Below are 56,704 nucleotides of genomic sequence, written 5' to 3'. Positions count from 1 at the left end.
CTGGCGACCCGGCGAAGGCGGTCTCCGCGGCCAAGGACCTGATCGGCAAGGGCAACAAGATCATCGCCGGTTCGACGGCCTCGGGCGTGGCGTTGCAGGTGGCCCCGATCGCCGCCCAGAACAAGGTCCTGTTCATCTCCGGGCCGGCCGCCACCGACGCGGTGACCGGGGCGAACAAGTACACGTTCCGTTCGGGCCGGCAGTCGTACCAGGACGTGGTGACCGCCCGGTCGTTCATCGGAGACCCGGCCGGCAAGAAGGTCGTGGTCTTCGCCCAGGACGGCGCCTTCGGCGACGCCAACGAGGCGGCCGTCAAGGAGGTCATCGGCGGGGCCGGCGCGACCGTGAGTGCCGTCCGGGCCCCGGCCAGCGCCACGGAGTTCACCCCGTTCGCCAGCCAGATCAAGTCCGCCAAGCCGGACCTGCTCTTCGTCGCCTGGGCCGGCACCACCGCACCGGCGATGTGGCAGACCCTCGACCAGCAGGGCGTGCTCACTTCCACCACCGTCGTCACCGGCCTGGACATCCGGGCCTCCTGGCCCACCTTCGGCGCGGCCGGCACCAAGATCTCCTTCCTGTCGCACTACTTCGACGGGGCCAGCGACACCGAGGCGGCCAAGGCCGCGAAGGCGAAGATCCCCGGCGGCACGCTCGACCTGTTCCACCCGGACGGTTTCGCCGCCGCGCAGATGGTGGTCCGCGCCGTGGCCGAGGGTGGCGACGACGTCGAGAAGATGGTCACCGCGCTGGAGGGCTGGAGCTTCGAGGGTGTGAAGGGCACCACGACCATCCGCGCCGAGGACCACGCCCTGCTCCAGCCGATGTACCAGGCGAGCCTGACCGGCAGCGGCGACAGCTTCACCGCGACCGCCGCGAAGGCGCTCACCGGTGAGGAGACCGCGCCGCCGGTCCAGGCGATGAAGGGCTGAGGCAAGAATGCTCGCCACCCGCGGTCTGACCTGGCGGATCGGTGAGGTCGCCATCGTCGACTCCGTCTACCTCGACCTGGCACCCGGGGAGTTCCTCGGCGTGATCGGGCCCAACGGCGCCGGCAAGACCTCGCTGTTCAACCTGATCACCGGCCTGCGCCGGGCCACCGAGGGCCGGGTCACCCTGGACGGGCAGGACATCTCGTCCCTGCCGCCGCACCGGCGGGCCCGCCTCGGGCTGGGCCGTACCTTCCAGGCGTCCTCGGTCTTCGGCTCGCTGAGCGTGCGGGAGAACGTCCGGCTCGCCGTGCAGGCGTACCGCGGGGGTTCGATGAAGCTGTGGCGGCGGGCGGCGGCCGACCGGGAGGTCGCCGCCGCCGCCGACGCGGCGCTCGACCGGGTGGGCCTGGCCCACCGGGGTACGGCGCTGGCCGGCACCCTCGCCCACGGCGAGAAACGCAAGCTGGAGATCGCCCTGCTGCTCGCCGGTGAGCCCCGGGTGATGCTGCTCGACGAGCCGATGGCCGGGGTCAGCGCCGAGGACGTGCCCGAACTGGTCCAGGTGATCCGGTCGCTGACCGGCGACAGCGGCCGGGCGGTGCTGATGGTCGAGCACCACATGGACGTGATCCTGGAACTGGCCGACCGGATCGCCGTGATGCACCACGGCGCGCTGCTGGCCTGCGACACCCCGGAGACGGTGATGGCCAACCCGACCGTGCAAGAGGCCTACCTGGGGGAGGCGCTATGACCGAACCGGTACTCGTGGTCGAGGATCTGTCGGTGCGGATCGCCGGGCTGCACATCCTCCAGGGCGTGTCGTTCACGGTGGCCCCGACCGGCGTCACCGTGCTGCTCGGCCGCAACGGCGTCGGCAAGACCACCACGCTGCGCGCCATCGTCGGGCTGACCCCCCGCAACGGCGAGGCGCGCGGCACGGTCCGGATGGGCGCCCAGACGCTGCTGTCCCAGCAGACCCACCGCCTGGTCCGCGGCGGGCTCGGCTACGTGCCGGAGGACCGGTGCGTCTTCGCCGGCCTCACCGTCGCGGAGAACCTGCGGCTCGCCGAGCGGCGCGGCACCATCCCGGCGTACGACCGGGTGTTCGCGCTCTTTCCGGAGTTGGACCGGCGCTCCCGGCAGCGGGCCGGCTCACTGTCCGGCGGGCAGCAGCAGATGCTCTCCATCGGCCGGGTGCTGCTCAACGACAACCGGCTGCTGCTGGTCGACGAGCCGACCAAGGGGTTGGCGCCGAAGGTGGTGACCGAGGTGGCCGAGGTGCTGGACCGGGTGGCGGAGTCCGTGCCGGTGCTGCTGGTGGAGCAGAACCTGGCCGTGGTGCGGCGGCTGGCCCGGGACGCGGTGGTGCTCGCCGCCGGCAAGGTGGCCTGGACCGGTGACGCCCAGGAGTTGCTGCTGGAGACCGCGCTGACCAAGTCGCTGCTCGGTGTCGGCTCGGCGGAGGTGCACCACTGATGGACGCGGTCATCCTGCTGACGTTGACCGGGCTCGGTCTGGCGGCGCTCTACTTCCTGGTCGCCTCCGGCCTCTCGCTGGTCTTCGGTCTGGCCGACGTGCTCAACTTCGCGCACGGCCTCTTCCTCGGCGTCGGGGCGTACGCCACCTGGTGGGCGGCGGGGAATCTGCCCGGCGCCGGGCCCGACGGCCTCGGGTTCGTCGTCGCCGTCGCCTTCGGGGTGGCGGCCGGCACGCTGATGGCGGTGCTGGTCGAGCTGGTGCTGATCCGCCCGCTCTACTCCCGCACCATCGAGCAGGTGCTGGTCACCGTGGGTCTCTCGCTCGCGGGCGTGGCGCTGTTGCAGGCCACCTGGGGTGCGGACGCGCGGCCGTTCCCGCGCCCGGAGTGGACCCGCCAGGTGACCTCGATCCTCGGCGCGCAGGTGCCCAACGGCGGACTGCTGCTGATCGTCGCGGCGGTGCTGGTGCTCGCCGCGATCCTGGCCTTCCTCCGCTGGACCCGGTACGGCCTGATCATCCGGGCCGGGGTGGAGAACCGGGAGATGGTCACCGCGCTCGGCATCGACGTACGCAAGGCGTTCACCCTGGTCTTCGCCATCGGTGGGGCGGCGGCGGCGCTGGCCGGCGCGCTGGGCAGCGTCTACTTCGGCACCGTCTCGCCCCAGCAGGGCGGCTCGCTGCTGATCTTCGCGTTCATCGTGGTGGTGATCGGTGGAATGGGTTCGGTGGTCGGCTCCGCGTACGCGGCCGTCGCGGTCGGGCTGCTGCAACAGTTCGTGAACTACTACGGCACCTCCGGGCTGGGTGACATCTGCGTGGTGGCGCTGCTGGCCGTGGTGCTGCTGCTGCGCCCGCAGGGCATCGCCGGAAAGGTGGCTACGGCATGACCGAGGTCAAGAGTCCCGAGGTGCCGGCGCCGCCGGCGGCGGTACCCGACGAGCTGACGCCGGGCGACGGGCGGCTGCACCGGATCCGCCCCTTCGTGCCGCTGGCCGTGCTGGCGGTGGCGCTGATCCTGCCGTACTCGACGCTGCACCTGCCGGGCATCTTCGAGGGTGCGCTGAACGAGCCGGGCACCCTGCAACTGCTCGCCGTCTGCCTGGTCTTCGGCGGCCTGGCGGCCGGCTACGACCTGCTGTTCGGGCGTACCGGGATGCTCTCCTTCGGGCACGCCCTCTACTTCGCCGCCGGGGTGTACGGCACGGACATCCTGGTCACCCGGGCCGGGCTGCCGCTGTGGCAGGCGGCGCCGCTGGCCATCATCGGCGGGGCCACCCTCGCCGGGCTGATCGGCGCGGTGGCGCTGCGTACGGTCGGCATCGCCTTCGCCATGGTGACGCTGGCCTTCGCCCAGGTCGGTGCGATCCTGGTGGCCCGCGACTTCGGTGGGCTAACCGGGGGCGAGGAGGGGCTGCCGCTCGACGTCTCCGGGGTGCCCGACGCGCTGGTCGGGGTGAGCAACACGGTCAACCTGTACTGGCTGGCGCTGGCGTACCTCGTGGTGGTGGTGTTCGTGGTGCACCGGGTCAGCGGCTCGCCGACCGGGCGGGTGCTGGCCGGCCTGCGCGACGACGAGCGGCGCATCGGGGTGCTCGGGTTGGACCCGTACCGCTTCAAGCTGGTCGCCTTCACCCTGGCCGGCGGCCTCGCGGCGGGCGGCGGGGTGGTCTACTGCCTGATCGTCGGCGGTGCCTCGCCGCACATCACCAGCAGTGAGCTGACCCTGTCGCTGCTGGTGATGGTGGTGCTCGGCGGCCCGGGTACGCGCTGGGGCCCGGTCCTCGGCGGCATCCTCTACGTCTACCTGGACCACCGCCTGGTCTCCTTCGGCACCTCCGACGCGGTGGACGCGCTGCCGGCGTTCCTCAGCCGGCCGCTGTCCCAGCCGCTCTTCGTCCTCGGCACCGTCTTCATCCTGGCCGTCTACTTCTTCCCCGGTGGCCTGGCCAGCCTCGCCCCCCGCCTCACCCTGCTCCGCAACTCCCTGCGCCTCGGCCCCCGCCGACAGGGTTGATCATGAGGTTGGCGGGGCGCCCAACGGCGTGTCGCCCCGCTAACCTCATGATCGCTGGAAGACGACGGCGGGAGGGGTGCGGGTCGTGGGTGAGCGGTGGGGCGTGGTCAGTGGTGGGGGTACGGGGATCGGGGCGGCCGTGGCGCGGGCGCTGGTCGCGGAGGGATGTTCGGTGCTCGTCGTCGGACGGCGGGCGGACGTGCTCGCGGCGACGGTCGAGCGGATCGGGGCCGACACCGGCCGGCCGGACGCGATCCGGGCCGTGACGGCGGATCTCGCCGATCCGGAGCAGGTCGGGCGGGTCGTCGAGGCGGTCGGCGGTCGGCCGGTCGACGTGCTGGTCAACAACGCCGGCGGCTACCTCGGCGGCGACGACGGCACGCTGGCCGGGGTCGCCGCGCAGTGGCGGGCCAACCTGGACGCCAACGTGCTCACCGCGGTGTTGCTGACCGAGGCGCTACTGCCGGTGCTGCGGCGCCCAGGCGGGCGGGTGATCCTGGTCAGCTCCATCGCCGCCCAGCGCGGCGGCGGTGGGCCCTACTCGGCCGCGAAGGCGGCGTTGCACGGCTGGGCGTACGATCTGGCGGCCCAACTCGGGTCCGAGCAGATCACGGTCAACGTGGTGAGCCCCGGCTACGTCGCCGAGACGGAATTCTTCGGCGACCGGATGACCCCGGAAGGTCACGCCCGGCGGGTGGCCCAGACGTTGGTCGGGCGGGCCGGGGTGCCGGACGACGTCGCCGAGGCGGTGCGCTACCTGGCCAGTCCCGCCGCCGGCTATGTCACCGGGCAGGTCCTCGGCGTGAACGGCGGTTCGGTGCTCGGCCGCTGACCGCCCCGTCGACCTCAGCGCTGCGTCGGTGTCGGTGTCGGTGTCGCGTCAGCGTCAGCCGTTGAGCAGGTCGTACGCCGCCTTCGGTGCCTGTTGCGCCGCGTCCTCGGTGAACGCGACGACCTCCGGGGCGGCACCGAAGTCGAAGTACTCCACGACGTACTGCGACGCCTTCTGCTTGCCGGCCGCCGGAATGTCCAGGATGAGCGAGGAGAGGTTGCCCTCCGGGTCGACCACGGCGGTGAACGGGATCTGCGCGGCCTCCCCGTCGAGGGCGGCCAGGCCCTCCAGGATGTCCACCAGCTCCGGTTCCGTGGCCAGGTCGACCAGGCCGGTGTACGTGCCGGCCTCGCCGGCCTGGACGTCCGTGGCCGCGCGGACGATCGCCTCGACGTTGCCCGGGTCGGTGCCCTCGTACGTGGGCAGGGAGTCGGCACCCTCGATCTTCGTCGGGTCCAGTTCCATCCATCTGGTGGGCAGCTTCATCAGCTTCTGGATGTTCTGGGCGCCCTTGAAGTTCACCTTCATCCAGGTGCGCGACTCGACCATCCGGAAGGACATCTCCAGGGTGAAGTCCTTGTCCTTGGTGACGGTGTCGATGTCCATGCCCCGGTTCGCCGGGTCGACCACGCCCGAGACGTCGCCGGAGGTGTCGCGGGTGGTGAAGCGGAACGCCGGGTCCTGCTCGCCCGGCACCGACGCCAGCAACTGCTGCTTGGGGTCGGGCGGGGAGGCCGCCGGGTCCTTGTCGTCGCAGGCGGCGACCAGGGTCGCGGCCAGCAGGGCGACCGCGCTGGCCGCCACCCGCCGGGTCATGGCGGTGGTGCCGGTTCGCTGAGTCATCTCGTCTCTCTTCCGCGGATCGACCCGAATCGTATGTCAGGTGCCCGGCCACCGGTGGCGCGGCGCGGTCGCGTACGACCCATCGATCGCTGGCGTCGCGCGGTCGCGGGCCTGAGCCCGGTCACGGTCGCCGCGCGGCCGGGGACGGTGCCGGGAGTCGCCGGGCGGGCGACGCTGGTAGAAACGTCGGATGAGCCAGGAACGGACGGCGGTCCGGCAGCGGGCCGAGGCGGTGCTGCGGCGGCTGGCCGGCGAGGGTGCCCGGCTCCGCGAGGACCAGTGGCGGGCGATCGAGGCGCTGGTGGTGGACCGGCGGCGGGTGCTCTGCGTGCAACGCACCGGGTGGGGCAAGTCGGCGGTCTACTTCGTGGCCACCGCGCTGCTGCGCGACCGTCCCACAGCACCCGGCTCACCCGCCGCCGGCCCGCCGGTCACCGCCGGGGATGGCGGAGCCGGTCCGGCCGGGCCGACGGTGATCGTCTCTCCGCTGCTGGCGCTGATGCGCAACCAGGTCGAGGCGGCGGCGCGGGCCGGCATCCGGGCCCGGACCATCAACTCGGCCAACCTGGAGGAGTGGGACGAGATCACCGCCGAGATCCACGCCGGCACGGTGGACGTGCTGCTGATCAGCCCGGAACGGTTGAACAATCCGGACTTCCGGGACGGCGTGCTGCCGAGGCTCGCCGCGACCACCGGCTTGCTGGTGGTCGACGAGGCGCACTGCGTGTCGGACTGGGGGCACGACTTCCGGCCGGACTACCGGCGGCTGCGTACCTTCCTTGGCAACCTGCCCGAGCGGACGCCGGTGCTCGCGACGACCGCCACCGCCAACGCCCGGGTCACCCGGGACGTGGCCGAGCAACTGGGCACCGAGCTGACCGCGGCGGCCGGGCAGCGACCGGAGGTGCTGGTGCTGCGGGGCAGTCTGGACCGGGAGTCGCTGCGGCTGGGCGTACTCGACCTGCCGAGCCCGGCCCACCGGCTCGGCTGGCTCGCCGACCACCTGGACCGGCTCCCCGGCTCGGGCATCATCTACACGCTGACCGTCGCCGCCGCGACCGAGACCGCCGATTTCCTCCGCTCGCGCGGCTGGTCGGTGGCCGCGTACACCGGGCAGGCCGAGGACGCCGACCGCCGCGCGGCGGAGCAGGACCTGCTCGACAACAAGATCAAGGCACTGGTCGCCACCAGCGCGCTCGGGATGGGCTTCGACAAACCGGACCTCGGCTTCGTGGTGCACCTCGGCGCGCCACCGTCGCCGATCGCGTACTACCAGCAGGTCGGCCGGGCCGGTCGGGCCGTCGAACACGCTGAGGTCCTGCTGCTGCCCGGCGCCGAGGACGCCGCCATCTGGCGGTACTTCGCCTCGCTGGCCTTCCCGCCCGAGCACCAGGTCCGCGCGGTGCTCGCCGCCCTGCACACCGACCGGCCGCTGTCGACGCAGGCCCTGGAGCCCCTGGTCGACCTCCGCCGGGCCCGGTTGGAGCTGATGCTCAAGGTGCTCGACGTCGACGGCGCGGTCCGCCGGGTGCGCGGCGGCTGGCTCGCCACCGGCGAGCCGTGGGTCTACGACGAGGCCCGGTTGCGCCGCGTCGCCGCCGCCCGCGCCGCCGAGCAGCAGGCGATGATCGAGTACGCGTCGACGACCGGCTGCCGGATGCGCTACCTGCGCGAGTGCCTGGACGACGCGGAGGCGGTCGACTGCGGCCGGTGTGACCGGTGCGCCGACGCGCTGTTCACGCCGGAGGTGTCGGCGGCCGCGCTGACCGCCGCGCAGACCTTCCTCGGCCGCCCCGGCGTGCGGATCGCGCCCAAGAAGCTCTGGCCGACCGGGCTGGATTCGGTCGGCGTACCCCTGAAGGGGCGCATCGCCCCGGCGGAGCAGGCGCTGCCGGGGCGTGCCGTCGGTCGGCTGTCGGACCTCGGCTGGGGTGGCCGGCTGCGCGGCCTGGTCGGGCCGGGCACGCCGGACGGCGAGGTCCCCGACGACGTGGTGGCCGCCGTCGTCGAGGTGCTCAAGGCATGGGCGCACGGGGACGACCCCTGGCCGAGCCGCCCGGCCGGAGTGGTCGCGGTCGACTCCCGCACCCACCCGGTGCTGGTCGGCTCGCTGGCCGAGCGGATCGCCGCCGTCGGGCGGCTCCCACTGCTGGGCCGGGTGACCTCGACCCGCGCACCGGGCAACGGCGGGCCGGGCGCGGGCGGGTCGCGGGGCAACAGCGCCCAGCGGGTACGCGCCCTGCACGGCACCCTCACCATTCCCGGGGAACTCGCCGACGCCCTCACCGCCCTGACCGGCCCGGTGCTCCTCGTCGACGACCTGGTCGACACCGGCTGGACCATGACCATGGCCGCCCGCCAACTCCGCCGCACCGGCGCCCCCGCCGTCCTCCCCCTAGCCCTAGCCCTAGCCCTCGCCGCCTAACCCCACCCCCCGGCCCTAACCCCACCCCCACCCCGCCCCCACCCCCACCCCCACCCCCACCCCCCACCCCCCACCCGCCCCGGCGATCTTGCACTTTCTGTCGGTACGTAACGGGCGAATGCCTCATCACGGCGACACAAAGTGCAAGATCGTGGGCTGGGTCGGGGCGGGGGTGGGGTTGGGTGGTGTGGGCGAGGGGGCGGGGCGGGCGGCGGTACGGTGGGCAGCATGGCTGACCAGGAACCCGACGCACCCGCGCTCGGGTCGGTGCGGGTTGTCGATCGGCCGTCGGCGGAGGTCGCTGTGGATCCCGCTGTGGTGTCGGCGACGCCGGACCGGGCCACGCTGCGGCTGGCCCTGGTGGTCGGCGGGCTGGTGCTGGCCGTGCTGCTCGGGTTCGGGCTGGGCCGGATCGGCGACGGTCGCGCCGCGACCGCCCCGGGTGGGGCGGACAGCGCGTTGACCGACCACACCCACGCCGCCGGTGTCGGCGCGCACTCGCACGGCGCCGACCAGGCCGCGGCCGCCGAGGCCGGTGGTCTGGCGGTCAGCCGCGACGGCTACACGCTGGCCCCGCTCGCCGCCGAGTTCACCGCCGGGCAGCCCGGTGAGCTGCGCTTCCAGATCCGCGACGGGCAGCGTCGGGCGGTCACCCGGTTCGCGGTGGTGCACGACAAGCCGATGCACGTGATCGTGGTGCGCCGGGATATGACCGGCTACCAGCACCTGCACCCGACCATGGCGGCGGACGGCACCTGGTCGGTGCCGCTCACGCTGCCGCAGCCCGGCATCTGGCGGGCGTACGCCGACTTCACGGCCCTCGCCGACGATGGCCGGCAGACGGCGACGACGCTCGGCGTGGACCTGGTCGCCCCCGGCGACTACACCCCTCGCGCCCTCCCCGCGCCGGCGACCACCACCACGGTCGACGGGTTCACCGTCGCATACCAGGGCAGCCCTCAGCCTGGGTTGACCGTGCCGGTGAGCTTCCGGGTCACCGGCCCGGAAGGCACCAGCCCGGTGCTGGCGCGTTACCTCGGCGCGTACGGGCACCTGGTCGCGCTGCGCGAGGGTGACCTCGGCTACCTGCACGTGCACCCGGAGGCGGAGCTGGTCGGCGGCGCGATCCAGTTCTGGCTGACCACGCCGGGGCCGGGGCGGTACCGCCTCTACCTGGACTTCGCCACCGGCGGTGAGGTGCGCACGGCCGAGTTCACGGTCTCCGTGCCGTAGGGCGGGGAGGGCGTAGGGGGCGCTGTCGGCTCAGCCGGTCCGGCGGATCGGCGCGGCGGTGGAGTCGGTGGGGCGGCGGATCGGCCGGCGGGCAAGGTACCGCAGCAGGTCCCGGATGTGGTGCTTCTCCTCGACCGGCACGGCCGGATCCGCCAGGCGTTGCAGGATCACCCGCACGTCGGCCTCCACCGGACCGTCGTCGCCCCGCCGCCACGATCCCTGGCCGGCGTCCGGCAGGCCGAGCGCGCGGAAGGCCGCCGCCACCGGCAGGTCGAGCGCGGCACAGAAGCCGCGGACCTTGGCCAGTTCGGGGTAGTCCTGCCAGTCGCCGGCGAGCCAGCGGAAGACGGTCGAGCGGCCCACGCCGGTGTGGGCGGCCAGGTCGGTGACCGTCCACCCGCGTTCCTCCCGGGCGTCGTCGATGGCACGGCGCACGAAGCGTGCGAACGCCATCTGCGGCGAAACCTCTGCCGAACCCATCCGGTGGGTCTTCCCTCCCGACCGGCACCCGACGGTGCGTTCTTCGAGAGTAGTACGGGAAGGGTGCCAAACAGTTGACTGATCGACGAGGCGATCACGGTGGCGGAAACCGAATCCGCTACGCGGCTGGTGGCAGCTGTGCGAGCAGGGTTTCCAGCCGGGGTGTGATCCGCCACTGCGCCACCAGGTCCCGATACTCCGTGCGCTGGGCGGCGGTCGGGTCGGCCTCCGTGCGCCGGGCGCGGATGAGCAGGTTGCGGGGGGTGTGCGCGGAGTCGACGAACTCGACCACCTCGGCCCGGTAGCCGTGCAGCCGCAGCAGCCCGGCCCGCAGCGCGTCGGTGAGGACGTCCGCGAAGCGCTCCCGCAGGATGCCCTGCCGGGTCAGCATCTCGTACGGCGCCGGGGTCGGCCGGCTACGCAGCTGCCCGGCGATGTCGTGGTGGCAGCACGGCGCGGCGAGCACCCAACGCGCCTTCCAGTGCACCGCCCGGGCGAGTGCCTCGTCGGTGGCGGTGTCGCAGGCGTGCAGCGCGAGCACCAGGTCGGGGGCCGGCTCGACGGCCGTGTCGGCGATGGTGCCGGCGACGAAACGCACCCGGTCGGCCCAGCCGAGCCGCGCGGCCAGCTCGCTGTTGCGGCGGCGCTGGTCGTCCCGTACGTCCACGCCGACCAGCTCGACGTCGAGGCCGAGCCGGGAAAGATAGCGGTACGCGGCGAAGGTCAGGTACGCGTTGCCACAGCCCAGGTCGACCACGCGCAGCGGGCGGCCCCACTCCTCGGCCAGCCCGGCGGGGAGCGTGGCGCTCAGCGCCCGCAGGAAGGCGTCGACCTGTCGCCGCTTCGCCGCCGAGCCACCGATCTCGGCGAAGATCGGGTCGCCGGGGTCGAGCAGATACTCCTTGGCCCGGTCGTGTCCGGCTGCCGTCGCCGCAGCGGCCGGCCGGGCCGCCGTCGTGCGGTGCACCTGAGCCTCGCCCGACTTGGTGACCCGCAGTTGCAGGGTCGTGTCGGCGGTCTCCACGTGCCAGTTCCCGAACGGTTCGGCCAGCAGCGCCGCCACCGCCGCGTCCGCCTCCGGCCCGGGGCTGACGTTGCGGGTGTACGGCCGGGCGCCGTCGGAGGTGGAGATCTGCAGCCGGTGGCCCGCCTTGAGGGCGACCGGCCGCAGCTCGGCCCGGAGCACGGAGGGGCGCTGGCCGCGCCGCCGACCGGCCGCCACGGCCCGGGTCAGCGCGGGGCCGAGCAGCAGCGAGCGGACCTCGGCCAAGGCGGAGTCCAACGGTTCGGGCATCGCTCAATCTTCCACGGGTGATCGGACGGCACGGGAACCGGCATCGGCACGGAAGCGCCGCCGGGCTCCCCGCCGGGCCGCCGTGGCGCCGAGCTGGTGGCACGGGAACCGGTATCGGCACGGAAGCGTCGCCGGGCCCTCGCCGGGCCGCCGAGCTGGCGCGGGTCGGGCAGGTGGGGTGCCGCCCGGGCGGCGCGAACCGGCCCTGAGGGGAGGCTCGCTCGGCCGCCGGCCGGGCGGCGCACGGTCAGTCGGTGGTCGCCTCGGCCGGCGTACCGCTGGCGGAGCCGGCACCACGGCGACGCCGACGGCGACGCGGACGCGGTGCGGCCTCGCCGGTGGGGCTCTCGCCGCCGGTGGCCTCGGCGGGGGCGGTCTCGGCGGGGGCGCTGGAGCCGGCCGTCGCGGCGGCGTCGGTGGCCGTCAGCATCTCGCCGGCCCGGCGGCGTCGACGGCGACGGGGGGTGCGAGCGCCCTCGTCGTCGGCGGTGGGGCCGGTGCCGGTGGACTCGGTGGCATCCGGCGCGGCGGCGGCGCCGCTGCCCTGCCCGCGACCGCTGCTTCCGCGCCCTCGCTCGCCACGACCGCCGGCACCGCGACCGTCGCCCTCGCCGCGACCACGGCGTCGGGTGCCGCGCGGCTCGCCCCGGCGGGACCGACCGCCACCCAGGTCCTCCTCGACCTCCGCGGCCAACCCGGCGCGGGTGCGCTCGGCGGTCGGCAGGGTGCCGGTGATCTCGGTGGAGATGTGCAGGTCCGTGTAGAGATGCGGGGAGGTGTGGTACGTCTCCGGCGGCTCGGGCATGTCCAGCCCGAGGGTCTTGTCGATGATCCGCCAGCGGGGCATGTCGTCCCAGTCGACGAAGGTCACCGCGACGCCGCTCGCTCCGGCCCGGCCGGTACGGCCGATCCGGTGGGTGTAGGTGTCCTGGTCTTCCGGGCAGTCGTAGTTGATCACGTGGGTGACGCCGCTGACGTCGATGCCACGGGCGGCCACATCGGTGGCGACCAGGGTGTCGATCTTCCCGGCCCGGAACGCCCGCAGCGCCCGCTCCCGGGCGCCCTGGCCGAGGTCGCCGTGCACCGCCGCGACCGCGAAACCACGGAAGTCCAGGTCCTCGGCGACCCGGTCGGCGGCTCGCTTCGTACGCGTGAAGATCATGGTCAGGCCACGGCTCTCGGCCTGGAGGATCCGGGCCACGATCTCGATCTTGTTCATCGAGTGGGTGCGGTAGACCAGCTGCTCCGTCTGCGGGGACGGGCCGGTCTCGGCGGTGTGCCCGGCGTGGATCGTGATCGGGTGGCGCAGGAAGCGCCGGGACAGCGTCACGATCGGATCCGGCATGGTCGCCGAGAAGAGCATGGTCTGCCGGTCCTCCGGCAGCATCGCCAGGATCCGCTCGACGTCGTCGAGGAAGCCCAGGTCGAGCATGCGGTCGGCCTCGTCCAGCACCAGGGCTCGCACCCCGTGCAGGCGCAGGTGCTTCTGCTTGGCGAGATCCAGCAGGCGGCCCGGCGTGCCGACGAGGATCTCCACGCCCTTGCGCAGCGCGTCGATCTGCGGCTCGTACGCGACGCCACCGTAGATCGGCAGGACGCGTACGCCACGGGTGCGGCCGGCGGCGGCGATGTCCTTGGCGACCTGGATGCCCAGCTCACGGGTTGGTACGACGACCAGGGCCTGCGGCAGCCCGTCGCCGCCCTCGTCCGGCGCGAAGACCCGCTCCAGCAGCGGTACGCCGAAGCCGAGGGTCTTGCCGGTGCCGGTCGGCGCCTGCCCGATCAGGTCGGCACCGCGCAGCGCGATCGGCAGAGCGTATTCCTGGATGGCGAAGGCGCGGGTGATGCCGGCGGTGGCCAGCGCGTCGACGGTCTCGGCACGCGCGCCGAGCTCGGCGAAGGTCGGTGCCTCCGGTCGGACCGGGGCGGTCGGGGCCAGTTCCTGGCCGTCGATGAGGTCTTGAATCGGCTCGCTCATGTGGATTTGGGGGTGCCCTCTCGTGGGTGCGCCCCGTCATGTCCTCAGGGCGCTCTCGGTATGGCGCGGGCCACACGGTCGGCGGCGAATCGCCGGGCGGACCGGGCCGCACGCGCGCCGTAGGTCGGACTTCGACCGGGATCGGAGCTGACTCCGGCCGGGATCGGCGCCTACGGCAACTCCTCCATGCTACCTGAACGGGCCAAACGCCGTCCCGATTCCGAGGGGGCAAGCGCCACTGGAAAGGTTTGCATGTGACTCGTATCACTCGTGTCGCCCCGAATGGGGCGGGCAGCACCGCGCTGAGTGGGTGCGCTGTCGAGGGGGTGCGCCCGGCGGAAGCCTGCGCACACGAGATCACCAATTACCGTCGGACGGGCCGACGGGCTCCGCGCTCGGCGTGCTGCCCGGTATGCCGGGGTGTCGGCGCCGTCGGGGTTGCGGGCGAGGTGCCACGGACGACACGACGGCGGCCTGCGTTCCGGCGGCCGACCGCCGCGCACACCGCGCGATGGCCGCCGCCGGACTCGGCGAGCGTCAGCGGACGGTGAAGCCGACCGCCCGGGGAGACGCCTCGGCGATCTCGACGTAGGCGACCTTGCCCACCGGCACGATGATCCGTCGACCCTTCTCGTCGGTCAGGGAGAGGGTGCCCTCGCCCCTGGCGACGGCGTCGGTCACGATCCGCTCGATCTCGGCCGGCGACTGCGCGCTCTCCAGGACCAGTTCGCGCGGCGCGTACTGCACGCCGATCTTGACCTCCACTGTGCCTCCTCCGTCGGGCGGAATGGCCGCCCTGCGAAGGCTATCCGATCACAAGGTCGGAGTTCAGGCTGACTCACCTTGCAGCGGGAAGCTCGCGATGCCCCGCCAGGACAGCGCGGCGACCAGCGCCTCCGCCTCGGCCTTGGGCACCTGGCGACCGCCGGCCAGCCAGAACTGCGCGGCCGTCTCGGCCGCGCCGACCAGGCCGGAGGCGAGCAACTCGGCGTGTGCCCGGCTGACCCCGGTGTCGGAGATGATCGTGTCGGTGATCGCCGCGATGCAGCCCTGCTCGACCCGCTCCACGCGCTGCCGCACGGCCGGCTCGTTGCGCAGATCAGACTCGAAGACCAGGCGGAAGGCCTCGCTCTCGTGGTCGACGAAGTCGAAGTACGCCCGCACCGACGCGCTGACCCGCTCCTTGTTGTCGGTGGTGCTCGCCATCGCGTCGTGCACCTTGGCGACGATCGCGTCACAGTGTGTGTCGAGCAGCGCGAGGTAGAGCTCCATCTTCCCGGGGAAGTGCTGGTACAGCACCGGCTTGGAGACCCCGGCCCGCTCGGCGATGTCGTCCATGGCCGCAGCGTGGTAGCCCTGCGCGACGAACACCTCCTGAGCAGCGGCGAGCAGCTGCTTGCGGCGCGCCGAACGGGGTAGGCGCGTGGGTCGGCCGGCGGTTTGGGCGCCGTTCCCCACAGCGGTCATGGGAACCTCCGAGGTTGTCGTACGGGCCGGCATTTCACCCGAACCGGTCGGGGGCCCCTCGGCCCCTCGCGGAATTGGCCCGCCGCTGTAACTTATCGCCACTGTCGCCACACGGTAGCCTCAGCGGGGGCGACCAAGGAGCGCGCGGTGAGTGAAACAGGGCAACCCGGTGCCGCCACCCCGGGAGAGCACGGTGACGGGACGGGTCAGCGCGATGACCTGGCCCGTTCCGGCAACGGGTGGGCCCCGCCGCCGGCCGACTGGTCGTGGGACGCGGAGGGCACGCGGGGCTCCGGCGCGGCCTGGCCGCAGCCCGAGCCGACCTCCGGGTGGGCCACCGCGTCGTCACGCCACGCTGATCTGCCCGCCCCGACCGGTGAGCGGACGGAGCCCGATCTGCCCGTCCGGGTCAACGGCAACCATGTCAACGGCCACCACGTCAACGGGGCGCACCCCGTTGACGAGTCGCCGGCCGGCCGGCACTTTCCGGTGAGCGCCCCGCCCGGTCTGCGCGGATCGGGCCGCGATCCGAGCAATGATCGGCTCGTCGTGCCGGCGCCACGTCCCGTCCCGGCCGGTGAGCAGCCGGTCACCTCGCCCACCGGGCTACCGACCTCGGCGCCGCCCGCCGCGCAGGTGCCCCCTGTCGGCACCGCCGCCTCCGGCTTCGAGATGCCGCCCGGTCTGCACGCGCCCACTGCGGAGCGGGCCGGGGAGGAGCCGCCGGCGAGCGGCCGGCCGCGCGGGTGGGATGACGCGTACCCGCCGGCTGCCGAGCCCCGCCCGGTGCCGCCGGCCACGGATCAGGCCGCCGGGCAGGGTGATCGGCCGGCGGCGTCCGGTGCCGACCAGCCCGCCGGCTGGGCGGTGGGGTCGCGAGCCGACCGATCCGGCGGTTGGCCGACTGCCGAGCGATCGCCTGCCGAGCAGCCGGCTGCCGAGCGCTCGCCCGCCGAGGCGGACCGGCCGAGCTGGGCGCTGCCCGACCCGGTCAGCGACTGGGCGCCGTCGTGGGCGCGCGACGAGAGCGAGCACGCCGGCCACCGGTCGCCGGAGGTGCCGCCCCCGAACTGGGCCAGTGAGCCCAACCGGCCCTATGAGCCGGTACGCGCCGAGCCGACCCGCCCGTACGAGGCGGTGCCCGTCGCGCGGCCCCGTCCGTACGAGCCGCCCGGGCCGAATGTCGACCCCGACGCCGACCCCGGCCAGCAGCAGTCCGTCGCTCCCGACCCGGCCGACCGGCCGGCCTGGGCGACGGCCGAACCGACCAGTGCGCCGCCGGCCGACGAGCGGCCCTCCTGGGCGCGTACGACCAGCGGGCCGCCGGCCGAGGAGCGTCCGTCGTGGGCGCGTACGACCAGCGCGCCCTCTGCCGAGGAGCGGCCCTCCTGGGCGCGTGCGGCCGGCGGGCCGCCGGCCGAGGAGCGTCCGTCGTGGGCCGTACCCCCGGTGAGCGGTGCGCCGGCAGGCGAGAGCCTGCCCTGGGGCGCGCGGACCGAGGAGGGCCTGCCCTGGGGCGCCCGGTCCGACGGTCAGCCGGCCGACGAGCGCCTGCCCTGGGCGCTCCGCCCGGCCAGCGCTCCACCCGCCAGCGGCCGGCCCGCCGGTGCCGGACCCGCCAGCCTCCGCCCGGCCAGCGCTCCACCCGCCAGCGGCCGGCCCGCCGGTGCCGCACCCGCCGGCCTCCGCCCGGCCAGCGCTCAATCGACCAGCGCACCGGCCGGCGCGGCGTCGACCAGCGCTCCGGCGACAAGCGGATCCGACGCGCCACCGACGAGCGGCCAGGCCGGCGCGCCACCACTGGGCGTGCCGAGCCGTGGCGAGAGGCCGACCGAGCCCGCCTCTCCGCCGGTCACCCCGGCCCAGTCGGCCTCCGAGGTCCCCGGATATCGACCGTTCCGGCTCCGGCCGGTCCCGGACGAACCGGCCGCTGCCCCGCCCGCGCCGGCTGCCACCCCGACCGGCCCGACCTCGGTGCCGGCCGTGACCGACCCGGCGGCCGGTCCGGACGTCGGGCCGGTCCCAGGTGGGTCCGGTGGCCGTGAGCGCACCCCCACCGCGCCCGTCCCGACGAGCGCAGCCCCCTACGCGGCACGCCGATCCGCGCCCGATCCGGTCGCGCCGACGGAGCCGGCCGACGACCGGGCGCCGGACAGCACCTCGGCGGTGTTGCCGCAGCGCGTCCCCGCCGAACCGGACGTGCCCGTTGTGCCGGAGCCGCCAGCCGTGGAGCCACCCGCCGAAACCCCGGAACTCGCCCGGATCGCCACCCATCTCCGTCGTGACGACGAGCCGGCCCCGCTGCGGGACCGCCCCGAGGGCTTCGATGTCAACGCGATCCTCGCCGCCGTCCGCGGCGTCGAGGGAGTCCGCGACGCGGCCCTGCGCCGCACCCCTGCCGGCGCACACAGCCTGCGCCTCGACCTCTCCGACGGTGCCGACCCGGCCGAGGTGAGCCGTCAGGTCGCCCGCCTGCTCCAGGAGCGGATGGGGCTGGCCGCGGCGCCGCGCACCATGCCCGGGGCCGCCGCCGTGCCGGTGCGCCGCCGGTCCGCCGAGACCCGGAGCGAGGGGGGTGAGGCGCGTCCGTCCGCCGAGCCCCGCCGCCCGTCCGCCCGACCCGCCGGTGCCCGGACGGAGACGCCGCCGAGCCGGCCGGACGCCGTACCGGAGACCTCACGACGGCGACGGCAGTCGTCCGCCCCGCACCGGGGCCGGGCGATCGTGGAGGACCCGGGTCCGCCGGGCAGCCCGGCGACGCTCGCCGCCTCGTACTCCGGCGGGCAGCTCACCACGACCGAGTCGGCGCCCTCCCGGCCGCTGGACACCGGCGGAGTCCCGGGCCCCCGGGTGGTGCTCGACCACGTGCAGGTCAGCACGTTCGGGCTGGACGCCACGGTCGAGGTGCGGCTGATCGCCGGCGAGCAGAGCTCCGCGGGGTACGCGACCGGGCCGGCCGTCGACGGGTACGTGCTGCGGCTCTGCGCGGTGGCCGCCGCCGCGGCGATCGACGAACTGCTGCGCGCGGGCGGCACCACGGCGGAGCGCGGTCGGTGCTTCGTGGAACATGCCGCCGTGGTGCCCTTCGGCAACTGCGAGGTGGCCACCGTCGTGGTGCTGCTGGTCTGCGACGGCTGGGTCGAGCAGTTGGCCGGTTCCGCCCTGGTGGCCGGGGATCCCCGGCAGGCGGTGGTGCGGGCCACCCTGGCGGCGGTGAACCGGCGGCTGGAGGCGTTGCTGGCCTGAGCGGCCGGGCAAACTGGAACGGTGAAGCCTGCCACCCTCTGGCCCGACCGGCTGCTGCCCGCCCACTCGATCCCGCCGCCCTGGCCGGGTCGTGAGGTACGCATCGACGGGGCGATCACCTACGTACGGGAGACGCCCGCGACCGGCCCGGACGCCGAGCCGGCGCTGTACGTGCACGGTCTGGGCGGCTCGTCGCAGAACTGGACGGACCTGGCCGGCCTGCTCGCCGACCGGCTCGACGGTCAGGCGATCGACCTGCCGGGCTTCGGCCGCAGCGAGCCGGGCCGGCGCTACACGGTGCCGGTCTTCGCCGAGCGGGTGATCCGTTGGATCGAACACTCGGATCGCGGGCCGGTGCACCTGTTCGGCAACTCGCTGGGCGGGGCGATCTCGGTGCGGGTGGCCGCCCTCCGGCCGGATCTGGTCCGGACGCTGACCCTCGTGTCGCCGGCCCTGCCGTTCCTCGACTTCCGCCGCTCGTTGCAGGGTCGGATGCTGCCGCTGCTGGCGATCCCCCGGGGCGAACGACTGGCCGCCTGGCGGCTGGCCCAGGTGGCCCCGGAGGTGATGGCCCAGCAGGTGATGGAGGCGTGTGTGGCCGATCTCAACCGGATCTGCGACCAACGCCGGCAGGAGGCGCTGGAGGAGATCCGCATCCGGTACGAGGCGGAGCACTACGCGGCGGCCTACGTCCGGACGTTCCGTGGCCTGGTCTACAGCTTTGTGCGGTCGTACCTGCCGGGGTCGGGATCCCTGTGGCGGATGGCCCGCACGGTGAGCGCACCGGCGTTGGTCATCGGGGGCCGGCAGGACCGGCTGGTCGACGTGCGGGTGGCACCGCAGACCGCCCGGGTGATTCCGGACAGTCGACTGTTGATGATCAACGGTGTCGGTCACGTGGCGCAACTGGAGGTGCCGCGCCTGGTGGCCCGGGCCGTGCTGGGGCTGCTCACCGAGACGGGGGAGTCCGCTCGCCGGGCTGACCTGGCAGGATGACCGGGTGCGCAGCCCTGGTAGTCGTCATCGGCCGGCTCATTCCGCTGGTCGTCATGCCGCCCAGCGCAGGCCGTACCGGCACGACCGATCCGTGGATCGAGCGGGCGGTGGGCGGTCCTGGCTGCGCCGGCCGGGCGCGCTGATCCGGGTTGCCGTGCTGCTGACGGCGGTCGGCGCCGCGGTGGCGATGGTGGCCGGTGGCACCGGCACGCCGCAGGGTGCGGCCGGCGAACTGCCCCCGGTGACGTCCCCGTCGGCGGCGGCACCGCCACCGACCCCGGAGTCCGCGCCGTCGCCGACCGGCGTACCCCCGTCGCCCGAGCCGCCGGTGTTGCAGGAGCCGGGGGCGGTCCCGTCGACCGGTCCGGGTCGGTTCGGCTATGCCGACCGGTCCGGCCCGGTGCTGGGTACGGCCGGTGACATCCGGCGCTACCGGGTCGCGGTGGAGTCCGGCTCCGGCGTGGACGCGGGTGAGTTCGCCCTGGCGGTGCGCACCGCGCTGGCCGGGCCGGGAAGCTGGGTGGACGGCGGGCAACTGCGGCTGCGGCAGGTGGCCGGCGACTCCCGGTACGACTTCACCGTCTACCTGGCCACGGCCCACACTGCGGGCCGGATGTGCGTCGCCGGGGGCGTCGACATCAGGATCGGCGGCCGGCCGTACACCTCCTGCCGGACGTCGGGCAAGGTGATCATCAACCTGGACCGGTGGCGGCTGTCGGTGCCGCACTTCGTGGCGGACGGCGTGCCGCTCTCGGTCTACCGGACCTACGTGATCAACCACGAGGTCGGGCACCAGCTGGGCAACCGGCACGAGCGCTGCCCGGGGCAGGGTGAGCCGGCGCCGGTGATGATGCAGCAGACGCTGTTCCTGAAGGGGTGCGTCGCGAATCCCTGGCCGTACCTGGACGGCCGGCGCTACGCCGGTCCACCGCTCTGACCGGCCCGGCCGCCGGGGACGCGCCCGGGCTCCGGCCCGGCAGGTGGTGCCCGGTGGCGACGGAGGCTCGCCAACGGCCGTACGGTAATGCGGCGGTATGCCGGAATTGGATGCGACGATGGCTGCATGCCCTCTTCACCCCTTTGGCGCGGCCCGGACCGGCGGGACCACCCGCCCGACCCGCACCCGCCTGGTTCCCGGCCGGCGGCCCGGCGCCGGCGGCGTCGGCTCACCGTGACCCTCGGGATCGTGCTGCTCCTCGCCGCCGCCTCCTCGGTGCTGCTGGCGCGCGCCGGCGACCGGGCGGCCGAGCCGGAACCGGGTGCCCGCAGCCGGCTCGGCTACGGAGCGGGCGCGGACGAGCAGGACCGGACCAGCAGGTACCCGAGGGTCGGTGCCGGCAGCTTCGCGGTGGCCGGTGACGGCTCTCCGGTGCGGGGCGAGGAGGGGCCGGTGACCCGCTACCGGGTGGCCGTCGAGCAGGGCACCGGCCAGGATCCGGACGCCTTCGCCGCGGACGTCGACGCGGTGCTGGCCGACCCGCGCAGCTGGATCGGCTCCGGCGGGCTGCGCGTGCAGCGGGTCGCCGGGGCGGTACCCGCGGACTTCACCATCTACCTGGCCACCCCGCTCACCTCGGAGGCGATGTGCGCCGAGGGCGGGCTCAGCACGGAGGGCTACACCTCGTGCCGGCTGCCCGGGAGAGTGATCATCAATCTGGCGCGCTGGCTGGAGGCGGTTCCGGACTACGGGGCGCCGATCGAGGTCTACCGGGCGTACGTGATCAACCATGAGGTCGGGCACGAGTTCGGGGAGGGACACGAGGCGTGCCCCGCACCGGGACGTCCGGCGCCGGTCATGCAGCAGCAGACGTACGGGCTGGACGGCTGCCTGCCGAACCCCTGGCCGATCCTGGACGGCCACCACTACTCCGGCGATCTCGTCGACTGACCGCCCGGCGCGACCGCCCAGCCCGCCCGGTGTCGCCGGCCAGCCCGACCGGTGCGGCTATTCCCGCTCCCGTATAGCGGGCGACGTGTCCCTGCTCATGGTCGATGGGCGTGTCGGCGAGCGACAATGGCCCGGTTGCCCGCCACATCGATCCCCGGGGAGTCCACCGTGTCGCTGCCCCCGCTCGTCGAACCCGCCGCCGAGCTGACCGTTGACGAGATCCGCCGCTACTCGCGTCACCTGATCATCCCCGACGTCGGCGTCACCGGGCAGAAGCGGCTGAAGAACGCCCGGGTGCTCTGCGTCGGCGCCGGTGGCCTCGGTTCCCCCGCCCTGCTGTACCTGGCCGCCGCCGGGGTCGGCACGCTCGGCATCATCGACTTCGACACCGTCGACGAGTCCAACCTCCAGCGCCAGGTCATCCACGGCGTCTCCGATGTCGGCCGGTCCAAGGCCGAGTCGGCCGCGGCGAGCATCCGCGAGATCAACCCGCTGGTCAACGTCGAGATCCACAACACCGCGCTGGACCGGGACAACGTCCGCGAGATCTTCGCCCAGTACGACCTGATCGTCGACGGCACCGACAACTTCGCCACCCGGTACATGGTCAACGACGCGGCGGTGCTGCTCAACAAGCCGTACGTCTGGGGGTCGATCTACCGGTTCGACGGCCAGGCCTCGGTGTTCTGGGCCGAGCACGGCCCCTGCTACCGCTGCCTCTACCCGGAGCCGCCGCCGCCCGGCATGGTCCCCTCCTGCGCGGAGGGCGGCGTGCTCGGCGTGCTCTGCGCCTCGATCGGCTCGATCCAGGTCAACGAGGCGATCAAGCTGCTCGCCGGCATCGGCGAGCCGCTGGTCGGCCGGCTGATGGTCTACGACGCCCTGGAGATGAGCTACCGCAAGATCAAGGTACGCAAGGACCCGAACTGCGTGCTCTGCGGCGAGAACCCGACCCTCACCGACCTGCTGGAGGACTACGAGGACTTCTGCGGCGCGGTCTCGGTCGAGGCCCAGGAGGCGACGCTCGACGCGACCATCACCGCGGCCGAGCTGAAGGAGTGGCAGGACGCCGGCAAGGACATCTTCCTCGTCGACGTGCGGGAGCCGGCCGAGTACGAGATCGTCCGCATCCCCGGCGCGACCCTGATCCCCAAGGGCGAGATCCTCTCCGGCGAGGCGCTGTCCAAGCTCCCGCAGGACCGGCAGATCGTGCTGCACTGCAAGTCCGGCGTCCGCTCCGCCGAGGCGCTGGCCGCGTTGAAGGCGGCCGGTTTCCGCGACGCGGTGCACGTGCAGGGCGGCGTGCTCTCCTGGATCAAGCAGATCGATCCGTCGCTGCCCGCGTATTAGCCGATCCCACCTGCCCGTCCTACCGAGGCGGGATCACGTTGCCGCCGGTAGCGTGGCCGCCGTGGTCGACATCGACGCCGCGATCGGGTTCGTGGTGGCACACGGGGACGCGGTGGAGCGTGCCCGTCTGTCCTGGTTGCGTACGGGCGCGCCACCACCGCCGGAGCTGCTCGACAGCGCCGAGGTCGGCCAGACCCTGGGCGGTGGCTGGCCGGCGTCCTGGGGCGACGAGGTGGCATCCGTCGACGCGACCTGCTTCCGCCTCACCGAACTGGACGACCTCGGTGCGCTGAGCCGCCCGAGCGCCCGCCGCGCGCTGGACTGGCTCGCCGCCGCCCAGCAACGCGACGGCTGCTGGGAGGAGGACCCGGCGCTGGCGGACACCGCCCCCGAGTGGGCCCGCCCCGGTGATCCGGAGGCGCGGCTCTACCTGACCGCCAACGCCGCCTTCTGGCTCACCGTGGCCGGCCTCGACGCCCGGGCCGCCGGCCCCCTCGACCACCGGGTCGGCGGGGCGTACGCCGGCGTGGTGCAGGCCGCCAGCCAGGCGCTCGCCGCGCACCTGCGCCCCGACGGCAGCTGGCCGTCCTTCCTGGCCGCCGGGTGGCTGAGCGCGGCGGTGCTGCACCGGCAGCAGTTGTTCTACGAGTCGGCACAGATCAAGGCGGTGCTCGCCGAGCGGGTTCCGCAGGTGTCCGCGGCCGACGCCGGCTGGCTCGCCTCGACGCTGCGCCGGGTCGGTGTCGACGAGCAGGAGTGGACCATGGTGGCGGCCCGCCGCAGGCTCACCGAGACGCAGCGCAGCGACGGCGGGTGGAGCAGCGACGACGGCCATCAGTTCGACGTGCACGCCACCCTCGCCGTCATCCGCGCCTTCCGCTGACCGGACAGGGGTGGGTCAGCGGAGGTGGCCGGTGCCGGTGACGACGTACTTGGTGCTGGTCAGCTCGGGGAGGCCCATGGGGCCGCGAGCGTGCAGCTTCTGGGTGGAGATGCCGATCTCGGCACCGAAGCCGAACTCACCGCCGTCGGTGAACCGGGTCGAGGCGTTGACCATCACGGCCGCCGAGTCCACCCGGGCCACGAACTCCCGGGCGGCCGACTGCGAGTCGGTGACGATCGCCTCGGTGTGGCCGCTGCCGTACCGCCGGATGTGCGTGACCGCCGCGTCGAGGGAGTCGACGACGGCGGCGGAGATGTCGGCGGCGAGGTACTCAGTGGCGAAGTCCTCGTCGGTGGCGGCGACCACCGCGTCCGAGTACCGTGCCACCCGATCGTCGCCGTGCACGGTCACCCCGGCCTCGGCGAGGGCCGCCAGCGCCGGCGGCAGGAAGGCGTCGGCGACATCGGCGTGCACCAGCAGCGACTCGGCGGTGTTGCAGGTGGACAGTCGCTGCGTCTTGGCGTTCAGCGTGATGGCGACAGCCGTGGCGACGTCGGCCGCGGCGTCCACGTAGACGTGGCAGTTGCCCACCCCGGTCTCGATCACCGGCACGGTCGACTCCTCGACCACCGTGCGGATCAGCGACGCGCCGCCGCGCGGGATCAGCACGTCGACCAGGCCCCGGGCCCGCATCAGCTCCTTGACCGAGTCGCGGGAGGTGGCGTCGAGCAGCTGCACGGCATCGGCCGGCAGGCCGGCGTCGGCGACCGCGTCGCGCAGCACCGACACCAGCGCCGCGTTGGAGTGCGCGGCCGAGGAGGAGCCGCGCAGCAGCGCCGCGTTGCCGGACTTCAGGCAGATGCCGGCGGCGTCCACGGTGACGTTCGGCCGGGCCTCGTAGATGATGCCGACCACGCCGAACGGCACCCGGATCTGCCGCAGCTCCAGGCCGTTGGGCAGGGTCGAACCACGGACCACCTCGCCCACCGGGTCGGGCAGCGCGGCCATCTGGCGCAGCGCGTCGGCGATGCCCGCCACCCGGGGCTCGTCGAGGGCGAGCCGGTCCAGCACGGCCGCGCTCAGCCCGGCCTCGCGCCCGGCAGCCAGGTCCGCCTCGTTCGCGGCCAGGATCTCCGGGGTACGCGCCACCAGCGCGTCGGCCATCGCGTGCAGCGCGGCGTCCTTGGCGGTACGCGTCGCCACGGCCAGCGCCTCCGCCGCCGTACGCGCCCGGCGGGCCTGCTCGCTCACGCTCATCCCATGCTCCTTCACGTGTCGTTGGGTACCGGGCCCTGCTACAGCAGCACCAGGTCGTCGCGGTGGACGACCTCCCGTTCGTACGCCGGGCCGAGCGCCGCGGCGAGGTCGGCGGTGGAGCGCCCGAGCAGGCCGGGCAGCTCGATCGCGTCGTAGTTGACCAGCCCTCGGGCGACCGGCGCGCCGGAGGTGTCGACCAGGTCGACCGGGTCGCCGGCGGTGAACGCCCCGTCCACGGCGGTGATCCCGGCCGGCAGCAACGATTTGCGCCGCCCCACCACCGCGGCGACCGCCCCGGGATCGAGGTGCAGCCGTCCCCGGGGTGCGGTGGCGTGGGCGAGCCAGAACAGCCGGGCGGCGGGTCGCCGGAGGCTGGGGTGGAAGAAGGTGCCGACCGGCTCGCCGGCCAGCGCCGCGACGGCCTGGGCGGCGGAGGTGAGCACCACCGGGATGCCGAACCCGGTGGCGATCCGGGCCGCCTCCACCTTGGTCACCATGCCGCCGGTGCCGACACCCGAGCGCCCGGCCCCGCGCAGGTCGACGCCGGCCAGATCCGCCTCGTCGCGTACCTCCGCGATGCGGCGGGAACCGGGGCGCGACGGGTCGCCCGTCCAGAGCGCGTCGACATCGGAGAGGAGCACCAGCAGTTCGGCGTCGACCAGCGCGGCCACCAGCGCGGCCAGCCGGTCGTTGTCGCCGAACCGGATCTCCTCGGTGGCGACCGTGTCGTTCTCGTTGACGATCGGCACCGCCCGCAGGTCGAGCAGCTTGCGCAGGGTGCGGTACGCGTTGCGGTAGTGGGCTCGCCGGGTCACGTCGTCGACGGTGAGCAGCACCTGGCCGACGGTACGGCCGTGCCGGGCGAAGGCGGCCGCGTACCGCCCGATCAGCAGGCCCTGGCCGACGCTGGCGGCGGCCTGCTGGGTGGCCAGGTCGCGCGGGCGCCGGGCCAGGCCGAGCGGGGCGAGGCCGGCGGCGATCGCGCCCGAGGAGACCAGCACCACCTCGCGTCCGTCGGCCGTCCGCCTGCCGAGGGCGTCGACCAGCGCGTCGACCCGCCCGTCGTCCAACCCGCCGGTGGCGGTGGTCAACGAGGAGGATCCGATCTTGACGACGACCCGCCGGGCCGCCGTGACTGCGTCGCGCACCCGCCTATTCTGCGCCGTCGCCGCGACGCGGCCCGTCGGCGTTCCCATACTCTGGCAGCTTGTGACACCTGACGAGTACGTCGAGGCGGTGCTGGAGTTGGTCGACCGGATCCCGCCCGGCCGCGTGATGTCGTACGGGGCGGTGGCCGACGCGCTCGCCGAGCGCTCCGGCCGGACGTCGGCCCGGCTGGTCGGAGCGATCATGGCCCGGCACGGTGGTGGCGCACCCTGGCACCGGGTGGTCAACGCCTCCGGTGGCATGCCGCCCCGGCTCAGCGCCGAGGCCCGGGCGCGGTGGCTCGCCGAGGGTACGCCGCTGCGCCAGGACCGGGTGGACATGCGGGCGGCCGGCTGGTGGCCCGGTGAGGGGATGTGACCGGCAGCCAAACGTGAGTAACATTCGGTGCCATGAGCGCGCCGCCGGGTGGATCCGGCTACCCACCCGTCGCCAGTTCGACCGGGGTGCGACCCACGCCGACCCCGGCAGGACTGCCGCGCGGGGTGCACGCCGGCTACGCGCTCGGCTCGCTAGCCACCGGGGCGTTCGGCACCGTGCCGGGGCTGTTGCTGCTGCCGTACCTCACCGACACCCTCGGGGTGGCGGCCGGGGTGGCGGCCCTGCTGGTGCTGCTGCCGAAGGCGTGGGACGTGCTGGTCAACCCGGTCGCCGGGCGGATCTCCGACCGCACCCGGTCGCGCTGGGGCGCCCGTCGGCCGTACCTGCTGATCGGCGGGTTGGCCCTGGCCGTGCTGTTCGGGGCGATCTTCGCCGCGCCGTTCGGCGCCGGCCCCGCCGCCGGTGCGTACGTCGCGGTCGCCTTCCTGGCCACCGCCACCGCGTTCGCCTTCTTCCAGGTGCCGTACGTGGCGATGCCGGCCGAGCTGACCAGCGACTACGCCGAACGTACCCGGCTGATGACCTGGCGGATCGCGGTGCTGGCGCTGGCCATCCTGGTCTCCGGTGCGGTGGCCCCGCTGGTGCGCGACGCAGCCGGTGGGGGTGTCCCGGGACACCGCTGGATGGGCCTGTTCGTGGCCGCCCTCATCGCGCTGGGCGCGGTCGGCGCCTTCCTCGGTACCCGCTCCGCCCCGCAGGGCGTGGTCGGGGAGAGCGAGCCCAGCCTGCGTGCCCAGCTCGCCGTCGCCGGTCGCAACCGGCCGTTCCGGGTGCTGCTGCTCTGCTTCGTGGTGCAGTCCGCCGGCGTGGCGACGATCCTCGCCGGCGTCCAGTACTTCGCCGACCAGATCCTGCGCGACTCGGCGACCGGCCCGACGGTCCTGTTCGTCTGCTTCGTCGGGCCGGCCCTGGTGGTGATGCCGCTCTGGTCCCGGGTGGGTGCCCGGCTGGGCAAGCTCGCCGGCCTGGTGACCGCCTCGCTGATCCTGGCCACCGGCGGGCTGGCGCTGGTCGCCGCGCCGGTGCTGCCCACCGCCGTGATCTACCTGCTGGTCGCGGTGATCGGTGTCGGGTACGCCGGACAGCAGGTGTTCGCGCTGGCCATGCTGCCGGACTGCATCGCGTACGACACCGCGCGCACCGGGCGCCGGCAGGCCGGCGTCTTCACCGGGGTGTGGACGGCCGGCGAGACCTTCGGGCTGGCCCTCGGCCCCGGCATCTACGGCCTGGTGCTCGCCCTGACCGGTTACGTCTCCTCCACCACCGGCACCGCCGCCGCGCAGTCCGACTCCGCCCGCCTCGGCGTCCTGCTCGGCTTCACCGTCCTGCCCGCCCTCCTGATCGCCCTGCCCACCCTCCTCCTGCGCCCCTACGACCTGACCCCCACCCGCCTAGCCACCCTCCCCACCGCCCCCGCCTCCCTCGCCGATCATCGAGTTGTCGCCGGGACGGAAGCCGCCGAACAGCACGGAAAGGGCGCCATCACTCCATGATCGACGAAGACCGGTCGGCATTGCCGACGCACGGGGTACCGGCGGAGCGGGTGCTGGCGGAGGTCCGCGAGCTGCGGGCGATGGACCGGCCGACGCACGGGGGGCGGCTGTTCGCGTACGTCTACGACCCGGCCGTGCCCGGGTTGGACGACCTCGCCGGCGCGGCGTACGCCGAGAGCGCCCACGTCAACGGGCTCGACCCGACCGCCTTTCCCTCGCTGCTGGCGATGGAGAACGCGCTGGTGGGCGCGGCGGTGCGGCTGCTGGGCGGTGGGCCTGGCACCAGCGCACCGGACGCGGTCGGCAGCGTCACCAGCGGCGGCACCGAGTCACTCATCCTGGCCGTGAAGGCGGCCCGGGACGCCCGGCCGGACATCGCGGCGCCCCGGATCGTGGTGCCGGCCAGCGCCCATGCCGCGTTCGCCAAGGCGGCCCACTACCTGCGGGTGGAACTCGATCCGGTGCCGCTGGACCCGGAGACCCTGCGGCCGGCGGTCGCCGACGTGGCCGCCGCGATCCGGCCGGAGACCGTGCTGGTGGCCTGCTCCGCATCCTCGTACGCGCACGGCGTCGTCGACCCCGTCGAGCGGATCGCCGAGGTGGCCGCCGCCGCCGGGGTCCGCTGCCACGTGGACGCCTGCTTCGGCGGCTGGACCCTGCCGTACCTGCGCCGCCTCGGCGTGCCGGTGCCCGCGTTCGACCTCGCCGTGCCCGGGGTCACCTCGATCTCGGTGGACCTGCACAAGTACGCGTACGCCCCGAAGGGCGTGTCGGTGCTGCTGCACCGGGATCCGGGGCTGCGCGCCCCGCAGTACTTCGCGTACGCCGACTGGCCCGGGTACACGATGATCAACCCGGTGATCGCGTCCACCCGCTCGGGCGGTCCGATCGCCGCCGCGTACGCGACCCTGCGGCACCTCGGCGACGACGGCTACCTGGAGCTGACCCGGCGGACCTGGGCGGCGGTGCGGGCACTGGCCGACGCGGTGCGCGGCGTCGACGGGCTGCGGCTGGTCGCCGAACCGGAGTCGACCGTGGTCTGCTTCACCGCCACCGACTCCGGGCCCGACCTGTTCGTGCTGGTCGACGAGCTGGCCGGGCGCGGCTGGCACACCCAACCCCAGCTGACGTACGCCGGCCTGCCGCGCAGCGTGCACTTGACGGTGACCGCCGCGGTGGCGCCCCGGGTGGCCGAGTTCGGCCCCGCCCTGGCCGAGGCGGTGACGGCGGCCAGGGCGGCCGGGCCGGTCGCGCTGCCGCCGGAGCTGCTCGCCCTGGCCGGCTCGCTCTCCCCGGAGGCCCTCACCGCGGACCTGGTCGCCGGCCTGGCCGCCGGGCTGGGCCTCGCTGGCGGCGACGGCGGTGCGTTACCGGACCGGATGGCGCCGGTGAACACACTGCTGGACGCGGCCCCGCCGGCGCTGCGGGAACGACTGCTGGTGGAGTTCGTCAGCCTGCTGCAACGCCCGACCTACTGACCGCCGCCCAGCCCGCTCGGCCGCCCGCGGTTCGGCGTCCGGTGGCTGTGGTTGACTGTCGGGGACGGGAAGGGGAGCGGTCGTGCAGCTGCCTGCGGTGCTCGGCGAGCCGATCCGGTTCGTGCTCAACTGGGGCCGGCGTTACTCGCTCTGGGTCTTCAACTTCGGGCTGGCCTGCTGCGCGATCGAGTTCATCGCGACCAGCATGTCCCGGCACGACTTCATGCGGCTCGGGGTGATCCCGTTCGCGCACGGGCCCCGCCAGGCCGACCTGATGGTGGTCTCCGGCACGGTCACCGACAAGATGGCCCCGGCGATCAAGCGGCTCTACGACCAGATGCCCGAGCCGAAGTACGTCATCTCGTTCGGCGCCTGCTCCAACTGCGGCGGCCCGTACTGGGACTCGTACTCGGTGACCAAGGGCGTCGACCAGCTGATCCCGGTCGACGTCTACGTGCCCGGCTGCCCGCCCCGGCCGGAGGCACTACTGCACGGCATCCTCCGCCTACAGGAGAAGATCGCGGCCGAGCAGTCCGGCATCGGTGGCGTGCCCCGCACCGACCTGCTCGCCCCGCCGATCGACGCCGCACCACTCGACGTCTCGCCGGTCGACGCGGTACCGGCCGACGCCGCGACCGGTCGCGGCGTTCCGCCGCGGTCCGCCGACTCGCTCACCGCCCCGCCCGTACGCCCGCCGACCGCCGGAGCCTGACCCCGACCGCCCTGCGGTGCCGGGGACGGGTCGGCGGGGCGTTCACGACCTGCGGTAACTCGGGCTATCTCGCCGGTGGGAAAGCCGTACATGCCGCATCTCGTGACCGGAGACCCGGACCGGGAGGCGGTGACCGGGGTGGGCGGGTCACGCGGCGAAGTCGAGGACCACCTTGATGTCGTGCGGGCCGGGTGAGTAGGCGGCGGCGTACTCGGCCAGCGGCACCCGGCGGGTGATCAGCGAGCCGAGCCAGGCGTGGTCGGCCTTGGACAGCGCCTCGGCGGCGCCCTCCCAGTGCCGCCGGTTGGCGTTCACCGAGCCGAAGACGACGTTGTTCTCCAGGACGAGGGTGCGGTTGAGCGCTCCCGCGTCGAAGTCGATCGTCCGGCCGCCGCTGGAGACGCCGGCCAGGCAGACGATCCCGTTGGGACCAACCTTGCACATGGCCTCCAGGACGACCACCGGTGCGCCGGTGCACTCGACGATGACGTCCGGTTCGAGGTCGAGCTGATCGAGCGGTCCGGAGTGGTACGTCGCGCCGAGCGCGCCGGCCAGCGCGGGCTTCGGGCCCTCGGTCGCCAGGTCGAGCACGTGCACGGAGAGTCCACGCTGGCTGGCCAACAGCGCGCCGAGCAGGCCGATCGGCCCGGCACCGGTGATCAGCGCCGTGCGCGGCTGCCACTCCGCCCGCTGGCCGATCCGGTCGACGTGGTCCCACGCCTTGATCATCACGCTGGTCGGTTCGAGCAGCATGCCGACCTCGGCCAGGGTCGGATCGAGCCCCACCGCGAAACGCGGTTGCAGCCGCCACCGCTCGCGGGCGAAGCCCGGCAGGGCCTTGATGCCGTGCTCGGTGAACATGCCGTTGCGGCACATGTCCCACTCGCCGATGGCGCAGTTCGGGCAGGGCATCGGATCGGGATGCCGGACGATCCCGGCCACCAGGTCACCGGCTTGCAGCGTGCCGGTGGGGTCCTCCAGCACCCGGCCCAGCGACTCGTGCCCGAGCACCAGGGTGTCGCTGCCGGGCGGTGCCTCGCCGTACTGCCCCTCGATGATCTCGATATCGGTCCCGCAGACGCCGACCGAGACGGCCTCCACCAGGATCGGGCCCTCCTCGTGGGCCGGCTCCGGGTAGTCGTCGAGCAGCCGCAGCGAGCCGGGCACTCCGGGGATGACAGTCACAGCGCGCACGGGTCCATCCTGGTGGTCAGCGGTGGGCCGCCACCGGCAAAGCCGGGATCGTCACCCGGCCGCGTACCGGGGCGGGCGCGGTCGGTGGCCCACGGCCCCCGGCCCGTCTCCCCGGTCTCTGCCGGCCGTGCCGGCCACCGTGGACGCCCGCCGGACCCGCCACCCGGGCCCCGTCTCGGCTCGACGTGATCCAGGCGGCAGGCCATAGGATCAGCGACATGACACCGGAAGAGGTCGGCGAGCGGCTCGTCGCGTTGCTCGCGCCCGTCGAGGCGACCGCGACGGTCTCCGGCGGTCAGGTGCATGCCCGCGCCACCGTCGACGTGCCCGCGCACGCCTGGCGGGCGGCACTGCTGGCCGCTCGGGACGACACCGACCTGGCCTGCGACTACTTCGACTGGCTCTCGGCCGTCGACGAGGTGGCCGAGGGCTTCGACGTGGTGGCCCACCTCTGGTCCATCCGGCATCGGCACGGCGTACTGCTGCGGGCCCGGCTGCCCCGGGAGACGCCGACGGTCGACTCGGTGGTGGCGGTCTACCCGGGCGCCGCCTGGCACGAGCGGGAGACCCACGAGATGTTCGGCATCGACTTCGCCGGGCACGCCGACCTGCGACCACTGCTGCTGCCGCCGGAGTTCGAGGGTCATCCGCTACGCAAGGAGTTCGTGCTCGCCTCGCGGGTGGCCAAGCCATGGCCGGGGGCGAAGGAACCGGGCGAGTCGCAGGCCGGCGGTGGGCGGCGGCCGATCCGGCCGCCGGGCGTACCGGCACCGGGGGAGTGGGGGACCACCCCGACCCCGGCGGGAGCCGGTGGCGTCGGGGAGGGCCCGCGCGGCGGCACCCCGGCCCGCCCCGGCCGGGAGCGACCCGCCCGCCCGGCACCGGGCGCGCGGCCACCGCGTGCGGAACCCGATGAGGGGGGTACGCCCTGATGCCGCTCTGGCTGGAGCTGGTGATCCGGATCGGCGGGGTGTTGGCCGCCTTCCTCGTGCTGCCGCTGCTGGTGGGGCAGGCGGAACACAAGGTGATGGCGCACATGCAGGGTCGGCTCGGGCCGATGTACGCGGGCGGGTTCCACGGCTGGGCACAGTTGATCGCCGACGGGGTGAAGTTCGTGCAGAAGGAGGACGTCACCCCGCGCGCGGCGGACCGGCCGGTGTTCCGGCTGGCACCGGCGGTGGCACTGTTGCCGTACCTGCTGGCCCTGCTGGTGATCCCGCTCGGCCCGAACGACCTGGTCGGGCAGCCGCTGGACATCGGCCTGTTCTTCGTGCTGGCGGTGGTCGGCGTGGGCGTGCTGGCCGTGCTCATGTCGGCCTGGGCCTCCGCCAACAAGTACAGCCTCCTCGGTGGGCTGCGGGGCGCCGCCCAGCTGCTCGGCTACGAACTGCCGCTGGTGCTGGCCGCCGCGTCGGTGGCGATGGCCGCCGGCACGCTCAGCCTGTCCGGCATCGTCGAGGCGTGGCAGCCGTGGTGGCTGATCTGGCAGGCCCCGGCGATGGTGGTCTTCTTCATCGCCGGTCTGGCCGAGATCCGCCGCCCGCCGTTCGACATGCCGGTGGCCGACTCCGAGCTGGTCTTCGGCTATCTGACCGAGTACACCGGCCTGCGCTTCGCGTTCCTGCTGCTGGCCGAGTACGCCGGCATCGTGGTGATCGCCGCGCTCACCACCGTGCTCTTCCTCGGTGGCTGGCAGGGCCCGTTCGCCGACGCGCAGCTCGGCTGGCTCTGGACGCTACTCAAGGTCGCCGCCGTCAGTTTCGTGATCATCTGGCTCCGGGTCTCCTACCCCCGCCTCCGCGAGGACCAGCTCCAACGCCTCTGCTGGCTGGTCCTGGTCCCCACCGCCCTGGCCCAGTTGGTCCTCACCGCCACCCTCCGCACCACCCTCTAACCCCACCCCAGTCCTCCGTTGATCATGAGGTTAGCGGGCGATTTGATCTCTAAACCGCCCGCTAACCTCATGATCAACTGGGCAACGCCGGGAGGGGGGTGTGGGTGGGGGGTACCCGCTCGGTGGGGGGTGGGGGTGGTGGGGGAGTGCCGGTGCCGAAGGGGCGGCTGCCGAGGGCCTCGCGGTCGTGCGGGGTGAGCCAGTTGGACAGGTCGGGGCCGAGGGGCACCACGGCGGTCGGGTTGATGTCCCGGTGCACCTCGTAGTAGTGCCGCTTGATGTGGTCGTAGTCGATCGTGTCGCCGAAGCCGGGAGTCTGGAACAGGTCCCGGGCGTACGCCCACAGCACGGGCATCTCGCTCAGTTTCTGCCGGTTGCACTTGAAGTGGCCGTGGTAGACCGCATCGAAGCGGACCAGCGTGGTGAACAGCCGCACGTCGGCCTCGGTGATCGTCTCGCCGACCAGGTAACGCTGCCCGGCCAGCCGCTCACGGAGCCAGTCGAGCCGGTCGAACAACCGGTGGTACGCCTTCTCGTACGCCTCCTGGCTGCCCGCGAAGCCGCATCGGTAGACGCCGTTGTTGACGTCGGCGAAGACCACCGCGTTGACCTCGTCGATCTCGGCGCGCAGCTGTTCCGGATACAGCTGCGGAGCCCCGGAACGGTGGTACTCGGTCCACTCGGTGGACAGGTCCAGACTCATCTGGGCGTAGTCGTTGGTCACCACCTGCCCGGTCGGCACATCCACGAGCGCCGGCACGGTGATGCCGCGCGGGTAGTCCGGGTAGCGGGCGAGGTACGCCTCCTGGATGCGCTCGATGCCGAGCACCGGATCCCGCCCGTCGGGGTCGAGGTCGAAGGTCCAGCTCCGCGCGTCGTGGGTCGGGCCGGCCACGGCCATCGAGATCGCGTCCTCCAGGCCGAGCAGCCGGCGTACGATGATCAATCGGTTGGCCCAGGGGCAGGCCCGGCTCACGGCCAGCCGGTACCGTCCGGGCTCGACCGGGTAGCCGTCCCGCCCGTCGGCGGTGATCCGGGTGGTGATGTAGTTCTGGTCCCGGTTGAACTCGCCGCCCGGCTCGACGTACTTTCCGCCGCTGCCCGTGTCGCCCTCGCCCATGTCGCCCCCAAGGTGTGCCGAGTCGTCCTCGGCTCCATCATGGCGGATCTTCGGCCGACCGGCCCGGCAGCGTCGAGATGCCTCACGCCCGGTGCCGGATAGTCGCCGTGCAGCGCGGCGATCATTGACGGGTCCTTTCCGGTGTGTCGTTCTCTCCCATGGTCACGGTACTACCACCGACCTCCGGGGGGTGGTCGCGCGCGCCCGGGCCACAGGGCAGGATGTTCGGCATGAGCGAGCGAAGCGAGCCGGCCGGCCTGCCCGGCAGCGGCCTGGTCAAGGGGCTGGCGGTCACGCTCAAGACGATGACGAAGCGCTCCACCACCCGGCAGTACCCGGACGTCGCCCCCGATCTGCCGCCCCGCTCGCGCGGGGTGATCGCGCTGCTGGAGGAGAACTGCACGGTCTGCATGCTCTGCGCCCGCGAGTGTCCGGACTGGTGCATCTACATCGACTCGCACAAGGAGGAGGTGGCGGTGCCCGGCGCCGCCCGCCCCCGCCAGCGCAACGTGCTCGACCGGTTCGACATCGACTTCTCGCTCTGCATGTACTGCGGCATCTGCATCGAGGTCTGCCCCTTCGACGCGCTCTACTGGTCCCCCGAGTTCGAGTACGCCGAGTACGACATCAAGGATCTGCTGCACGACAAGGATCACCTGGGCGAGTGGATGGCGACCGTGCCGCCGCCGCCCGCGCACGACCCGAACGGCGAACCGGCCAAGGAGGAGACCGCCGCCGCGCGCAAGGCCGCGGTTCCCGCCGCCCCCGCCGCCCGCCCGACCGCCCCGGCGGTACGCCCCGAGCCCCGTACCGCCCCCCGCCCGGCCGCCCGCCGCGACGGCACACCCGCCCCCGACGACGGCACGTCCACCGCAGCGGGTGACGGCACGCCCGCCGCCGCAGGCGATGGCGCTCCCCCGGCCGGCGGTGGCACATCCGGCACCGGCGACGGCGGCACGCCCACGGCCGGCGACGGTGACCCGCCCACGGCCGGCGGTACGGGCGCTCCGGCGGCCGACGACGAAGGCACTCCCGCGTGACCGGGGTGGACGCGCTGCTGCTCGCCCTCGGCGCGGTGGCGGTCGGCTCGGCGGCGCTGGTGGTGGCGACGAAGCACCTGGTCCGCGCCGGGCTCTACCTGGTGGTCTGCCTCGGCGCCGTGGCCGGCATGTACCTCGTGCTCGCCGCCGAGCTGGTCGCCTGGGTGCAGGTGCTGATCTACGTCGGTGCGGTGGTGGTGCTGCTGCTGTTCGCCGTGATGCTGACCCGGGCGCCGATCGGCGCCTCGGACGATCTGGACCGCCCCGGATGGCCGGCCGCGCTGATCGGCGGCGGGGCGGGGCTCGGGCTGGCGGCACTGCTGGTCGACGCGTACCGCTGGACGAGGGTGGACCTGCCCGAGGCGGGCAGCGCCGAACGCATCGGTGAGCAGGTCTTCAGCAGCTGGGTGCTGCCCTTCGAGGTGCTCTCGGTGCTGCTGCTGTCGGCGCTGGTCGGCGCCATCGTGCTCTCCCGCCCCGACATCGGCGACGGGGGGCGGTCGCGGTGAGACCCGTCATCCCGTACGTCACGGCCGCGCTCCTCTTCGGCCTCGGCGTGTACGGCGTGCTGCGCCGGCGCAACGCGGTGCTGGTGCTGATGGCCGTCGAGTTGATGCTCAACGCGGTGAACCTGATCCTGGTCACCGCCGACACCACGGCGAGGGCGGTGCTGCCACACGGTGGGCAGGTCTTCGCCCTCTTCGTGATCGTGCTGGCCGCCGCCGAGATCGGCGTGGGGCTGGCGATCGTGCTCCAGCTCTACCGGATGCGGGCCAGCGTCGCCGTCGACGAGATCCCGCTGGCCGAGCGCCCCGCCCACGCGCCGGTGCCGATCGCGGCCGCCCCGATCATCGCCGCCCCGATCGCCGCCGGTTCGACCGGCCCCGGTGACGAGCCGGAGGGCCACCGGTGAACACTGCGACGCTGCTGGGCGCGCTGCTGCCGCTCGTACCGATGGCCGCCGGCCTGGCCGGCCTGCTGCTGCCACCGTCGCCGCGCGGCGCGACCACCGGTCAGGACACCGCCCGCCGCGCGGCCATCGCCCTCGGGGTGGCCGGCGCGACGGGCGCGCTCGCCCTGGCGGTGGCCCTGCTGGTCACCCTGGACGGCCCGGCCGAGTCCTCGACCACCTGGATCGACCTGGGCGGGCTCACCGTCACCCTCGGGGTACGCCTCGACGGCGCCGCCGCGCTGGTCGCCGTCGCGGTCACCACGGTCGCGCTGGCCGTGCAGGTCTACTCGACCGGCTACCTCAAGCGCGGGCCGCACGACGACGTGGACGTCGACCACCGCTACCCGCCGTACGCGGCCCAGATCAGTCTCTTCACCGCCGCCATGCTGCTGGTGGTGGTCTCCGGGGACCTGATCCTGCTGCTGGTCGGCTGGGAGGTGATGGGGCTCTGCTCGTACCTGCTCATCGCCCACGACCGGCGGCTGCCGGAGGCGCCCGCCGCGGCCATGAAGGCGTTCCTGGTGACCCGCGTCGGCGACGTCGGTTTCCTGCTGGGCATCGCCCTGCTCGGCGTCTCGGCGGGCAGCTTCCGGATCGCCGACGTGCTCGCCCACGACCACGGCACCGGCACGCTCACCGCCGCCTGCCTGCTGCTGCTCGCCGGGGTGGCCGGCAAGAGCGCCCAGTTCCCGCTGCACACCTGGCTGCCCGACGCGATGGCCGGCCCCACCCCGATCTCCGCGCTGATCCACGCCGCGACCATGGTCGCCGCCGGCGTGTACGCGGTCACCCGGCTCGGGCCGCTCTTCGCGGCCACCCCCATCGCGCTGGCCGTGCTCGGCGTGATGGCCTCGATCACCCTGCTGCTCGGCGCGCTCGCGGCCACCGCGCAGGACGACATCAAGCGGGTGCTGGCCTGGTCCACGGTCTCCCAGATCGGCTACATGACCGGGGCGCTCGCGGTCGGCTCGCCGCCCGCCGCCCTGTTCCACCTGCTCACCCACGCCGCGTTCAAGGCGCTGCTCTTCCTCGCCGCCGGTGCGGTGATCCACGCCGTCGGCACCACGCTGATGTCCCGGATGGGCGGGCTGCGGCACAGCATGCCGGTCACCTTCTGGTGCACCGTGGTCGGGCTCGGCGCGCTGGCCGGCGTACCGCCGCTGTCCGGTTTCTGGAGCAAGGAGGGCGTCCTCGCCGCCGCCGAGGGCGCCGCGCTGCACGGCGACGGGCCGGCGCCCGCCTGGGTGGGCTGGCTGGTCTGGCTCGCCGGGCTGGTCGGCGTCGTCCTCACCGCCTGGTACGCCACCCGGCTGCTGCTGCGGACCTTCTTCGGCGCGACCCGCATCCCGCTGGCCCACCCGCACGACCCGCCCGCGGTGCTCCGCTGGCCGGTGCTGGCGCTGGCCGTACCGGCGGCCCTGCTCGGCCTGGCCGGTTTCCCGGGCTGGTTCTCCACCCAACTGCAACGCACCCGGCCGGTCGACCCCGAGGCGATCTCCGACCTGATGCCGCTGGGAGGGCTGATCCACCTCACCCCGGCCGTGCTGCTGCCGCTGGCGCTGCTGCTGGTCGGGGTCGGGCTGGCCTGGGCGGGATGGCGGCGGGACCGCGCTGCCGATCCGGCGGTCGCGCTGGGTCCGCTGCGGCCGGTCTTCGCCCGCGCGTTCCGGCTCGACGACGTCCAGCACGCCCTGCTGGTACGTCCGACGACCGCGCTGGGCCGGCTGGCGCGCGCGGCCGACGAGCGGGTGGTGGACGGCGCGGTCACCGGCACCGGGCGGGCCGCCCGGGCCCTCGGTGGCGGCCTGGACGGCCTGCACCGGGCGGCCCTGCCCCGCGCCGCCGCCGCGGTGCTCGCTGGCGCGCTGCTGATCGGCCTGGCCGCCGCCCTGATCGGAGGCACAACATGAGCGGGCGAGCGTCAGCGAGCGAGCCGGTGACGGGGACCGGGGTGGTGGCATGACGTTCGGGGAGTTCCTGCTGGTCGCCGTGCTCGCGGTGCCGGCCCTCGGCGCGCTGGCGGTGGCGGCGACGCCCCGCGACCGGGCGGCCCGGCTGGTGGGCACGGTCGCCGCCGGGCTGACCCTGGTCGCGGCGGTGGCCCTGCTGGCCGGCCGGGGCGCGGGCTGGACGGCCTACGGCCCGACCCCGCCGGCCGTGCGCCCCTGGCACGCGGTTGACGTGGCCTGGGTGCCGGGGTTGGATCTGCGCCTGCACCTCGGGGTGGACGGCATCTCCTGGCCGCTGGTGGTGCTGACCGCCCTGCTCACGGTGCTCTGCTGCGGCTACAGCCTCTGGCGGGTGCCGACCGGCGGCAGCGGGCGGGCCCTGGTGGCGCTGCTGCTGGTGGTCGAGGTCGGCATCCTGGGCACCTTCCTCGCCCTCGACCTGGTGCTCTTCTTCCTCTTCTTCGAGGTCGTCCTGCTGCCGATGTACGCGATCATCGTTGGCTGGGGTGGTGACGGCGCCGGCCCGGCGGCGGTTGACGCGCGGCGCCGGGCGGGCCGGAAGTTCGCCCTCTACACCCTGTTCGGCTCGGTGCTGCTGCTGGTCGGGGTGTACGTCGTGGTGGCCGCCGCCGGCACCGCCGACATCGTCGCGCTGACCGGGGACAGCGGGCTGTCCCGCAGCACCCAACTTGTCGCGTTCACCCTGCTCGCGCTGGCCTTCGCGGTGAAGAGCCCGCTCTGGCCGCTGCACTCCTGGCTGCCCGACGCGCACACCCAGGCACCCACGGTCGGCAGCGTGCTGCTCGCCGGGGTGCTGCTCAAGATGGGCACGTACGGCCTGATCCGGGTCGCCGTCGGGGTGGCGCCCGAGGGTGCCCGCTGGGCGGCACCGGTGCTCGGCGTGCTCGCCGTCGCCGCCATCCTGGTCGGCTCGCTGGTCTGCCTGGCGCAGACCGAGCTGAAACGGCTGATCGCGTACTCCAGCGTGGGGCACATGGGCTTCGTGCTGCTCGGGGTAGCCACGCTGACCGCCACCGGCATCCAGGCGGCGCTGATCGGCAACGTCGCGCACGGCATCATCACCGGCCTGCTGTTCTTCCTGGCCGGGGCGATCAAGGACCGGGCACACACCGGCGCCCTGAGCGAGCTGTCCGGGCTGCGGGAGACCGCGCCACGCCTGTCCGGACTGCTCGCGTTCGCGGCGGTCGCCTCGCTGGGGCTGCCCGGGCTGGCCGGCTTCTGGGGTGAGGCGTTCGCCGTGGTGGCCGCCGTCGAGGCCGGCGGCGCGCTCTGGACCACGCTGGCCGTGCTGGCCGCGGTCGGCGGGGCACTGACGGCGGCGTACCTGCTCCGGCTGTTGCGGCGGGTGACGCACGGCCGGCCGACCTCGGCGGTCGCCACGCTCACGCCGGGGCTGGCCGGAGCCGAGCTGATCGCCTGGGCGCCGCTGGTGCTGCTCGCGCTGGCCGTCGGGCTGGCGCCGACCCTGGTGCTGGGCGTCGCCGAAGCCCCCGTCGACGCCCTGGTAGGAGTGCTGCCATGAGCGAACGCGGTGAGCGAATCATGGGGCTCGGTGCGGTGGTGCCTCGTCGCGGCGCCGAGCGTAGCGAGGGGCTGCGATGAGTGAGCCGAGCCTGGTGCAGAGCGTCGACCACGTGGCGCTGCTGCCGGCGTACCTGGCCGCCGGGACGGCGGTGCTGGTGCTCCTGGTGGACCTGCTGCTGGCCCGTCCGGCGGCGACCGTGGCCGTGGCGGCCACCGGCGCGGTCGCCACCGCCGTCGGGGCGTCGGCGGTCGGTTCGGGGCCCGAGCGGCGTACGTTCTGCGTCGGCGCCGACTGCTCGTACGTCTTCGGTGGTCGGGCGGCCCTGGTCGGCGCGCTGGTGGCGCTGCTGGTTCTCGGGGTGCTGGCGCTGTCCGGGCCGATGCTGCGGGCCGGGCGCATTCCGGTGGGGGAGTTCTGCTTCCTGCTCGCCTGCTCGATGACCGGCGGCGTGGTGCTCGGCGCCGCCGGCGACCTGATTACCCTGATCGTGGCGGTGGAGGTGCTCACGCTGCCGCTGTACGTCCTGGTCGGGCTGCGCCGGGGCAACCTGGCCGGTGCCGAGGCGGCGGTGACCTTCTTCGTGGTCAGCGTGGTGGCCACCACGCTGACCCTGCTCGGCGCCGCGCTGCTCTACGCGGTCACCGGCGGGCTGCACCTGGAACGGCTGGGCAGCCTCCTGTCCGGCCGGCCGGAGCTGCTCGACCTGCCGCTGACCACGGTCGCGGTGACGCTGGTGGTGGCGGGGTTGGCGTTCAAGGTGGCGGCGGTGCCGTTCCACGCCTGGGCGCCGGCCACGTACGACGGGGCGCCGCTGCCGGTGGCCGCGTACCTGTCGACGGCGTCGAAGCTCGGTGGGGTCATCGCCCTGCTGGCCGTCGTGCGGCATGCGCTGCCGCACGAGGTGACCGGGCCGGTGCTGGCCCTGGTCGCCGCGCTCACCATGACCGTGGGCAATCTGGTGGCGCTGCGCCAGCGGCGTACCGTGCGGCTGTTGGCCTGGTCCTCGGTGGCCCAGGCCGGCTACATCCTCGCCCCGCTCGGCGCGCTGGCCCTGGCCGCCGACGGCGATGCCCGCACCGCCGCGTACGCGGCCGCCCTCGCGTACGCCGTCTTCTTCGTGCTGCTGGAGCTGGCGGCCTTCGCCGGCGTGGTGGCCCTGCGCCCGGCGGGAGCGGACGGCGGCACCGTGGACGACCTGCGCGGCGCGGCGCGTCGGCACCCGTGGGTCGGTGCCGGCCTCGCGTTCGCGCTGATCGGGTTGGCCGGGCTGCCACCCGGCCTCGCCGGACTGTTCGCCAAGGTGACGGTGGTCCGGTCGCTGCTCGGCGGCGGCGCGGGCTGGCTGGCGCTGGTGGTGGCGGTGAACGCGGTCATCGGCCTGGCCTACTACCTGCGGGTCGCCGCGCTGCTCTACGCCCCGGCCGGTGAGGCCGCGGCCCCCGCCGTGCGGCCGGCCCGCGCGGTGGCCGCCGCGCTGGCGGTGGCGACGGTGGTCGCCCTGGTCGTCGGCTTCGCGCCGCAGGTCGTGCTCGACCTGGCCGGAGGCTGAACCCGGTCACTCCTGGCGGAGATTCCCGATCCTGACTGTCATTCAGGTAACTCTCAGTCATGAGACGGATGGTTGGCGGGTACCGGTGTGTTGTACCGGTCAGCGGATTCCACGCATCCGTGCACCGAAGGAGTGATCGTGCACCACAACCGTCTGAAGACCGCCGCGCTGCTCGGCCTGCTCACCTCGCTGATCCTGGCGGTGGGCTACTGGTTCGGCGGCAGTGGCGGCCTGGTCATCGCCGTCCTCGTCTCGCTGGTGATGAACGGCGTCACCTACTTCTACTCCGACAAGCTGGCACTTCGCTCGATGCGGGCGCAGCCGGTCAGCGAGGCGCAGTTCCCGGAGCTGTACCACATGGTCCGGGAGTTGGCGGCCGAGGCGCGGCAGCCGATGCCCCGGCTGTACGTGAGCCCGACGGCCCAGCCGAACGCGTTCGCCACCGGACGCAACCCGCAGAACGCGGCGGTCTGCGTCACCCAGGGGATCGTCGAGATCCTCGACTACCGGGAGCTACGGGGAGTCATCGGGCACGAGCTGTCGCACGTCTACAACCGGGACATCCTCATCTCCAGCGTGGCGGCCGGTCTGGCCGGCATCATCACCATGCTGGCGAACCTCGCCCTGTTCATCCCGTTGGGCGGCAACAGCGACGAGGACGGCCCGAACCCGCTCGTGCTGCTGCTCACCATCATCCTGGGGCCGATCGCCGCGACCGTCATCCAGCTGGCGATCAGCCGGAGCCGGGAGTTCCAGGCGGACGCCTCCGGCGCCGCGCTGACCCGTGACCCGCTGGCCCTGGCCAGCGCCCTGCGGAAGATCCACATGGGTGCCCAGCGCCGGCCGTTGCCGGCCGAGGGCCAGCTCACCAGCACCGCCCACCTGATGATCGCCAACCCGTTCCGGGGCGGTGGGGTGGCCGCGCTCTTCGCCACCCACCCGCGGATGGAGGAGCGCGTCGCCCGGCTGGAGCAGATGGCGGGCCAGCTCGGCCCGGTCCGCTACCAGCGCTGATCCACCCCGTACCCAACCCGCACCGCCGCCCGCGTCCGGTCCGTCCGGCGCGGGCGGCGCGTCGTGCGGGCCAGGTGTGAGCGCGCTAACCGTACTGCCCGCCAGGTGCTGGGCGTTAGGGTCTAAACGACTCTCGCTCATTACATCTCGTGGAGGTCCGCTGTGGCTGGGCTGCGCCGGTATCTGGATGTCTGGCGGCTTCCCGGCGCACCGACGCTGCTGATCACCGGCATCATCGGGCGGCTCGGCATCGGCATGACGCCGCTGGCACTGCTGCTCGTGGTGGAACAGGTCACCGGCCGCTACTCGCTGGCCGCCGTCGCCGGTGGCTGCTACGCCCTCTCCGGCGCCGCGCTGAGCCCGGTGGCGGGGCGCATCGCCGACCGGATCGGTCCGACCCCGGTGCTGCTCGGCACCGCGATCGCCCACCCGCTGGCCCTAGTCGGGCTGCTCTGGTCGGCCCGCTCCGGCGCCGTCCCCTTCGGACTGATCCTGCTCGCCTCGGCGGTGGCCGGCGCGACGTACCCGCCGATGACCGCCGCCATCCGGGGCGCCTGGAACGATCTGACCAGCGTCGACTCCGGCCGGTACCACCTTCGCAACACCGCACTCGCCGCGGAGACCACCCTCTTCGAGGTCGTCTTCGTGCTCGGCCCGCTGCTGGTGGCCGGGTTCGTCCTGGTCGCCGACGCCGGGGCGGCACTGATCGGCGCGGCGGCGGTGACCCTGGTCGGCACTGTGGCGGTGGCGCTCGGCCGCACCATGCGCGGCTGGCAACCGCACGCCCGCGAACACCACGCCCGCGGTCTCGGCCCGCTGCGGGTCGCCGGCTTCCCGGCGCTGCTGCTCTGCGTGGCCAGCCTCGGCATCGCCTTCGGAGCGGCCGGAGTGACCGTCCCGGCGTTCGCCACCCGGTACACCCCGGACGACCCGGACAGCCTCGCCGGCGTGCTGCTGGCCGTCTGGGGGATCGGCAGCGCGTTCGGCGGGTTCTGGTTCGGCATCCGCCGGCCGGCCCGCAACATGACCCGCCTCTTCGCCTGGCTGCTCGCCGGGGTCGCGGGCAGCTTCGCCGTCTTCGCCATGATGCCGACGCCCGGCGCGCTGGGCGTGGCCCTGCTGGTCGGCGGTGCCATGATCGCGCCGGCCCTGACCCTGGAGAACACCCTGGTCGGGCGGATCTCGCCGGCCGGCATGCTGAACGAGGCGTACACCTGGGTGGTGACCATGTCGGTCGGGGCGAGCGCGGTCGGCGGCGCCGTCTCCGGCCTGATCGTCGACCACGCCGGCGGCGTGCCCTGGGCCTTCCTGTTCGCCGGGGCTGCGGTCGCCGTCGGGGCCGGGGTCGCCGCCCTGCCCGCCGGCCCCATCGCCCGCGCGGAGGCCGCCACCGTACGCCTCGGTGCCCCGGCCGCCGTCTGATGTGCCCATCGCGGGGTATGCGGTAGGCCGTGTTCGCCTTCTTCTCGAACCGGCTGGGTTGCCTCGGCTCGATCCTGGTCAGCGCGATCCTGACCGTGCTGTTGCTGCTGGTCTTCGGCCGCTGAACCCGACCCGCGCCGGGCGGCCGCCCGGCGGCGGTCGCGGTGCCGCAGGTCGGGTCAGGTGAGCCGCAACGTGGTCAGGCACGTCGGCGCGTCGTCGCCGGTGGAGATCGCCGTCTGGCCGACCTTCCCGTCGTAGCTCAGCCGGAGGGTGCCAGCTACGCCGCGCGGCAGCCAGAACCCCACGAACCCGTTGTCGAACGTGGTGCGCACCTCGTCGACGAGCACCCTGTCGTTCTGGTCCACGATCCGCACCTGCACGTCCTGGGCGGTCAGCTCGCCCTTGCAGGTGGTCAGCGAGTGGTAGAAGCAGTCGTGCGTGCGGTCCATATACGGTGCCACCGACAGGTAGAAGCGGTCCTGGGGAAGGCCGATGCTGAACTTCTCGTCGCCGCGCGAGACCACCAGTTCCTGCGGGCGAACCGATGCCGTCAGGTCTGCCGGCCGCTGATCGCCGCCCAGCCGGTCGAGGTGGTCGATGACCTCCACCGCGCTCTTCCCACCGAGGCCGTAGTCGGACAGCAGCGGGATGGCCTCGGCGGGCACCGACTCGCCGGGTAGCGACTCGGCAGGTAGCGACTCGGAAGCGGGCACGCTCGGGGTGGTGACGCTCGGGCTGCCGCTCCCGGTCGCGCAACCAGTGAGCAGCAGGGCGGAGGTCACGGTTGCGATGAGCAGTTGTCGTCTCACAGTCAGTCCTAACCGTTGCTCGGAACTCGTGCCAGCGCGGCGCCGTGGCGGCACGGCCGTGGCCGGGCCCGTCCCTCCGCGCGGGAGATCGCCGCCCTCCATGCTGCCCGCCCGTGCCAGCCCGGTATCAGGGCGAAGGTCCCGTCCCGGCGGGACGGCCGGTCGGACGCGCGGGATCTCCGAGTCGGCACGCGGCAGTTGCCGCCTGTCAGGATCCGTTCCCGGCGTAGCTCAGCGGTAGTTGGTGAACTGGTGAGAAACCGCCTGCCACCAGCCAAAACACGCCCATGATCGCCGCTAGGCCGTCGCCAGGCCGTCCGAGGGCGGCGCGAAGACCTTGTCGACCGCGCGGCGGGTACGGTTCTCACTCGTCGGCATGAGATGGGTGTACGTGCGCAGCGTGAAACCCGGATCGGCGTGACCGAGGTACTCCGACAGCGCCTTGACGCTCTCCCCGGCGTCGAGCAGGACCGAGGCGTAGAAGTGCCGCAAGGCGTGCATGCCGGTGGCCCGGGAAGGCTGGATGCCAGCAGCCGTCAGGGCGGGGTGCCAGTAGTCCCGGTTGAGCGTGTGGCGATCCATGGCGACGTTGGTCCGACCGTGGACAACCAGGTTGACCGTGACCGGCGAACCTCCCGGTACCTCCCAGGGCAGCGTCACCGATACGGGAGGGAAGTCCTCCAGGTGACGGGTGAGGGCCGCACCCACCGACGCGGGCAGTGGGACGTCCCGTGTCTTGCGTCCCTTGGGCAGTGCGTAGACGAGCCGGCTACCCACGATCTTCAACTGTCGGACGACATGCAGGGTGCCTTTGAGGAAGTCGATGTCCTCCACGGCCAGGGCCAGCACCTCACCTTGACGAAGGCCGCATCCCGCGCCCAGGTCGACAGCAACGCGGTAGCGCTCAGGCAGGCCGCAGCGGATGGCGAGCACCTGTTCCCGGGACCACGGGACCACCTTGCGGGGCGGCACCTTCGGCGGCCGGACCGTCTTCGCATGGCACGGATTCCGAGGGATACGGCCGTCATCGACCGCCGCATTGAGGATGGTGGCGACGTTGCTGTAGGCGACGACCCGGTAGGTGACCGCCAGGCCGAGCTGTTGCAACGAGCGGTCCAACTCCCGCAGGTGAGTCGGCAGGATCGTGGCCAGAGTCCGCCCGCCGAGGTAGGGCAGGATATGTCGACGTAGCCGCCGCTCCGTTGCCTCACGAGTCGACTCGTCGAAGGTCTGCGCGGCCAACCACTGCTCGGCGTACTGCCGGAAGGTCAGCTTCCCGGCGGCCGGGTCGATGTAGGTGCCGCGCAGCTTGTCCGACTCCACGGAGACGAGGAACGCCTCAGCCGCTCGCTTCTCCCGGTCGGGGAACGACTTCGACCGCTCCCGACCATCCGGTGCGATGTACCGGACCCGGTACCGAAGCCCCTTCCCATGAAGCGGTGTTCTGACCCGCTCCGACTTCCCCCCGGGGCGAGCAACGGTCTTGAACCAGCGGTCTTCGACGTGGGCCAACGATGCTCCTTCCCTCAGGCTGCGGCTTGCTGCTCGAACCAGGCCCGGACGGCGTCCGGGTCGTAGCGCAGATGTCGACCAACCCGACCGGCGGGTGGACCGATGCGGCGCTTACGCCAGGTGTAGAGGGTCTGGACCGGAACGCCGAGGTACGCCGAGACGTCGTCGACGGTCCAGAGCTTGTGTGACTGTGTGGTGGGCATGTTGTCTCCCGGGATCGAGGGGTCAGGCAGCGGCCGGCGCACTGCCGGCAGGGATGGAGCTGAGTTCGTGGGCGAGTTCTTCGCGGCCGGTGGTGCGTCGTTCGCGGGCGAGGGCGGCGGCGGTGGCGGCGAGGAGGGCGTCTCCGGTGGTGTGCCAGCCGACGCCGGCGAAGGTGAGGGTGCCGACGATCAGGGGTGTGTCGTCGTCGAGGTGGTCGGCAGCGCGCAGCGCGCCGGGGTGCTCGTCGGCCTGGTCGTGGTGCTCGTGTCGCCGGTAGCTGACGCGGGTGTCGCGCAGGAGTTGGAAGGTGACGGAGTAGCGGCGGGCCTTGGTGAGGAAGTGGCCGCCGAAGCCGAGCATGTGTGCCCATCGGCGTAGCCGGGCGTAGGGGTTGCTGCTGGCTGCGTTCGTCGGTTGGGTGTCAAGGCTGGCTTGACGGTGGGCGACACAGACCGGGCAGGCGGCGTAGCGGGTGTGGGTGCCGCAGTCGGGGCACTCCCAGGCGTCGATGAAGCCGGGCCGGGGTCGAGGTTCCCGGGGCCGCTCGGACAGCAGGACCGGGATGCTGGTGGGTCGGCCGATGCGCCAGCAGGCGTCGATGAGGCGGGCGGTGTGGTCGCCGTCGGGGTCGGCGTAGTCCCCGATGCTGTCGGTGGTCAGGCGGGTGGAGGTGTGCCCGGTGGCCTCGGTGCTTTTGGTGGCGTACTTGGCAAGGTATCCGGCCACCATGCCATCGGTGACCTCACCATGCCCGCTGGTGCTGATCGGTCGGACGTCGACCTGCTCGCCCCACGAGATCGGCCAACCGTCGGCCCGGTCGGGATGCGGCGGGGTGTGAAAGGTGATCTGTGCGGCGGCGTGCCGCAGCGCGTCGACCAGATCGGCGACATCGAAGCCGGACGGGGGTGGGACGACGGCGGTCGGGTCGGTGGGGTCAACACCGTCGAGGCGGGCGATAGCGTGGAAGTGCACCGCTCCCCGCGCCTGCAGTTCGGCGACCTTGCCGGGCGACAGCCGCACGGGTGGGACTCTGCGGGTGTTGCCGGAGACGGTGACGACCTCCACGCGGGGAACACCTCGGCGGCGGGCGAGCTTGGCCAGCCAGCGTTCCGCGGCTTGCTTGGTGCGGTGCCACAGCTCGCCGGAGAACAGGTTCCACACGACCTGGTGGTCGTGGTCGTAGCAGTCCAGGCACAGCGGCCGGCCGAGCACGGTGTCACCGGACTCATGACGAGCCCAACAGACAGCGGCGCGGCCGTGGGGGCAGAGTCCGGCGGCCTGGTCGGTGGCGCGGCGGGCGTGGCAGGGTTCAGGCCGGCAGTCACAGCGTCGCCGATCGCCGCAGGTGTGCTCGCGCACGATCCGGGCGTGGACGGTGCCGAACGATGGGGCGGTGAAGGTGGCGAACACCGCCGGATGTGCGGCGACCGTCTCGGGGACGCCTTTGCCGCCGACGAGGCCGGCGCGGAGCAGTTGGTAGGCGTCACGTTGGTAGGTGTGCGCGCAGGACGGGCAGACGGTTGCCCGGCGGTTGCCGCAGGCGGTGTAGATGGCGGCGTCGGGCATGGCGTCGGTGTGCCGCTGATCGAGGACCCGGCCGGTGGAGGGTTCGACGGTGAGGAGGTGGCCGGCGAGGCGGATGGGGCGGGTGCAGCCGGCGGCGGCGCGGACGTGGTCCAGCCACCCGTAGTAGTCCGGGCGGGTGGCGCGCAGGTAGGCGGAGCCGGCGGCGGTGTAGTCGTAGACGGGTTCGGTGGTGTCGGCGTTCGAGCCCACACCCCGGGCCGAAGCGCGGGGTGTGAGTTCCAGCGTCGACGCCATCAAGCCGCAACCCCGAGGGTGTGGGGGCGGGTGGTGATGGTGCGTTCGCGCACGATGATGCGGCAGGCGCCGCACTGGCGCTTGGCCGGCTCATGCCGGTGACAGGGAATCTGCGTGATGACGTTGCCGCAGCGGATGGTGACCGGCGTCCGGCAGGGACCGCCGGGAATGACGTCGACGATGGTGCGGCGGGTGTCGAAGGGATGCGGCTCCGAGTTGGCGGGACAGGTGTGGGTGACGTGCTCGATGTCGACGAGGTAGATGGTCATCGGGCACCACCGGCCAGGGTGGTGAGGAGCTGCCCGGCGGTGACCGGGGTGACGTCGAGTCGGTCGGCCAGCTCGGCGGCGGTGATGGCCCGTCCGGTGGCCTGTTCGTGCTGCACGGCCGAGAAGCGGGCCATCGGCAGCAGGTGGGTAGGAACGTCGACCGGCGTGACGGCCGGCACGGTGCCGGGCTCCGGCGCAACGACCGACGTGGGGACCGGAGTCGGTTCGGGTGCGGTGATAGCGGCCGGTGCTACCGGCTCAGTCACGGCCTGCTCGGCGGCCGGGACCCGGATCGGTTCGACCGGCATGGATGCCGGTGGCGGGTTGTCGTGGTGGACGGGGGCGAGGACGAGTTTGACCAGGGCCATGAAGGCCAGGGCGGGGATGGCGGAAAGGAACCATCCGGTGGGGCCGACTTTGCCGACGGCGACGCCGAGTTGGGCGGCGAGGGAGAAACCGGCGAAGGCCACTAGGAGGACGAGGGGGTAGCCGATGGGTCCGCCGTGGCGTCGGCGGCGGCGGATGATGAGCAGGCAGGCGACGGGGACGAGTTCGGAGATGACCGCGTTGGCCCATCCGAACCAGCCCGGGGTGTTTGCGGGGCTGTTGGCCATGGTCCAGTCGTGGACGTGGGTGAAGGAGGCGGCTCCGGCGGCGAGGCCGACGAAGATGACGATGAGGACCAGGACGACGCCCTCCATGCGTGCCGCCCACGAGGGCGGGTTAGTGGTCGCCATGAGGGATCACCTCCGGGAGGCGGTCGGTGGGGATGAGGTCGACGACGCCGGAGCAGTGGGCGCACATGATCGGCACCAGGCCGAGCGCGGCCATCTGCTGGCGGAAGCAGGGCAGGCAGGTGAAGTCGGCCGGGAACAGGCCTTCGCCTTCGCAGAGCTGGCAGCGGCCGAGGCAGGCGGGGCAGGGGATGTAGACGGGGCCGAGGATGTCGTGAATGCCGGCGGGGGTGTTCTGCTCGATGCACCACGAGCAGGAGTCGTTGAGGAAGCTCACGATGGGTTCCCTTCGTGGCAGTCGAGGCATTCGCCGTAGCGGCGGGGGATGTAGTAGGGCTTGACCTGGCCGCAGACACGGCAGGTGCGCCGAGCACGTAGCGCTTTGGCGATGGCCTGCCGTTGGGCGGGGGTGGCGGTGCGCTTCGGCTTGGCCCAATCGAGGCGGTAGAGGTAGGCGACTCGGCGTTGTTTGCGGTGTCGCCAATAGATCTGGGCGACCGGGTCATGACCACCGGGGCGGAGGCCGGCGGCGCGCAACTGGCGCAGGGTGGCCAGGCCGGTGGGGGCCATGCGGTAGGGGAAGGTGGGGAATCCGTAGCGGGTGCCGGTGGGGTCGTAGAACTCGACCCGGATACCGGTGCGGTTGGTCAGTTCGTCGAGGTCGCGGCTGCGCAGGTCGGTCACGGCTGACCACCGCCCCAGCGTTGTTGGGCGGCTTGGCGGGTGATGCCGAGCCGGTTGCCGATCTCGGCCCAGGAGTAGCCGAAGGCGCGGAGGCCGATGACGGCGTCGGTGATGGCCTGGTCGATGTCGGCGGACAGGTTGACGAGGTCGCGGAGTGCTTCCACATCGCCGGTGGCGACGCGGCGGCCGTGGGCGCGGATGATCCTGCGGGCGAAGGCGGCGAACTCGGTGTTTTCGACGACATCCCGCCGCTTCTGTCGCGGGACGGAGGGTGTCAAGGGCTTCTTGACGGTGTTCATCGGGTTTCACCTCCGGTGGTGTGGAGGTGGTCCCACTCGTCCGCAGCCGTCTCAAGGGCGGTGATGACCTGCTCGCAGGTGCGGCCGGGGCTGTCGTTCCACGAGTAGGGGGAGGTGTGTTCGTCGATGAGGTAGCCGTCTTCGTCGATGAGGAAAAGGGGTTCGGTGGTGTCGAGGTAGTCGACGAACGCGCCGAGTGCGGCGAGGTAGTCGCCCAGGGCGTCGGGGTCGAGTTGGGAGAAGTGCTCGACGCGGTGGCCGGCGGCGGCGATGCCGATGGCCCCGGCGGCGCAGGCCGGCGGGGTGGCCGTGGGGGTGTTGGTGGGGGCGTAGTAGGTGCCCTGGTGCCAGCCGTGCCGGCGCAGGTAGAGGGCGGCCATCCGTAGCAGGTCAGCGGGTGTGACCTGTGCCGGGGTGGGTGGGTTGTGGGTAGCCTTCATGGCAGCCACGTCCTTTCGAGGCTGTTGGTGGAGGTCGGCAGGACCAGCTCTGCTGCCAGGCGATGACCTGGTCCTGTCGGCCGATTCAGTGGTTGCGGAGCCGCAGGTAGCGGCGGTGGCGGGTGTCGTCACCGCCCATGAGCTGCGGGGCGGAGATGTAGACGAGTCGGCCCGTGGCGCGGGCGGCCTGGATCATCGCGGCCAGGCCCTCGGGACTGCCGACGATCCACATTTCGGTGAATTGGTTGAAGCGCTGGTTGCTGGCCTTGGCGTAGGCGCGTTCGCGGGTGGTCATGCCGCCATCCCCCAATCGGCGGGAGAGCCGGACGGGGCGGTGAGGGTGCCGGGCCGACGGATCCACGCGGCGTAGTCCGCGATGCCGGCGATCTGGGCGTCGGTCAGGTAGGCGACCTTGATCCGGCGGGGGACACCGCCCTCAGCGATGAGGTACGCGGCGCCCTGGTTGGTGGGGGCGATGTCGGTAGCGGAGTAGCCCTGCTCGGCCCACCCGTGACCCAGCACGATGTTCGAGCTGTTCGGGGTGGTGCAGCGGAACGCGGCCCGGTAGCCGAACAGGTCCCGCAACGAGGTGGGGATGATGTCGAACGACGGCCGCTGGGTAGCGGCCACGACGGGGATACCGGCGGCGCGTCCTCGGGCGACCAGGTCGCGCAGGAGGGCGACGAACTCTTCCTGTTCCTGCTTGGCGCCGACGGTGGCGGAGTAGAAGGCGATCTCGTCGACCAGGACGGTGATGACCGACAGGCGGTCGGCGGCGGTGACCTTGCGCCGGTTGTGGGCGCGCAGCCACGCGTACCGGTTGTTCATCACCAGTTGAAGGCGTCGCAGGACGTCCAACGCGGCGGGCATGTCGGGGCCGATGAACGCGTCGGCGGAGTCTTCCCACTGCCCCAGCTCGACCAACTTCCCATCCAGGAGGACGAGGCGAGAGTCGACGGAGAGGGCGGCGTGGGCGGCGATGCAGTTGAGCAGGCCGGATTTGCCTCCGCCGGGTTCGCCTCCGGCGAGGAGGTTGCGGTAGGCGAGGGTGATGTAGACGGGTTGGCCGAACTCGTCGATGCCGATGAAGATGGGGTCGAACATCGACAGGCCAGGACCCACCGGCACCGGAGCCGGTTCCGTGACGACGGACATGGGGTGCCCTCCTTCGGGCGTTAGTGGGCGCGAGAAGCCACACGAACGAGCCCGCAGGGCTCCTCGCGTCCAGGAGTGAAGTGGTGGGTTAGATCCAGTCGGAAACGTCGTCGACATCCGCCGACACGGCAGGAGTACTGCCGTTGGCGGCAGCGGCGGCAGGTTTGGCCGGCTTTCGATCACCCTGCTTGGGGAGGATGATGGTCGGGGCCTGCACGTCGGGCAGGTCCAGAGCGGTCGGCACCACCGCAGGTGCCTGCTCAACAGTCGGGGTGTCCGGGTCGATCACATCGACCAGAGGTGAACCGACCGTGGCGGTGAGTACCTCGCGGCGTTTGATGTCGAACCGCACATAGGCGGCGTTGCCGTCCGAGGCCCGTTCGATGAGCACGGTGGAGGCGTGACAGGTCACGGCGATCTTGTCGAGCCGGCCTTCCAGGTCCTTGGCCGACAGGCCGGGACGCAGGTACACCCACACCCGCTCGCCGACGGGGGTGGGGGTGGCCCACAGGATCAGCGGCAGCGAGCCGGACTGGTTGGCGATGATGAACTGCGCGAAACACACCCGCAGCCGATGCCGCACCACCAGGCACCACGCCCACGCGACGATCTGACGCCGGATGGGCGGAACAGCGGCCGGAACACCGACGACCAGGGCGACCACGAGCAGGGTCATCAGGGTGGGGGTGTGGGAGGCGAGCTGCACCCAGCCGACCAGGAGCAGGCCGACGAGGCCGATTTCCGGGGTCCACCACCACAGCAGCCGGATCACCGGCCAGATACGAACCAGCACCCACACGATCCCACCCAGGGGGACGCCGACGCCAACGGCGACGAACAGGGCAAGGATCGGGTGCATGTACGAAGCGGCCACCACAGCCGCGAGCAGACCGGCGACAGCGGCGGTCAGGACGAACGCCATCCGGGCATTCCTGGCCCAGGACCGGTGAACACGGGCCTCAATGACCGTCACCGTTCCCGTGCCTCTGCCACCGAAGGGACGGCGGGGGCTAGACTTGGACACGACGATTCCTCCCTTGCACAAGGGGTGGATGAGTTGGAGGGCACGGGGTCGGCAGATGTAGGAGTCGGACCGACCCCGCGCCAGCTCTAGCGGGGATGCCACCACCACAGGTGGTGACCGGACCGGGAGCGTAGGAGTCGGAACCACTCCCGGACCGTTCTTCAACTTGATGGATCAGCGGACCTCAGGCCGCTACGCGCGCAGGCGCGGATAAGACACCACGAGACGTCACACAGCACGCTGTGCGAGGGACTTACTTGGCCGAGGTACCAGCCTTCGGCTTCAGCGAGATCGCACGGAACGCGACGCCGTTGCGCCCGTTGGTCGCCCACGGGATGGCCTCCAACTGCTCGACCTCGATGAGCTGCCCCACCATCACGCTCGGCTTCTCACCCGCCGTGGTGATGGTGATGACCTCACCGCCGTTCTCGTCGAGAACGAAGACCTGGGTGGACCACATGAGCCGGCCCGTTCCCTTCTCCGACCGCTGATTGCCGTTCTGGTCGTTCTTCGGCTCCGGGTCCCTCGACACCGTCACCTGCTTCGCCTTGGTGTCCACGTACAGCTTCACGGCTGTCTCCTGTCTGTTGGGGCATCGCTTGCCGATGCACTCCTTGGTCTTCATGTCTTCATGAAGACGTGTAGACAACGTACGACGGGCAGTCAATCCCGTCAAGACTTCATGAAGACCTAAACTGAAGGCAGACACGAGGGAGTGTGAAGACATGGCCAAATGGGATCGAATCGCCGCAGAATGGCGCGAGAAGATTCATTCGGGAGAACTCGCGCCCGGAGCGAGACTGCCGAACGAGCAGAAGTTGAAGGCTGACTACGAAGTCAGCCTGCCTGTCGTCCGGCAAGCACTCGATGCCCTAGAGGCAGAAGGTCTGGTCGACCGTCGGCATGGTCGAGGCACCTTCGTTCGGGCACCACGGCAGCGAGTGCGACGCTCTCCGGAGCGGTACCAGTGGGAGAAGGACCGAGCCCGACTGCCCGAGTCCCAGCGACGCCGCACAGGAGCGACAGAGCGGGACACCGGACTCATCATGCAGGACCTAGAGTTTGCGGCCGAATACCGAACCGTGCCGGCAAGCGCCGAGCTGGCCCGACTCTTCAGCGTGCCTGTCGGAGCCAAGATGCTTGAGCGCACCTACCGCACAAGCTCGCGCAAGGAGAAGGTGCCACTCAGCCTCAACACGTCCTACATGGTCTACGACGTGGTTGCCGAGAACCCCGCACTGCTTGACGACAACAACGAGCCATGGCCCGGCGGAACGCAAAACCAGCTATTCACCATCGGCATCGAGCTAGACCGGATCGTTGACGAGATCACCGCACGGCCGCCTTCGGCGGACGAAGCCGAAGCCCTGAAGCTGCCACCAGGGGTGTCAGTGCTCATTCTTCGCAAGATCTCCGTCGACACCAAAGACTGCGTCGTTGAAGTCTCGAACGTCGTACTGCCCGGCGACCGCACCGAGTTCGTCTACACCACGAAGCTCGCACGGTGGTCCGAGTGAAAGTCTCCGTCATCACCCCGGTCCACCCGCCGAGCATCCCCTACCTGGTCGATGCCTACGAATCACTTCGATCGCAGGAGTTGCCGGACGGATGGGTCTGGGAGTGGCTAGTCCAGGAGGACGGGCGCACCGGCAAGGTTGCGGCTTCCCTACCCAACGACCCACGCATCCTGAGCGGGACAGGCAAACCAGGCGGTCCAGGAACCGCCCGCAACATGGCCATGGCCCGCAGCGACGGCGACCTGTTGCGAGTCTTGGACGGAGACGACCAACTCACGCCAGGCGCCCTTGCCCGCGAGATCGAGATACTTGCCAGCCAGGCCGACATCGGCTGGACCACATGCAGCGTGCTCGACCTGATGCCCGACGGATCGACGATCGGATGGCAACACGCCGACCCGCCGGATGGCACCCTCCAGCAAGGCGAGGTACTGACCTACTTCCGCGACAACGGATACCGGCTCCCGGTTCACCCCGCGACGCTGTGCATCCGACGCGAACTCGCACTTGCCCTTGGCGGATGGATGGCCCTACCCGGTGGGGAGGACACCGGCCTACTGCTCGCCGCGTCAGTCGTGACCGACGGATCCTTCATCGCGGAACCCGGGCTGTTGTACCGCAAGCACTCCGACCAGATCACCGCCCAGAGCGACTGGACCGCGACCGAAGAATGGCAGCTCCGCATGCAACTCATCGAGGCACGTGCCATCGCGTTGCAGACGCCCTTCCGCACCGCCAGCGCCTGATCCTGGAAGCCCGGCGGTTGGCCCAGACCGAACGGGAGCCGGCCGGCAGCCGGCGATGTGGTTCAAAGTTTCTGTACGTCTTCAAGGCGGCCCTGGACGGGCCGCACGCGCCGCCGATAGGGCGTCATGATCGCCCGGCCGGGGGATGGCCGGGCGATCATGCCCGGTGCCCTCGGCTGGCGCTTTTGGCGGAAACCCGGGGGCCGCCGCAGACGGGATGGGTGTGGGAGCGGTGGAGGTTCGTCGCCGGCAGCCGCCCGTGCCGCGCCGGAGCGACGCGGCGCAGGTGAGGGCACGCCCGGTCCGCGTAGGCGGGTCGCGGCGGCGACCGGTCGCGGTCACTGCGCCTCCGGCGGGGGCGCAACGACTCCAGGATGGCCGAAGATCGTCGGCCGCGGCCGCGGCCGGGTCCGTGGGCGGTTGCGGTAGGCCATCCCGCCTGCCATCGACCCGGGCGAGCCGAGCAGACCGCCGCCCGACCCGCCAGCGTCCGACCGTGCGTCAAGGTCCGCTTGACGTGGCGGGCCGGGCGGCGGCCTGCTCCCCAGACGGGCGGGTCGACGGCAGACGGGATGGGAGGTGCCACAGCTGGCTGGGCCTAACGGCCGCAGCAGACACAGCCCGAGCTGAGAGGACCCAACACCACGCGAAACTCCTCGGCCTTTGATGCTTGAACGCGCTGGTTGTCGTTGTAGAACTGGTTCACCTCGCGAAGAAGTTCTTGCCGCTGGGTGGCACTCAGGTTCAAGAATCCATTAAAAACGAACTGTACGCTGCGGTCCATCAGGCACCTCGTCTCTCCACGATCTAGAAATTCCCACACGTATCGCACTTACTGGGCTTAAACGTCGTTGGAACGACGCCACACGTTGCGCAGGCTCTGCCAAACTGCCTTAGTGCAGCATGCATGCCGCGTCGCTTTTCCTTTTCGGACAGATGCTGTCGTATATCCAAGTCGCGGCGCGCGGAGTCTTGAACCCTCATTATCTCCAACTCGTTGCGGAATCGCGCGCCCTTTGGTGGCGTCCGAGCTAATTCGGAGTAGCGTCGAGAGAGGGTGTCGTTGGCGGCCACTGACTCGTAGGTGTAGGCGAGTCGCTCAACCCAGTGCGCCATTGTTGACCAGAGGGACAGCACAAGCTGGACGCCGAGAAGGATGCTCGCGACGGCGATCATCACTGGCAGCCACGAGAGCTCTACGCCGAACGACATGATGGTGGTTCCCATCACCACCGGGATGGCGATGCCGGAGTACTGAATCCACAGAAGCTTCTTCTGGAGCCAACGTTGCCGTTCCTGGAACACGTAGGACGTGCCAAAAGCGTAGAGAGCGCTGTTCCAGCACTCCTGTCGCATCGCGTCCTCGGAGGGCAGCTCACGCTTGGAAAGCAGTTGCCCGCCACTCTCTTCCTGTGACTTCTCGGTCACGATTGCATTGTCCTGTCTGCGACTTAGCTTAGGTGGGGCGTTTCGGGGATACGACGTGAAGTGCCAGGGCGCAGGCATGGGCGTAGGCCGTGACCAGGCCGTCGGCGGCTGATTGTAAACGACGAACAACGACCACTGGTGACGACATATGCCCAGGTGGCGAGGTGTGGTCGACCCGGTAGCCAGGTCGGCTGGTGTCGCCTTACCTGTAGTTGGTGAACTGGAGGGCGACACCGAAGTCCTCGGCCTTGAGCAGCGCGATGACCGACTGGAGGTCGTCCTTCTTCTTGCCGGTGACGCGCAGTTGGTCACCCTGGATCTGGGCCTGTACGCCCTTGGGGCCCTCGTCGCGGATCTTCTTGCTGATCGCCTTGGCCTTGTCCTGGTCGATCCCCTGGATCACCTTGGCATCGATCTTGAAGACCTTCCCCGACGGGCGGGGGTCGCCGGCGTCCAACGACTTCAACGAGATGTTCCGCTTGATCAGCTTCTCCTTGAAGACGTCCAGCGCGGCGCGTACGCGCTCCTCGGTCTCCGCCTGAAGGCTGATCGCCTCC

At 72.5% G+C, this 56,704-nt stretch carries 55 protein-coding genes and 2 pseudogenes (2 of these 57 running past the window's edge); 30 read left to right on the top strand and 27 right to left on the bottom strand.

The window, feature by feature from the left end; genetic code table 11:
- The 6 genes from O7615_RS09465 to O7615_RS09440 form a co-directional block, all read left to right on the top strand.
- Window positions 1–929, top strand: the 3' portion of a protein-coding gene (locus tag O7615_RS09465) for a substrate-binding domain-containing protein (RefSeq protein ID WP_278177001.1). Its footprint begins 277 nt before the window's first position; 929 of the gene's 1,206 nt are visible here — the last part of the coding sequence; its start codon lies beyond the left edge, outside the window; the stop codon is at window positions 927–929.
- A gap of 7 nt (window positions 930–936) precedes the next feature.
- Window positions 937–1,680 (top strand): ABC transporter ATP-binding protein, encoded by a 744-nt coding sequence (locus O7615_RS09460; protein WP_278177000.1) that lies wholly within the window; start codon window positions 937–939, stop codon window positions 1,678–1,680.
- The gene (locus O7615_RS09455) at window positions 1,677–2,405 is read left to right on the top strand and encodes an ABC transporter ATP-binding protein (RefSeq protein ID WP_278176998.1); all 729 of its coding nucleotides are present in this window, start codon (window positions 1,677–1,679) and stop codon (window positions 2,403–2,405) included. The genes O7615_RS09460 and O7615_RS09455 overlap by 4 nt, the downstream gene beginning before the upstream one ends.
- On the top strand, window positions 2,405–3,295 hold the full coding sequence (locus O7615_RS09450; RefSeq protein WP_278176995.1) for a branched-chain amino acid ABC transporter permease: 891 nt from the start codon (window positions 2,405–2,407) through the stop codon (window positions 3,293–3,295). The genes O7615_RS09455 and O7615_RS09450 overlap by 1 nt, the downstream gene beginning before the upstream one ends.
- A complete protein-coding gene (locus O7615_RS09445) occupies window positions 3,292–4,422 on the top strand; it encodes a branched-chain amino acid ABC transporter permease (protein ID WP_278176994.1) in 1,131 nt (376 codons plus the stop codon). Before O7615_RS09450 ends, O7615_RS09445 begins: the two co-directional genes overlap by 4 nt.
- A gap of 85 nt (window positions 4,423–4,507) precedes the next feature.
- Complete coding sequence (locus O7615_RS09440; RefSeq protein WP_278176993.1) at window positions 4,508–5,254, top strand: SDR family NAD(P)-dependent oxidoreductase; 747 nt, start codon at window positions 4,508–4,510, stop codon at window positions 5,252–5,254.
- Between the two features lie 54 nt (window positions 5,255–5,308).
- On the opposite strand, the gene O7615_RS09435 is transcribed toward O7615_RS09440, so the two are convergent.
- On the bottom strand, window positions 5,309–6,097 hold the full coding sequence (locus O7615_RS09435; protein ID WP_278176992.1) for a hypothetical protein: 789 nt from the start codon (window positions 6,095–6,097) through the stop codon (window positions 5,309–5,311).
- A 190-nt stretch (window positions 6,098–6,287) separates the two neighbouring features.
- Between O7615_RS09435 and O7615_RS09430 the strand changes: the two genes are divergently transcribed.
- Window positions 6,288–8,522: a DEAD/DEAH box helicase gene (locus O7615_RS09430; RefSeq protein ID WP_278176991.1), complete on the top strand. Its 2,235-nt coding sequence runs from the start codon at window positions 6,288–6,290 to the stop codon at window positions 8,520–8,522.
- Between the two features lie 228 nt (window positions 8,523–8,750).
- A complete protein-coding gene (locus tag O7615_RS09425; protein ID WP_278176990.1) occupies window positions 8,751–9,755 on the top strand; it encodes a hypothetical protein in 1,005 nt (334 codons plus the stop codon).
- A 30-nt stretch (window positions 9,756–9,785) separates the two neighbouring features.
- Here O7615_RS09425 and O7615_RS09420 read toward each other — a convergent pair whose 3' ends face one another.
- The 5 genes from O7615_RS09420 to O7615_RS09400 form a co-directional block, all read right to left on the bottom strand.
- Window positions 9,786–10,235 (bottom strand): helix-turn-helix transcriptional regulator, encoded by a 450-nt coding sequence (locus O7615_RS09420; protein ID WP_278176989.1) that lies wholly within the window; start codon window positions 10,233–10,235, stop codon window positions 9,786–9,788.
- 118 nt (window positions 10,236–10,353) lie between these two features.
- Window positions 10,354–11,529, bottom strand: a complete 1,176-nt coding sequence (locus tag O7615_RS09415) for an SAM-dependent methyltransferase (protein WP_278176988.1) — start codon at window positions 11,527–11,529, stop codon at window positions 10,354–10,356.
- Window positions 11,530–11,776: 247 nt separating this feature from the next.
- Window positions 11,777–13,507 (bottom strand): DEAD/DEAH box helicase, encoded by a 1,731-nt coding sequence (locus O7615_RS09410; protein ID WP_278176987.1) that lies wholly within the window; start codon window positions 13,505–13,507, stop codon window positions 11,777–11,779.
- 537 nt (window positions 13,508–14,044) lie between these two features.
- Window positions 14,045–14,272: a DUF3107 domain-containing protein gene (locus O7615_RS09405; protein WP_099849490.1), complete on the bottom strand. Its 228-nt coding sequence runs from the start codon at window positions 14,270–14,272 to the stop codon at window positions 14,045–14,047.
- 63 nt (window positions 14,273–14,335) lie between these two features.
- On the bottom strand, window positions 14,336–14,974 hold the full coding sequence (locus tag O7615_RS09400; RefSeq protein ID WP_131302398.1) for a TetR/AcrR family transcriptional regulator: 639 nt from the start codon (window positions 14,972–14,974) through the stop codon (window positions 14,336–14,338).
- 1,449 nt (window positions 14,975–16,423) lie between these two features.
- Between O7615_RS09400 and O7615_RS09395 the strand changes: the two genes are divergently transcribed.
- The 6 genes from O7615_RS09395 (at window position 16,424) to O7615_RS09370 (ending at window position 23,337) form a co-directional block, all read left to right on the top strand.
- On the top strand, window positions 16,424–18,220 hold the full coding sequence (locus O7615_RS09395) for a hypothetical protein (RefSeq protein WP_347405123.1): 1,797 nt from the start codon (window positions 16,424–16,426) through the stop codon (window positions 18,218–18,220).
- A gap of 21 nt (window positions 18,221–18,241) precedes the next feature.
- Window positions 18,242–19,216 carry an alpha/beta hydrolase gene (locus tag O7615_RS09390; protein WP_278176986.1) on the top strand — a complete coding sequence of 325 codons (975 nt, stop codon included), beginning with the start codon at window positions 18,242–18,244 and terminating at the stop codon, window positions 19,214–19,216.
- Window positions 19,217–19,307: 91 nt separating this feature from the next.
- Window positions 19,308–20,153: a DUF3152 domain-containing protein gene (locus O7615_RS09385; RefSeq protein ID WP_278176985.1), complete on the top strand. Its 846-nt coding sequence runs from the start codon at window positions 19,308–19,310 to the stop codon at window positions 20,151–20,153.
- Between the two features lie 126 nt (window positions 20,154–20,279).
- Window positions 20,280–21,104, top strand: a complete 825-nt coding sequence (locus O7615_RS09380; protein WP_278176984.1) for a DUF3152 domain-containing protein — start codon at window positions 20,280–20,282, stop codon at window positions 21,102–21,104.
- Between the two features lie 126 nt (window positions 21,105–21,230).
- Window positions 21,231–22,454, top strand: coding sequence for an adenylyltransferase/sulfurtransferase MoeZ (moeZ, locus tag O7615_RS09375; protein ID WP_278176983.1), 1,224 nt, complete (start codon window positions 21,231–21,233; stop codon window positions 22,452–22,454).
- Window positions 22,450–23,337, top strand: a complete 888-nt coding sequence (locus tag O7615_RS09370; protein ID WP_347405122.1) for a prenyltransferase/squalene oxidase repeat-containing protein — start codon at window positions 22,450–22,452, stop codon at window positions 23,335–23,337. The genes moeZ and O7615_RS09370 overlap by 5 nt, the downstream gene beginning before the upstream one ends.
- Window positions 23,338–23,352: 15 nt before the next feature.
- Here the strand turns inward: O7615_RS09370 and O7615_RS09365 are convergent.
- Together O7615_RS09365 and proB are read right to left on the bottom strand one after the other, a co-directional pair.
- A pseudogene (locus tag O7615_RS09365) lies at window positions 23,353–24,615 on the bottom strand (glutamate-5-semialdehyde dehydrogenase); the annotation flags it as partial.
- A gap of 17 nt (window positions 24,616–24,632) precedes the next feature.
- On the bottom strand, window positions 24,633–25,742 hold the full coding sequence (gene proB, locus O7615_RS09360; RefSeq protein ID WP_278176981.1) for a glutamate 5-kinase: 1,110 nt from the start codon (window positions 25,740–25,742) through the stop codon (window positions 24,633–24,635).
- 61 nt (window positions 25,743–25,803) lie between these two features.
- Here proB and O7615_RS09355 point away from each other — a divergent pair, with 61 nt between their 5' ends.
- The 4 genes from O7615_RS09355 to O7615_RS09340 all read left to right on the top strand — a co-directional run bounded on the left by O7615_RS09355 (window position 25,804) and on the right by O7615_RS09340 (window position 29,822).
- Window positions 25,804–26,118: an MGMT family protein gene (locus O7615_RS09355; protein ID WP_278176980.1), complete on the top strand. Its 315-nt coding sequence runs from the start codon at window positions 25,804–25,806 to the stop codon at window positions 26,116–26,118.
- Between the two features lie 32 nt (window positions 26,119–26,150).
- Complete coding sequence (locus O7615_RS09350; protein ID WP_278176979.1) at window positions 26,151–27,632, top strand: MFS transporter; 1,482 nt, start codon at window positions 26,151–26,153, stop codon at window positions 27,630–27,632.
- Window positions 27,629–29,110: an aminotransferase class V-fold PLP-dependent enzyme gene (locus O7615_RS09345; RefSeq protein WP_278176978.1), complete on the top strand. Its 1,482-nt coding sequence runs from the start codon at window positions 27,629–27,631 to the stop codon at window positions 29,108–29,110. Before O7615_RS09350 ends, O7615_RS09345 begins: the two co-directional genes overlap by 4 nt.
- A gap of 82 nt (window positions 29,111–29,192) precedes the next feature.
- Window positions 29,193–29,822, top strand: coding sequence for an NADH-quinone oxidoreductase subunit B (locus O7615_RS09340; RefSeq protein WP_278176977.1), 630 nt, complete (start codon window positions 29,193–29,195; stop codon window positions 29,820–29,822).
- 147 nt (window positions 29,823–29,969) lie between these two features.
- Here the strand turns inward: O7615_RS09340 and O7615_RS09335 are convergent, their stop codons facing one another.
- On the bottom strand, window positions 29,970–31,016 hold the full coding sequence (locus O7615_RS09335; RefSeq protein WP_278176976.1) for a glucose 1-dehydrogenase: 1,047 nt from the start codon (window positions 31,014–31,016) through the stop codon (window positions 29,970–29,972).
- Window positions 31,017–31,234: 218 nt separating this feature from the next.
- Between O7615_RS09335 and O7615_RS09330 the strand changes: the two genes are divergently transcribed.
- Window positions 31,235–31,948 (top strand): NADH-quinone oxidoreductase subunit C, encoded by a 714-nt coding sequence (locus O7615_RS09330; RefSeq protein ID WP_278176975.1) that lies wholly within the window; start codon window positions 31,235–31,237, stop codon window positions 31,946–31,948.
- A complete protein-coding gene (locus O7615_RS09325; RefSeq protein WP_278176974.1) occupies window positions 31,948–32,910 on the top strand; it encodes a complex I subunit 1 family protein in 963 nt (320 codons plus the stop codon). Before O7615_RS09330 ends, O7615_RS09325 begins: the two co-directional genes overlap by 1 nt.
- Before the next feature lie 73 nt (window positions 32,911–32,983).
- Here O7615_RS09325 and O7615_RS09320 read toward each other — a convergent pair whose 3' ends face one another.
- Window positions 32,984–34,030: a glutathione S-transferase C-terminal domain-containing protein gene (locus O7615_RS09320; protein WP_278176973.1), complete on the bottom strand. Its 1,047-nt coding sequence runs from the start codon at window positions 34,028–34,030 to the stop codon at window positions 32,984–32,986.
- A gap of 221 nt (window positions 34,031–34,251) precedes the next feature.
- Between O7615_RS09320 and O7615_RS09315 the strand changes: the two are divergent.
- The 8 genes and pseudogenes from O7615_RS09315 to O7615_RS09280 form a co-directional block, all read left to right on the top strand.
- Window positions 34,252–34,860: pseudogene (locus tag O7615_RS09315) on the top strand (NADH-quinone oxidoreductase subunit I); the annotation flags it as partial.
- A gap of 206 nt (window positions 34,861–35,066) precedes the next feature.
- The gene (locus O7615_RS09310) at window positions 35,067–35,579 is read left to right on the top strand and encodes an NADH-quinone oxidoreductase subunit J (RefSeq protein WP_278176971.1); all 513 of its coding nucleotides are present in this window, start codon (window positions 35,067–35,069) and stop codon (window positions 35,577–35,579) included.
- Window positions 35,576–35,983 (top strand): NADH-quinone oxidoreductase subunit NuoK, encoded by a 408-nt coding sequence (gene nuoK, locus O7615_RS09305; RefSeq protein ID WP_278176970.1) that lies wholly within the window; start codon window positions 35,576–35,578, stop codon window positions 35,981–35,983. Before O7615_RS09310 ends, nuoK begins: the two co-directional genes overlap by 4 nt.
- A complete protein-coding gene (locus O7615_RS09300; RefSeq protein ID WP_278176969.1) occupies window positions 35,980–37,932 on the top strand; it encodes an NADH-quinone oxidoreductase subunit L in 1,953 nt (650 codons plus the stop codon). Before nuoK ends, O7615_RS09300 begins: the two co-directional genes overlap by 4 nt.
- Before the next feature lie 49 nt (window positions 37,933–37,981).
- Window positions 37,982–39,514, top strand: coding sequence for an NADH-quinone oxidoreductase subunit M (locus O7615_RS09295; RefSeq protein WP_278176968.1), 1,533 nt, complete (start codon window positions 37,982–37,984; stop codon window positions 39,512–39,514).
- Window positions 39,515–39,590: 76 nt separating this feature from the next.
- Window positions 39,591–41,066 carry a proton-conducting transporter membrane subunit gene (locus O7615_RS09290; protein ID WP_278176967.1) on the top strand — a complete coding sequence of 492 codons (1,476 nt, stop codon included), beginning with the start codon at window positions 39,591–39,593 and terminating at the stop codon, window positions 41,064–41,066.
- A gap of 138 nt (window positions 41,067–41,204) precedes the next feature.
- Window positions 41,205–42,080: a zinc metalloprotease HtpX gene (htpX, locus tag O7615_RS09285; protein ID WP_278176966.1), complete on the top strand. Its 876-nt coding sequence runs from the start codon at window positions 41,205–41,207 to the stop codon at window positions 42,078–42,080.
- A gap of 162 nt (window positions 42,081–42,242) precedes the next feature.
- Entirely contained in the window at window positions 42,243–43,502 is a 1,260-nt protein-coding gene (locus O7615_RS09280; RefSeq protein WP_278176965.1) for an MFS transporter, read from the top strand.
- Between the two features lie 179 nt (window positions 43,503–43,681).
- Here the strand turns inward: O7615_RS09280 and O7615_RS09275 are convergent, their stop codons facing one another.
- From O7615_RS09275 to O7615_RS09210, 14 genes are all read right to left on the bottom strand, one after another.
- Window positions 43,682–44,314, bottom strand: a complete 633-nt coding sequence (locus O7615_RS09275) for a CueP family metal-binding protein (protein WP_278176964.1) — start codon at window positions 44,312–44,314, stop codon at window positions 43,682–43,684.
- 297 nt (window positions 44,315–44,611) lie between these two features.
- The gene (locus tag O7615_RS09270; protein WP_278176963.1) at window positions 44,612–45,826 is read right to left on the bottom strand and encodes a site-specific integrase; all 1,215 of its coding nucleotides are present in this window, start codon (window positions 45,824–45,826) and stop codon (window positions 44,612–44,614) included.
- 14 nt (window positions 45,827–45,840) lie between these two features.
- Complete coding sequence (locus O7615_RS09265) at window positions 45,841–46,029, bottom strand: helix-turn-helix domain-containing protein (RefSeq protein WP_278176962.1); 189 nt, start codon at window positions 46,027–46,029, stop codon at window positions 45,841–45,843.
- A 22-nt stretch (window positions 46,030–46,051) separates the two neighbouring features.
- Window positions 46,052–47,851, bottom strand: a complete 1,800-nt coding sequence (locus tag O7615_RS09260) for a replication initiator (RefSeq protein WP_278176961.1) — start codon at window positions 47,849–47,851, stop codon at window positions 46,052–46,054.
- A complete protein-coding gene (locus O7615_RS09255; RefSeq protein ID WP_278176960.1) occupies window positions 47,851–48,120 on the bottom strand; it encodes a hypothetical protein in 270 nt (89 codons plus the stop codon). The genes O7615_RS09260 and O7615_RS09255 overlap by 1 nt, the downstream gene beginning before the upstream one ends.
- Entirely contained in the window at window positions 48,117–48,857 is a 741-nt protein-coding gene (locus O7615_RS09250) for a hypothetical protein (protein WP_278176959.1), read from the bottom strand. The genes O7615_RS09255 and O7615_RS09250 overlap by 4 nt, the downstream gene beginning before the upstream one ends.
- Window positions 48,844–49,131, bottom strand: coding sequence for a hypothetical protein (locus O7615_RS09245; protein WP_278176957.1), 288 nt, complete (start codon window positions 49,129–49,131; stop codon window positions 48,844–48,846). Before O7615_RS09245 ends, O7615_RS09250 begins: the two co-directional genes overlap by 14 nt.
- Complete coding sequence (locus O7615_RS09240) at window positions 49,128–49,505, bottom strand: RRQRL motif-containing zinc-binding protein (protein ID WP_278182029.1); 378 nt, start codon at window positions 49,503–49,505, stop codon at window positions 49,128–49,130. The genes O7615_RS09245 and O7615_RS09240 overlap by 4 nt, the downstream gene beginning before the upstream one ends.
- A gap of 29 nt (window positions 49,506–49,534) precedes the next feature.
- The gene (locus tag O7615_RS09235) at window positions 49,535–49,837 is read right to left on the bottom strand and encodes a hypothetical protein (RefSeq protein WP_278176956.1); all 303 of its coding nucleotides are present in this window, start codon (window positions 49,835–49,837) and stop codon (window positions 49,535–49,537) included.
- Window positions 49,834–50,277, bottom strand: a complete 444-nt coding sequence (locus O7615_RS09230) for a hypothetical protein (protein ID WP_278176954.1) — start codon at window positions 50,275–50,277, stop codon at window positions 49,834–49,836. The genes O7615_RS09235 and O7615_RS09230 overlap by 4 nt, the downstream gene beginning before the upstream one ends.
- Window positions 50,278–50,362: 85 nt before the next feature.
- Window positions 50,363–50,572, bottom strand: coding sequence for a hypothetical protein (locus O7615_RS09225; RefSeq protein WP_278176953.1), 210 nt, complete (start codon window positions 50,570–50,572; stop codon window positions 50,363–50,365).
- Window positions 50,569–51,432, bottom strand: a complete 864-nt coding sequence (locus O7615_RS09220) for an FtsK/SpoIIIE domain-containing protein (RefSeq protein WP_278176952.1) — start codon at window positions 51,430–51,432, stop codon at window positions 50,569–50,571. The genes O7615_RS09225 and O7615_RS09220 overlap by 4 nt, the downstream gene beginning before the upstream one ends.
- Before the next feature lie 88 nt (window positions 51,433–51,520).
- Window positions 51,521–52,405: a hypothetical protein gene (locus O7615_RS09215; RefSeq protein ID WP_278182028.1), complete on the bottom strand. Its 885-nt coding sequence runs from the start codon at window positions 52,403–52,405 to the stop codon at window positions 51,521–51,523.
- Between the two features lie 304 nt (window positions 52,406–52,709).
- Entirely contained in the window at window positions 52,710–53,027 is a 318-nt protein-coding gene (locus O7615_RS09210) for a hypothetical protein (protein ID WP_278176951.1), read from the bottom strand.
- A gap of 154 nt (window positions 53,028–53,181) precedes the next feature.
- On the opposite strand from O7615_RS09210, the gene O7615_RS09205 reads away from it, so the two are divergent.
- Window positions 53,182–53,973 carry a GntR family transcriptional regulator gene (locus O7615_RS09205; protein ID WP_278176949.1) on the top strand — a complete coding sequence of 264 codons (792 nt, stop codon included), beginning with the start codon at window positions 53,182–53,184 and terminating at the stop codon, window positions 53,971–53,973.
- Window positions 53,970–54,719, top strand: a complete 750-nt coding sequence (locus O7615_RS09200) for a glycosyltransferase family 2 protein (protein WP_278176948.1) — start codon at window positions 53,970–53,972, stop codon at window positions 54,717–54,719. Before O7615_RS09205 ends, O7615_RS09200 begins: the two co-directional genes overlap by 4 nt.
- A gap of 598 nt (window positions 54,720–55,317) precedes the next feature.
- Here O7615_RS09200 and O7615_RS09195 read toward each other — a convergent pair.
- The 3 genes from O7615_RS09195 to O7615_RS09185 form a co-directional block, all read right to left on the bottom strand.
- Window positions 55,318–55,503 (bottom strand): hypothetical protein, encoded by a 186-nt coding sequence (locus tag O7615_RS09195; protein WP_278176947.1) that lies wholly within the window; start codon window positions 55,501–55,503, stop codon window positions 55,318–55,320.
- Window positions 55,504–55,526: 23 nt separating this feature from the next.
- Window positions 55,527–56,147: a mobilome CxxCx(11)CxxC protein gene (locus O7615_RS09190; protein WP_278176945.1), complete on the bottom strand. Its 621-nt coding sequence runs from the start codon at window positions 56,145–56,147 to the stop codon at window positions 55,527–55,529.
- 202 nt (window positions 56,148–56,349) lie between these two features.
- A protein-coding gene (locus O7615_RS09185; protein ID WP_278176944.1) for a YajQ family cyclic di-GMP-binding protein crosses the window boundary here: on the bottom strand, window positions 56,350–56,704 show its 3' portion. Its footprint extends 140 nt past the window's final position; only the last 355 of its 495 coding nucleotides appear in the window; the start codon falls outside the window, past its right edge — the gene reads right to left on this strand; its stop codon occupies window positions 56,350–56,352.

Source organism: Micromonospora sp. WMMD1082 (assembly GCF_029626175.1).
In the GTDB taxonomy this organism is placed as follows: domain Bacteria; phylum Actinomycetota; class Actinomycetes; order Mycobacteriales; family Micromonosporaceae; genus Micromonospora.
The sequence above is the reverse complement of the archived record's forward strand: the minus strand, read 5'-3'. Positions and strand labels throughout refer to the sequence as shown.

Bases quoted from the DNA above. Each gene is read 5' to 3' on its own strand.
- O7615_RS09250 (WP_278176959.1), bottom strand. From the start codon at position 48,857: ATGGCGACCACTAACCCGCCCTCGTGGGCGGCACGCATGGAGGGCGTC.
- O7615_RS09455 (WP_278176998.1), top strand. From the start codon at position 1,677: ATGACCGAACCGGTACTCGTGGTCGAGGATCTGTCGGTGCGGATCGCC.
- O7615_RS09320 (WP_278176973.1), bottom strand. From the start codon at position 34,030: ATGGGCGAGGGCGACACGGGCAGCGGCGGAAAGTACGTCGAGCCGGGC.
- O7615_RS09425 (WP_278176990.1), top strand. From the start codon at position 8,751: ATGGCTGACCAGGAACCCGACGCACCCGCGCTCGGGTCGGTGCGGGTT.
- O7615_RS09420 (WP_278176989.1), bottom strand. From the start codon at position 10,235: ATGGGTTCGGCAGAGGTTTCGCCGCAGATGGCGTTCGCACGCTTCGTG.
- O7615_RS09255 (WP_278176960.1), bottom strand. From the start codon at position 48,120: ATGACCATCTACCTCGTCGACATCGAGCACGTCACCCACACCTGTCCC.
- O7615_RS09400 (WP_131302398.1), bottom strand. From the start codon at position 14,974: ATGACCGCTGTGGGGAACGGCGCCCAAACCGCCGGCCGACCCACGCGC.
- O7615_RS09460 (WP_278177000.1), top strand. From the start codon at position 937: ATGCTCGCCACCCGCGGTCTGACCTGGCGGATCGGTGAGGTCGCCATC.
- O7615_RS09260 (WP_278176961.1), bottom strand. From the start codon at position 47,851: ATGGCGTCGACGCTGGAACTCACACCCCGCGCTTCGGCCCGGGGTGTG.
- O7615_RS09450 (WP_278176995.1), top strand. From the start codon at position 2,405: ATGGACGCGGTCATCCTGCTGACGTTGACCGGGCTCGGTCTGGCGGCG.
- O7615_RS09225 (WP_278176953.1), bottom strand. From the start codon at position 50,572: ATGACCACCCGCGAACGCGCCTACGCCAAGGCCAGCAACCAGCGCTTC.
- O7615_RS09290 (WP_278176967.1), top strand. From the start codon at position 39,591: ATGAGTGAGCCGAGCCTGGTGCAGAGCGTCGACCACGTGGCGCTGCTG.
- O7615_RS09415 (WP_278176988.1), bottom strand. From the start codon at position 11,529: ATGCCCGAACCGTTGGACTCCGCCTTGGCCGAGGTCCGCTCGCTGCTG.
- O7615_RS09330 (WP_278176975.1), top strand. From the start codon at position 31,235: ATGACACCGGAAGAGGTCGGCGAGCGGCTCGTCGCGTTGCTCGCGCCC.
- O7615_RS09230 (WP_278176954.1), bottom strand. From the start codon at position 50,277: ATGAAGGCTACCCACAACCCACCCACCCCGGCACAGGTCACACCCGCT.
- O7615_RS09205 (WP_278176949.1), top strand. From the start codon at position 53,182: ATGGCCAAATGGGATCGAATCGCCGCAGAATGGCGCGAGAAGATTCAT.
- O7615_RS09445 (WP_278176994.1), top strand. From the start codon at position 3,292: ATGACCGAGGTCAAGAGTCCCGAGGTGCCGGCGCCGCCGGCGGCGGTA.
- O7615_RS09350 (WP_278176979.1), top strand. From the start codon at position 26,151: ATGAGCGCGCCGCCGGGTGGATCCGGCTACCCACCCGTCGCCAGTTCG.
- O7615_RS09410 (WP_278176987.1), bottom strand. From the start codon at position 13,507: ATGAGCGAGCCGATTCAAGACCTCATCGACGGCCAGGAACTGGCCCCG.
- O7615_RS09380 (WP_278176984.1), top strand. From the start codon at position 20,280: ATGCCCTCTTCACCCCTTTGGCGCGGCCCGGACCGGCGGGACCACCCG.
- O7615_RS09325 (WP_278176974.1), top strand. From the start codon at position 31,948: ATGCCGCTCTGGCTGGAGCTGGTGATCCGGATCGGCGGGGTGTTGGCC.
- O7615_RS09220 (WP_278176952.1), bottom strand. From the start codon at position 51,432: ATGTCCGTCGTCACGGAACCGGCTCCGGTGCCGGTGGGTCCTGGCCTG.
- O7615_RS09265 (WP_278176962.1), bottom strand. From the start codon at position 46,029: ATGCCCACCACACAGTCACACAAGCTCTGGACCGTCGACGACGTCTCG.
- O7615_RS09345 (WP_278176978.1), top strand. From the start codon at position 27,629: ATGATCGACGAAGACCGGTCGGCATTGCCGACGCACGGGGTACCGGCG.
- O7615_RS09435 (WP_278176992.1), bottom strand. From the start codon at position 6,097: ATGACTCAGCGAACCGGCACCACCGCCATGACCCGGCGGGTGGCGGCC.
- O7615_RS09235 (WP_278176956.1), bottom strand. From the start codon at position 49,837: ATGAACACCGTCAAGAAGCCCTTGACACCCTCCGTCCCGCGACAGAAG.
- O7615_RS09195 (WP_278176947.1), bottom strand. From the start codon at position 55,503: ATGGACCGCAGCGTACAGTTCGTTTTTAATGGATTCTTGAACCTGAGT.
- O7615_RS09430 (WP_278176991.1), top strand. From the start codon at position 6,288: ATGAGCCAGGAACGGACGGCGGTCCGGCAGCGGGCCGAGGCGGTGCTG.
- O7615_RS09295 (WP_278176968.1), top strand. From the start codon at position 37,982: ATGACGTTCGGGGAGTTCCTGCTGGTCGCCGTGCTCGCGGTGCCGGCC.
- moeZ (WP_278176983.1), top strand. From the start codon at position 21,231: ATGGCCCGGTTGCCCGCCACATCGATCCCCGGGGAGTCCACCGTGTCG.